The sequence below is a fragment of the Flavobacterium marginilacus genome, assembly GCF_026870155.1.
GTDB lineage: Bacteria > Bacteroidota > Bacteroidia > Flavobacteriales > Flavobacteriaceae > Flavobacterium > Flavobacterium marginilacus.
Genome location: NZ_CP113975.1, coordinates 4,325,357 through 4,383,027, shown reverse-complemented (window position 1 = coordinate 4,383,027; position 57,671 = coordinate 4,325,357). Strand labels below are relative to the sequence as shown.

The 57,671-nt window shown below is 35.7% G+C and carries 39 protein-coding genes (2 of these 39 running past the window's edge); 31 read left to right on the top strand and 8 right to left on the bottom strand.

What is annotated here, in order from left to right; genetic code table 11:
* The 5 genes from OZP07_RS18140 to OZP07_RS18120 form a co-directional block, all read right to left on the bottom strand.
* Nucleotides 1-515, bottom strand: partial view of a sigma-54 interaction domain-containing protein gene (locus OZP07_RS18140; RefSeq protein WP_281636219.1) — the start only. It extends 745 nt beyond the left edge of the window; the window shows 515 of its 1,260 coding nt (coding positions 1-515); it begins with the start codon at nt 513-515; its stop codon lies beyond the left edge, outside the window.
* A gap of 121 nt (nt 516-636) precedes the next feature.
* Nucleotides 637-783, bottom strand: a complete 147-nt coding sequence (locus OZP07_RS18135) for a hypothetical protein (protein WP_281636218.1) — start codon at nt 781-783, stop codon at nt 637-639.
* A gap of 64 nt (nt 784-847) precedes the next feature.
* Nucleotides 848-1,219 carry a GxxExxY protein gene (locus tag OZP07_RS18130; protein ID WP_281636217.1) on the bottom strand — a complete coding sequence of 124 codons (372 nt, stop codon included), beginning with the start codon at nt 1,217-1,219 and terminating at the stop codon, nt 848-850.
* A gap of 78 nt (nt 1,220-1,297) precedes the next feature.
* Nucleotides 1,298-2,743, bottom strand: coding sequence for a tRNA (N6-isopentenyl adenosine(37)-C2)-methylthiotransferase MiaB (gene miaB / locus OZP07_RS18125; RefSeq protein WP_281636216.1), 1,446 nt, complete (start codon nt 2,741-2,743; stop codon nt 1,298-1,300).
* Nucleotides 2,744-3,022: 279 nt separating this feature from the next.
* Complete coding sequence (locus tag OZP07_RS18120) at nt 3,023-4,606, bottom strand: glycerol-3-phosphate dehydrogenase/oxidase (RefSeq protein ID WP_281636215.1); 1,584 nt, start codon at nt 4,604-4,606, stop codon at nt 3,023-3,025.
* A gap of 334 nt (nt 4,607-4,940) precedes the next feature.
* Here OZP07_RS18120 and topA point away from each other — a divergent pair, with 334 nt between their 5' ends.
* The 7 genes from topA to OZP07_RS18085 all read left to right on the top strand — a co-directional run bounded on the left by topA (nt 4,941) and on the right by OZP07_RS18085 (nt 14,848).
* Nucleotides 4,941-7,460, top strand: a complete 2,520-nt coding sequence (topA, locus tag OZP07_RS18115; protein ID WP_281636214.1) for a type I DNA topoisomerase — start codon at nt 4,941-4,943, stop codon at nt 7,458-7,460.
* 76 nt (nt 7,461-7,536) lie between these two features.
* Nucleotides 7,537-8,688 carry a formimidoylglutamase gene (locus OZP07_RS18110; RefSeq protein ID WP_194642060.1) on the top strand — a complete coding sequence of 384 codons (1,152 nt, stop codon included), beginning with the start codon at nt 7,537-7,539 and terminating at the stop codon, nt 8,686-8,688.
* Nucleotides 8,689-8,956: 268 nt separating this feature from the next.
* Nucleotides 8,957-10,366: a T9SS ring complex lipoprotein PorK/GldK gene (gene porK / locus OZP07_RS18105; RefSeq protein WP_281636213.1), complete on the top strand. Its 1,410-nt coding sequence runs from the start codon at nt 8,957-8,959 to the stop codon at nt 10,364-10,366.
* Nucleotides 10,367-10,431: 65 nt separating this feature from the next.
* On the top strand, nt 10,432-11,064 hold the full coding sequence (porL, locus tag OZP07_RS18100) for a type IX secretion system motor protein PorL/GldL (RefSeq protein WP_281636212.1): 633 nt from the start codon (nt 10,432-10,434) through the stop codon (nt 11,062-11,064).
* Between the two features lie 53 nt (nt 11,065-11,117).
* A complete protein-coding gene (porM, locus tag OZP07_RS18095; RefSeq protein ID WP_281636211.1) occupies nt 11,118-12,677 on the top strand; it encodes a type IX secretion system motor protein PorM/GldM in 1,560 nt (519 codons plus the stop codon).
* A 46-nt stretch (nt 12,678-12,723) separates the two neighbouring features.
* The gene (porN, locus tag OZP07_RS18090; RefSeq protein ID WP_194642064.1) at nt 12,724-13,713 is read left to right on the top strand and encodes a type IX secretion system ring subunit PorN/GldN; all 990 of its coding nucleotides are present in this window, start codon (nt 12,724-12,726) and stop codon (nt 13,711-13,713) included.
* Between the two features lie 76 nt (nt 13,714-13,789).
* On the top strand, nt 13,790-14,848 hold the full coding sequence (locus OZP07_RS18085; protein ID WP_281636210.1) for an NAD(P)/FAD-dependent oxidoreductase: 1,059 nt from the start codon (nt 13,790-13,792) through the stop codon (nt 14,846-14,848).
* Here OZP07_RS18085 and OZP07_RS18080 read toward each other — a convergent pair.
* A complete protein-coding gene (locus OZP07_RS18080) occupies nt 14,845-15,228 on the bottom strand; it encodes a DUF983 domain-containing protein (RefSeq protein ID WP_281636209.1) in 384 nt (127 codons plus the stop codon). The genes OZP07_RS18085 and OZP07_RS18080 overlap by 4 nt on opposite strands.
* Before the next feature lie 75 nt (nt 15,229-15,303).
* On the opposite strand from OZP07_RS18080, the gene abc-f reads away from it, so the two are divergent.
* A complete protein-coding gene (abc-f, locus tag OZP07_RS18075; protein ID WP_281636208.1) occupies nt 15,304-17,214 on the top strand; it encodes a ribosomal protection-like ABC-F family protein in 1,911 nt (636 codons plus the stop codon).
* A gap of 74 nt (nt 17,215-17,288) precedes the next feature.
* On the opposite strand, the gene OZP07_RS18070 is transcribed toward abc-f, so the two are convergent.
* On the bottom strand, nt 17,289-18,446 hold the full coding sequence (locus tag OZP07_RS18070) for a GNAT family N-acetyltransferase (protein WP_281638488.1): 1,158 nt from the start codon (nt 18,444-18,446) through the stop codon (nt 17,289-17,291).
* 260 nt (nt 18,447-18,706) lie between these two features.
* Here OZP07_RS18070 and OZP07_RS18065 point away from each other — a divergent pair, with 260 nt between their 5' ends.
* Nucleotides 18,707-18,985 carry a 4a-hydroxytetrahydrobiopterin dehydratase gene (locus OZP07_RS18065; protein WP_194642068.1) on the top strand — a complete coding sequence of 93 codons (279 nt, stop codon included), beginning with the start codon at nt 18,707-18,709 and terminating at the stop codon, nt 18,983-18,985.
* Between the two features lie 61 nt (nt 18,986-19,046).
* On the opposite strand, the gene OZP07_RS18060 is transcribed toward OZP07_RS18065, so the two are convergent.
* Nucleotides 19,047-19,535, bottom strand: a complete 489-nt coding sequence (locus tag OZP07_RS18060; RefSeq protein WP_194642069.1) for a DUF1761 domain-containing protein — start codon at nt 19,533-19,535, stop codon at nt 19,047-19,049.
* Between the two features lie 182 nt (nt 19,536-19,717).
* On the opposite strand from OZP07_RS18060, the gene OZP07_RS18055 reads away from it, so the two are divergent.
* From OZP07_RS18055 to OZP07_RS17950, 22 genes are all read left to right on the top strand, one after another.
* Entirely contained in the window at nt 19,718-20,572 is an 855-nt protein-coding gene (locus tag OZP07_RS18055; protein WP_194642070.1) for a leucine-rich repeat domain-containing protein, read from the top strand.
* 251 nt (nt 20,573-20,823) lie between these two features.
* Nucleotides 20,824-21,804 (top strand): IS30 family transposase, encoded by a 981-nt coding sequence (locus tag OZP07_RS18050; RefSeq protein WP_281635297.1) that lies wholly within the window; start codon nt 20,824-20,826, stop codon nt 21,802-21,804.
* A gap of 650 nt (nt 21,805-22,454) precedes the next feature.
* A complete protein-coding gene (locus OZP07_RS18045; protein WP_281636207.1) occupies nt 22,455-25,586 on the top strand; it encodes a SusC/RagA family TonB-linked outer membrane protein in 3,132 nt (1,043 codons plus the stop codon).
* 16 nt (nt 25,587-25,602) lie between these two features.
* A complete protein-coding gene (locus tag OZP07_RS18040) occupies nt 25,603-27,075 on the top strand; it encodes a RagB/SusD family nutrient uptake outer membrane protein (RefSeq protein ID WP_281636206.1) in 1,473 nt (490 codons plus the stop codon).
* A 25-nt stretch (nt 27,076-27,100) separates the two neighbouring features.
* Nucleotides 27,101-28,669 (top strand): arylsulfatase, encoded by a 1,569-nt coding sequence (locus OZP07_RS18035; protein ID WP_281636205.1) that lies wholly within the window; start codon nt 27,101-27,103, stop codon nt 28,667-28,669.
* A gap of 56 nt (nt 28,670-28,725) precedes the next feature.
* Complete coding sequence (locus OZP07_RS18030; RefSeq protein ID WP_281636204.1) at nt 28,726-30,633, top strand: arylsulfatase; 1,908 nt, start codon at nt 28,726-28,728, stop codon at nt 30,631-30,633.
* 352 nt (nt 30,634-30,985) lie between these two features.
* Complete coding sequence (locus OZP07_RS18025) at nt 30,986-32,902, top strand: arylsulfatase (protein WP_281636203.1); 1,917 nt, start codon at nt 30,986-30,988, stop codon at nt 32,900-32,902.
* 233 nt (nt 32,903-33,135) lie between these two features.
* Entirely contained in the window at nt 33,136-34,206 is a 1,071-nt protein-coding gene (locus OZP07_RS18020; RefSeq protein WP_281636202.1) for a sterol desaturase family protein, read from the top strand.
* An 11-nt stretch (nt 34,207-34,217) separates the two neighbouring features.
* Entirely contained in the window at nt 34,218-34,931 is a 714-nt protein-coding gene (locus OZP07_RS18015) for a thioredoxin domain-containing protein (RefSeq protein WP_281636201.1), read from the top strand.
* Between the two features lie 460 nt (nt 34,932-35,391).
* Nucleotides 35,392-36,474 carry a formylglycine-generating enzyme family protein gene (locus OZP07_RS18010; protein WP_281636200.1) on the top strand — a complete coding sequence of 361 codons (1,083 nt, stop codon included), beginning with the start codon at nt 35,392-35,394 and terminating at the stop codon, nt 36,472-36,474.
* A gap of 31 nt (nt 36,475-36,505) precedes the next feature.
* Entirely contained in the window at nt 36,506-37,768 is a 1,263-nt protein-coding gene (locus tag OZP07_RS18005) for a YeiH family protein (RefSeq protein WP_281636199.1), read from the top strand.
* Between the two features lie 626 nt (nt 37,769-38,394).
* Complete coding sequence (locus OZP07_RS18000; protein WP_194642080.1) at nt 38,395-39,222, top strand: leucine-rich repeat domain-containing protein; 828 nt, start codon at nt 38,395-38,397, stop codon at nt 39,220-39,222.
* A gap of 308 nt (nt 39,223-39,530) precedes the next feature.
* Entirely contained in the window at nt 39,531-39,836 is a 306-nt protein-coding gene (locus OZP07_RS17995) for a hypothetical protein (RefSeq protein WP_194642081.1), read from the top strand.
* 450 nt (nt 39,837-40,286) lie between these two features.
* Complete coding sequence (locus tag OZP07_RS17990) at nt 40,287-42,464, top strand: alpha-N-acetylglucosaminidase (RefSeq protein WP_281636198.1); 2,178 nt, start codon at nt 40,287-40,289, stop codon at nt 42,462-42,464.
* A 42-nt stretch (nt 42,465-42,506) separates the two neighbouring features.
* Complete coding sequence (gene nagB / locus OZP07_RS17985; RefSeq protein ID WP_281636197.1) at nt 42,507-44,435, top strand: glucosamine-6-phosphate deaminase; 1,929 nt, start codon at nt 42,507-42,509, stop codon at nt 44,433-44,435.
* Between the two features lie 164 nt (nt 44,436-44,599).
* On the top strand, nt 44,600-47,611 hold the full coding sequence (locus tag OZP07_RS17980; RefSeq protein WP_281636196.1) for a SusC/RagA family TonB-linked outer membrane protein: 3,012 nt from the start codon (nt 44,600-44,602) through the stop codon (nt 47,609-47,611).
* A gap of 19 nt (nt 47,612-47,630) precedes the next feature.
* Nucleotides 47,631-49,235, top strand: a complete 1,605-nt coding sequence (locus OZP07_RS17975; protein WP_281636195.1) for a RagB/SusD family nutrient uptake outer membrane protein — start codon at nt 47,631-47,633, stop codon at nt 49,233-49,235.
* A 225-nt stretch (nt 49,236-49,460) separates the two neighbouring features.
* Nucleotides 49,461-51,785, top strand: coding sequence for a GH92 family glycosyl hydrolase (locus OZP07_RS17970; protein ID WP_281636194.1), 2,325 nt, complete (start codon nt 49,461-49,463; stop codon nt 51,783-51,785).
* A 268-nt stretch (nt 51,786-52,053) separates the two neighbouring features.
* Nucleotides 52,054-54,333, top strand: a complete 2,280-nt coding sequence (locus OZP07_RS17965) for a GH92 family glycosyl hydrolase (protein WP_281636193.1) — start codon at nt 52,054-52,056, stop codon at nt 54,331-54,333.
* A 13-nt stretch (nt 54,334-54,346) separates the two neighbouring features.
* Nucleotides 54,347-54,913: a hypothetical protein gene (locus OZP07_RS17960; protein WP_281636192.1), complete on the top strand. Its 567-nt coding sequence runs from the start codon at nt 54,347-54,349 to the stop codon at nt 54,911-54,913.
* An 80-nt stretch (nt 54,914-54,993) separates the two neighbouring features.
* Entirely contained in the window at nt 54,994-56,790 is a 1,797-nt protein-coding gene (locus OZP07_RS17955) for a hypothetical protein (protein ID WP_281636191.1), read from the top strand.
* 85 nt (nt 56,791-56,875) lie between these two features.
* Nucleotides 56,876-57,671, top strand: the 5' portion of a protein-coding gene (locus OZP07_RS17950; RefSeq protein ID WP_281636190.1) for a DUF4861 family protein. 62 nt of this gene lie beyond the right edge of the window; the window shows 796 of its 858 coding nt (coding positions 1-796); it begins with the start codon at nt 56,876-56,878; the stop codon falls past the right edge of the window.

Sequence of the window (57,671 nt, the reverse complement as noted above, 5' to 3'; positions counted from 1 at the left end):
TAATATAGATCCTCACGGAATTTCCCTTTTTCGATTGCTTTGAATAAATTGACATTGGTTGCCGCCACGATTCGCACATTTGTTTTTTGAACCTGTGAAGAACCTACTTTTATGAATTCTCCATTTTCCAAAACACGCAGTAAACGTACTTGCGTGGTCAAAGGTAATTCTCCAACTTCATCAAGGAAAATCGTTCCGCCATTGGCTACTTCAAAATAACCTTCACGAGTACTGGTAGCACCTGTAAAAGCTCCTTTTTCGTGGCCAAAAAGTTCACTGTCAATTGTTCCTTCAGGAATCGCACCGCAGTTTACAGCAATGTATTTTCCGTGTTTTCGGTGGGATAGGGAATGTATAATCTTTGGGATGTTTTCTTTTCCCACACCGCTTTCTCCAGCCACCAAAACCGAAATATCGGTAGGGGCCACCTGAATGGCTTTTTCTATGGCGCGGTTGAGCTTTGGGTCATTTCCAATAATCTCAAAGCGCTGTTTTATTGATTGTACTGTATCCATTTTTAAAGGTTTAAAGTTTAAAATAGTTTAAATGTTAAACTGCTTACTTTAATGATTTCTTTATGCTTAATGAATTAAAGAGCTGCTTTTAATTCGTTGTTTTAATCTTAATCAAAATTTTCTACTGTTTTGACTTTGTTAAAGTGTCTTTTTGAACAGCAGTTTTTTCAGTTTTATGTTTTGGAAAATAAGTTCTGATGATGTAGAACGTTGTTCCAAAAGCAATGATGAAAGTAATTAAAGCGATAAGTATATTTTTTTTAGACATATGATATTCTCGTTTTTTTATTTTTGCCACAGATTAAAAAGATTAACACAGATTTTTTAATCTTCTATAAAGCGTATCTTTTGTATTGTAAAGATTTTGTTTGAAAATTTACTAATAAGCCTATTTCCGATTCAGCTAACTTTAAATAATTTAGAGTTTGAGCAACATGCTCGTTCGTGAATTCTTTTACAGCTTTTACTTCTAGAATTATGTCTTCGTTTACAATGAAGTCAGCGTAAAATTTATGAGGCAGAATTTTACCTTTATATTCAATCACAAATTCTTTTTCTCTTTCAAATGGAATGTTGTTTTCTTTGAATTCTATTTCCAAAGCATCTTTGTAAATTATTTCAAGTAACCCAGGTCCGAGTGTTCTATGAACCTCCATGCAAATTCCAATAATTTTATAAGTCTCCTCTTCTCTGTAGCTACTCATATTTTGAATTTTTAACACTTATTAAAAAGACAATTTAATAAAATCTGTGTTAATCTTTTTAATCTGTGGCAAAAAAACTTAATTCATTTCAGAATATCCCACCGCTTCTCCTTTCAAAGTTCCTGATGTACAGGAAGTGATTTTTACATTCACAAAATCTCCTACTTTGTAATTTTCTTTCGGGAATACCACAACGATACTTTGTGAATTTCGTCCTGACCAATCATCTTGGGATCGTTTGGAAGCTTTTTCTATTAAAACTTCTACAGTCTGACCCAAAAATTCCTGTGTTCTTATCGCGCTGTGTTCTCTCTGTAAATCGACAATTTCCTGCAGTCTTCTTGCTTTTGTTTCTTCAGGAACATCATCTTCCATTTTTCTTCCTGCCAATGTTCCCGGGCGTTCCGAATAGCTGTACATATAGCCAAAACTATATTTTACATATTCCATCAGACTCAAAGTGTCTTGGTGATCTTGTTCTGTTTCGGTTGGAAAACCTGAAATCATATCTTGTGTAACAGAAACATTCGGGATAATGGCACGGATTTTATCAATCAGAGCCATATATTCTTCTCTGGTGTGCAGACGGTTCATCTCTTTAAGGATACGGTTGCTGCCTGACTGAACAGGTAAATGGATGTGTTTGCAGATATTTGGATATTTAGCAATAACGTGCAGAATGCTTTCGTGCATATCCTGCGGATTCGATGTTGAAAAGCGGATACGCATTTTTGGGAAACCAACTGCAACCATTTCCAATAACTGATCAAAATCTACTGCTGTTGCTTTTTGCATTTCACTGGCGTTGACAAAATCTTTCTTTAATCCCCCGCCATACCATAAGTAGCTATCCACGTTCTGGCCAAGAAGAGTAATTTCCTTAAAGCCTTTATTCCACAAATCCTGAATTTCGTTCATGATGCTTTGCGGTTCACGGCTTCGTTCACGTCCGCGGGTAAAAGGCACAACACAAAAAGTACACATATTGTCACAGCCTCTCGTGATAGAAACCAATGCTGTAATTCCGTTGCTCATTAATCGGACAGGTGAAATATCACCATAGGTTTCCTCTTTGGACAAAATTACATTAATCGCATCACGTCCTTCTTCAACTTCGCTTAATAAATTAGGTAAGTCTTTGTAGGCGTCTGGTCCCACAACGAGATCAACGATTTTTTCCTCGTCAAGAAATTTTTCTTTCAAACGCTCTGCCATACAGCCCAAAACTCCGACTTTCATCTTTGGGTTGGTGCGTTTCACGGCATTGTATTTTTCTAAGCGTTTGCGAATCGTCTGTTCTGCTTTGTCGCGAATCGAGCAGGTATTTACTAAAACCAGATCGGCTTCTTCCAAAACGGATGTAGTGTTATAACCGTCGTCAGACAATATGGAAGCAACAACTTCACTGTCCGAAAAATTCATTGCACAGCCGTAGCTTTCTATAAAGAGTTTTTTGGTATTCTCAGGTTTATGTTCCAGTACAAGGCTGTTCCCTTGTTTGCTTTCTTCAATTATCTTTTCCATTGGGTATTTTCAAAGCGCAAATATACGGCAAATACAGTGATTATGACAAGATGTCAGCCGAAGAATTAACAAATTTTAAACGATTTTAGATTGAAGAGTAACGATTGCAGATTTATGATGTAAAAATTGAATTGAAATTTTAAGAAGATAAATGTTATTCATCGATTTTCAGAAAGTCAAAAATCAAAAATCTTTGATCTAATATCTGAGATCATTTGGGGCTAATTCCTATTTTTTGTTGCAAGTATTCACAAAAAAAAAGTAAAGATTCAAAAAATATTATTTTAACCTAAACTCTTTCAATAAAAAACCATTCGCTACGGTTTTAAAATCCACCAGTTGATTTTGAACCCAAATTTCATCATGTTTTAATTCCTTTGCTAGCAAACGGGCAACTTTATCTGCGCAGGTAATTGCTGCTCTTGCGTCGAGAAATAGTAAACGCACACGTCTTGCTAGAACATCCTCTACAGTCGCAGCCATTTCTTTCCGAACAGCCCAGGCAACTTCGGCTAATGTATAATTGTAGTTTGGATGCAGCTTTTCTTTCAGTTCGGGTTCATTTTCTTGTAATTCAAGAATAGATTTACTGTCGGTTCCATAAACAAACAAGTGGTTTTCAAAATCTGCACTGCTGTTTTTTTTATTACCATGAATGGACAAATATTTGGTTTTACATTTAAGTTTGGGTAATTGATGTGTCTCGATTGTTTTGTCAATAAGATCTTCAGCAATTTTTCGGTATGTTGTCCATTTTCCGCCAGTGATGGTGATTAATCCGGTCTCAGAAACTATTATTTTATGACTTCTGGAAACTTCTTTGGTGATTTGTGCTTTATTTTCGGGTGCGGCTAACGGTCTTAAACCAGCAAAAACCGAAAGAACATCAGCTCGTGTTGGTTTTTTTGTCAAATATTTTTTAGCAGTTTCCAGCACAAATTCAATTTCTTCTTCCAAAGCTATTGGTTCAATATCCGATTTTTTCACTAAGGTATCGGTGGTTCCTATGACAATTTTATCATGCCAGGGAACGGCAAAAAGAACTCTTCCGTCATTCGTTTTTGGAATCATCAATGCGTGTTCTCCCGGTAAAAAAGATTTATCGAAAACCAAGTGAATACCTTGGCTCGGGACAATGTATTTTTTATAAACAGTATCGTTCATTTTCATGATGGCATTGGTAAATACGCCGGTAGCATTAATTACCGCTTTGCTTAATATACTGTGCTCTTCTTGTGTTTCCTGATCGACCGCAATTACTCCGGTAATTTTGTTTTGATTATCCTTAATTAATTGTGTTACTTTAAAATGATTAAGAACGCAGGCTCCATTGTCAGCAGCAGTTTGAGCTAAGTTAACTGCTAATCTGGAGTCGTCAAACTGTCCGTCGTGATAGAGAACGCCGCTTCGCAGTCCGGTGGGTTCAATGGAGGAAATTAATTCGATGGTTTTTTCTTTTGATAGATATTTAGAACTTCCAAGACTTAATCTGCCGGACAATAAATCGTATAATTTCAACCCGAAGGTGTAAAAATAACCGCCCCACCAATTGTAATTTGGAATGATAAATGATTCGTTTTTTACCAAATGTCCAGCATTCTTTTCCATTAATCCGCGTTCTTTCAACGCTTCGATGACTAATGGAATATTGCCCTGTTCTAAATACCGAACACCTCCATGTACCAATTTGGTGCTTCGGCTTGAGGTTCCCTTTGCAAAATCTACAGCTTCTAAGACTATGGTTTTAAAACCTCTGCTTGAAGCATCAACGGCAGCCCCAAGTCCATTGGCACCGCCTCCAATAATAATGATGTCCCAATTCTGGTTTTTCTTGAGTTTTTCTAATTGATTGTTTCGGTTCATTTTTTTGCAGGTTCAGCTGGGTCTTTTGTAGTAAATTTAACTAATTATTTAAGAGCTTTGTCTTTTTGGAAATTTAAATTCGGATTTCTTTTTTATACCTATTATATATAAGTCAAATGGAATTGTGTGTTTTACTGTTTTAAAGGTTTTTTCTTGTGTTGAATGAATTTGCTTTTTTAAAGTTAAATTTAGAATTGAATTGATATAAACAAATGATAATTAGGAAACTTTGTGTTGTTTAACGCTTCATTTGCCGATTTAATATGTTTTTAAAATCAATGAAAGGTTGAAATTTAAAAAAAAAAATTACTTTTGCCATTCAAACAATAGCAAAATGGCAAAGAATTTAGTGATAGTTGAGTCCCCTGCAAAGGCAAAAACAATCGAAAAATTTCTAGGAAGTGATTATCAGGTAGAATCAAGTTACGGGCATATCGCCGACCTGCCTTCCAAAGAAATAGGTGTTGATGTCGAAAATGGATTCATTCCCAAATATGAAGTTTCCTCGGATAAAAAAGCATTGGTTTCCAAATTAAAGACGTTAGCCAAAAATGCCGATATGGTATGGCTGGCGAGCGATGAGGACCGCGAGGGAGAGGCTATTTCTTGGCACTTGGCGGAAGAACTGAAACTTAAAAAAGAGAAAACAAAACGTATTGTTTTTCACGAAATTACAAAAACTGCTATTTTTAAAGCTATTGATAAACCGCGTGAAATTGATTATAATTTAGTTAATGCACAGCAGGCGCGAAGAGTTTTGGACCGTTTGGTTGGTTATGAGTTGTCTCCTGTGCTTTGGAGAAAAGTAAAAGGAGGTTTGTCAGCTGGACGTGTTCAGTCGGTTTCTGTGCGGCTGATTGTTGAAAGAGAACGCGAAATTCAAAATTTTACTGCTGTAGCATCTTATTCAGTTGTTGCTGAATTCACAAACGAAGCCGGAAAGTCTTTTAAGGCAAAACTTCCAAAAAATTTCAATACAAAAAAAGAAGCCGAAGATTTTTTAAATAAAAATATAGGCTCTGCATATAAGGTAGCAGATTTAGAAACGAAACCTACCAAAAAATCCCCAACAGCTCCTTTTACAACTTCGACTTTGCAGCAGGAAGCGGCAAGAAAATTGTATTTGCCTGTTGGAATCACCATGCAGCTGGCACAGCGATTGTATGAGGCTGGACTTATTACCTATATGAGAACGGATAGTGTGAATTTGTCCAAAGAGGCGATGGATGCTGCACAGGCAGAAATCATTAAGTCTTATGGTAAGGAATTCTCAAATCCAAGAACTTTTGCTAATAAAAGCAAAGGAGCACAAGAGGCTCACGAAGCGATCCGTCCAACGGATATGTCTCTTCATTCTGTTGATATTGACAGAGATCAAGCACGTTTGTATGACTTGATTTGGAAAAGAACATTGGCTTCACAAATGAGTGATGCAAAATTGGAGCGAACCAATGTGAAAATTGAAGCCAATAATCATGATGAAGTATTTACTGCTTCAGGTGAAGTTTTGCTTTTTGAAGGATTTTTGAGAGTATATCTTGAAGGTCACGATGATGACGAAGAAGAGCAGGAAGGAATGCTGCCAGCCTTGAAAGTAAATGAAAAACTGCAGAATAATTATATTACTGCAACAGAAAGATATTCAAGAGCGGCTGCAAGATACACTGAAGCTTCTTTAGTGAAAAAATTAGAAGAATTAGGAATTGGCCGTCCTTCTACTTATGCGCCGACTATTTCTACTATTATCAATAGAAACTATGTTGAGAAAGGAAATTTAGAAGGTCAGGAACGTAATTATACGCAGTTGACTCTGCAGTCTGGTAAATTGGCAGAGAAGCTGCTCAAAGAAAATACAGGTTCTGATAAAGGAAAATTAGTCCCTACTGATATAGGTACAATTGTAACTGATTTCTTAGTGAAGAACTTTGGGAATATTTTGGATTATAATTTCACTGCCAAAGTGGAACATGATTTTGATGAAATAGCCGAAGGAAATATCGAATGGGCAAAGATGATGCAGGAGTTCTATGATCAATTTCATCCAACGGTAAAAGACGTAGAGGCGAATGCCGACAGAGAAAGCGGCGAAAGAATATTAGGGATTGATCCAGCATCTGGTAAGCAGGTTTCAGTTCGTTTAGGTAAATTTGGTCCTATGGCTCAAATTGGAAATGCTGAGGACGATGATAAAAAATTTGCAAGTCTTCGTCATGAGCAGAATATTGGAAATATAACTTTGGAAGAAGCGTTGAATTTATTTCTGCTTCCAAAAAATTTAGGTATATATAAAGGTGAAGAAGTTGAAGTGAGTAATGGCCGTTATGGGCCGTATGTGCGTCATGGAAGTGTTTTTATTTCTTTGCCAAGAGGAGAAGATCCATTGGATGTATCGATGGTTAGAGCTCAGGAGCTAATTGATGAAAAAGCAATTGCTGATGCTCCAATTGCAGTTTATAAAGGAGAAGGCGTTCAAAAGGGAACTGGCCGTTTCGGACCGTTTATCAAATGGAATGGTATTTTTATAAACGTAAGTAAGAAATATAATTTCGATAATCTTTCTCAAGCCGATGTAGAGGCTTTGATCGAAGATAAACTGCAGAAGAATATTGATAAAGTGCTTCATAATTGGGAAGAGGAAGGTATATTGGTAGAAAAAGCGCGTTGGGGCCGTTCAGTAATAACAAAGGGTAAAATAAAAATTGAACTAAGTAAGGATGTTGATGCTGCAAAATTGACTTTGGCTGAAGTTCAGGAAATGATTGCCAAAAAGACACCTGCTAAGAAAGTGGCAGCAAAAAAGACGACGGCAGTAAAAAAACCGGCGGCCAAAAAAACTGTGGCTAAAAAGAAATAAAGAATTTGATTCCGTTGATCTTGATTTTGTTTCAGGAAGCTGCGGAAATTAAGATTATAAAGAAATAGATAAAGAAATGGAATTTGATTTTTTAGTGCCATTAGACAGTGAAATTTTAAAGCATATACAAGAGCTGTCTGCACAGCATTTTGGAAGCAAAGTTGTGTTGCATACTGCTGATTCAGTTCCAGATTTAGATAAAATTAATATTGCTATTATTGGTGTTCTTGATAATAGAGGTGATCAAAAGGCTAAAGCTGAAGTTGATTTAAATGCAATCCGAAAAGAATTGTACAGTATGTTTCCTGGTAACTGGAAGGCAAGTATAGCGGATTTAGGGGATGTTCTTGCTGGAAATTCAAAAGAAGATACTTATTTTGCAGTAAAAAAAATTACAGCAGGATTGATAAGAAGAAAAATCATTCCGATAGTTATTGGAGGTTCTCAGGATATAACTTATTCACTTTATAGAGCTTATGATGATTTGGAGCAAATGGTAAACCTAGTTGCAATAGATAGTAAGTTTGATTTTGGGAAGGAAAATGAAGCGATAAGCTGTGATTCTTTTTTAACAAAAATAATTATAGACGAGCCCAATAATTTATTTAATTTTTGTAATATTGGCTATCAGACATACTATAATTCTCAGGAGGAGATTGATTTGATAGAGAAATTATTTTTTGATGCTTATCGGCTAGGTGAAGTTTCAAATAATATATCAATTTCAGAACCGGTTTTTAGAGATGCAGATTTAGTAAGTATAGATTTGAACTCTGTAAAATCATCGGATTCGGGTAATTTTATAGATTTTAATCCGAATGGTTTTAATGGTAAGGAAATATGTTCTTTGGCTAGATATGCTGGAATAAGTGATAAGGTGACATCATTTGGTATTTTCAATCATAATAACTCTAGGCAGGAGGCTGTGATTATTTCTCAGATATGCTGGTATTTTATCGAAGGGTATCATTATAGGTCTAATGAGTATCCGTTTGGAAGCAGAGAGAGATATTTAAAGTATATTGTTCCGCTTGAAGATGAGGATTTAATTTTCTTTAAAAGTGATAAAACTGAAAGGTGGTGGATTGAGATTCCATATGTTTTAAGTTCAAACAATAAATTGAAGAAAAATACGTTATTACCATGTTCATATGAAGAATATTTGGCAGCTTGTAATCAAGAAATGCCGGAAAGATGGTGGAAAGCCCAGCGTAAAAACGTTGTGTGATTTTTTTTATTCTTTAAAATTATTGGTTTTTTAGCAAAAGCGTTAATTTTATATGAATATTTGAAATAATTGTGTAATGCTTACATTTTTTTCAAAAGTGTGTTTTTTATCGTTGTTATTTAACTCTTCGGCGATAAAATATTTTTTTTTAAGAATTTTTAACATACATTTGACCAATAAAATTTAAGGCTATAAAAAGAATTGTTTTTTTAAAAAAAAATAAATAGGTTTACAGTCTGATAATAATGAATAGATAACCCCAATTTTTATGAAGAATTTCATTGCATTTACGGCAATTTTAACAGTGTTGATTAGCTGTGGTAGATCAAGCGACAAAGGTGAGTTGGTTGGTGTAAAAGGAGCAAAATGGCATCCAGAAAAACCTTATGGAATGACGCTGGTACCTGGTGGGTCATATATCATGGGTAAATCTGATGATGATGTCGCTAATGTTGGTGATGCGCCAACTAAAACTGTTACTGTTAGATCATTTTATATGGACGAAACAGAAATTACAAATAACGAATATCGTCAGTTTGTGGAATGGGTTAAAGATTCTACAATTCGTCTCCGTTTAGCTATTTTGGCTGAAGACAGCGGTCAAGGCGGTGCAGCTGACGGAAAAGGTAAAGGAAAAGGAAAAAATTCCGGCAGTATAGCTGATTATTCATTTAATGATTCTAATCCAGAAAAAATGACTGCATATGATAAATATATGTATGATAACTATTATAGTATCGGTACAGATAAAGATCCAAATGCTTTCAAAAGATTAAATAAAAAGGCAAAGCTTATAAAAGATGTTAAAAAATACCCAGATGAATATTATGTTGAAGTGATGGATTCTATGTATTTACCGCTTGAGGCTTCATACAATGGTTTGAGAACCATGGATGTCAACAAGCTTAAATTCCGTTACAATTGGATGGATATTCAGGCTGCCGCAAAAGCAAAAGTTGGTAAGAGACAAGATTTTATAAGAACTGAAGAAGTTAAAGTGTATCCTGATACTACAGTTTGGATTAAAGATTTTAGTTACTCATATAATGAGCCAATGCATAATGATTATTTCTGGCATAAAGCTTATGGAGATTATCCAGTGGTAGGCGTAACTTGGAAACAAGCAAAAGCCTTCTGTGAATGGAGAACTTTAAACAAAAACATATGGCTGAAATCTAAGAAAGGTCATTATGATAATGTAAATTCATTCAGATTACCTACAGAAGCTGAATGGGAATATGCTGCAAGAGGAGGTTTGGAATCTGCTACTTTCCCTTGGGGTGGTCCATATACTAAAAGTGACAGAGGCTGTTTCTTGGCTAATTTTAAACCTAACAGAGGTGATTATGCTGCTGATCAGGCACTGTACACAGTAGAAGCTCAGTCTTATGAGCCTAATGGATATAATTTGTATAATATGGCTGGAAACGTTTCTGAATGGACTGATTCTGCTTATGATTCCAATTCATACGAATTCATGTCTACAATGAATCCTGCAATCATTGATAATTCAAATAAACGTAAAGTTGTAAGAGGCGGATCTTGGAAAGATGTGTCATACTTCTTACAGGTAAGCACACGTGCATTTGAATATTCGGATTCAGCAAGAAGTTATATCGGATTTAGAACAGTACAAGATTACATGGGTACTCAGACTACTAAAAACGGTAAAAAATAATAAAAGAATTTCCTAAATCACTTAAATAAAAATAACCTATAAATTAACTTTAAAATTTTTAAACGATGGCTATATTGAGCAAAAAAGCAATGAATTTTACCTATGGTATGGGAGCGGCAGTAGTAATTATTGGAGCGCTTTTTAAAATTCAACATTATCCTGGAGCAAGTGCATTATTAATTGTTGGTCTTTGTACTGAAGCTTTTATTTTTGCTCTTTCAGCATTTGAACCTGTTGATCACGAATTGGATTGGTCTTTAGTGTATCCTGAATTGGCACCAGGTGCTGAAAAAACTGAGAAGAAACCTATTGTAAAAGATGATGCTGACGGGATGTTATCTTCAAAATTAGATGCTTTATTGAAAGAAGCAAAAATTGATGGTGAATTAATGAACAGCCTTGGTAACAGTATCCGTAATTTCGAAGATGCTTCAAGAAATATTTCTCCGACAGTTGATTCAATTGCAGCAACAAAAAAATACAGTGAAGAATTGTCTATGGCAGCTGCTCAAATGGAATCTTTAAACAGTTTATATAAAATTCAATTAGAAAGCGCTTCTAGAAATACTGAAGCTAATAAAGAAATTGCTGAAAATGCTAGTAAATTAAAAGAGCAAATGCAGTCAATGACTGCAAATATTGCTTCTTTGAACAATGTTTACGGTGGTATGCTTTCTGCTATGAGTAATAAAGGATAATTAGTTTTTTAACTATATATTTTAATATTAAATAATTAAACTAATTAGAAAAAATGGCAGGAGGAAAATTAACCCCTAGACAGAAGATGATTAACCTGATGTACTTGGTTTTCATCGCGATGTTAGCATTAAATATGTCCAAAGAAGTATTGTCAGCATTTGGATTAATAAACGAGAGATTTGAAACTGCAAATGGTTTAGCGTTAACTTCTAATGAAGCTATTTTAGCAGATTTAGATCTTAAAGCTCAAGATAAGCCTGAGCAGTATAAAGTTCCTAATGATATTGGTAAAAAAGTAGCAAGTGCTACAACTACTTTTTACAAATATGTTGAATCACTTAAAGTTGATTTGACTAAAGATGTAAAGAGAGAAGAGAACGGTAAGTTGCCATATGAAAGCATGGATAATTCATCAAAATTAGATGAGTCGTGGTTTAGCGGTGATGGTTTATCTGCTAAAGGTAAAGAAGTTGTTGCTGCAGTTGAGACTTATAAATCTGCGATCAAATCTGCTTTAGGTAATGATCCTAAGTTTAAAGACATCTTAGCTGAGTTCAATACTAAATTTAATACAGCTGATGTAAAGGATAAAGAAGGTGTTACTAAAAATAATTTAGATTATAATTTCAAGCATTTTCCATTAATTGCTTCTGTTGCTAAATTAACAGCTATCCAAAATGATGTTAATACAATTGAAAACCAAATTTTGGGAACTTTGACTGGATCTACAGCTGTTGCTGCAGCATCAATGAAAAATTATACTGCTATTGTTATCCCTGAAAAATCTGCATTCTTTGCTGGTGAAGCTGTAAAAGGTAAAATTGTTTTAGGACGTTTTGATAAATCTACTGTTCCAACTAAAGTTGTAGTTAACGGAGGTAATTTAAATTTGGCGACTGCATTGCATGACGGTCAAGTTGATTTTAGTTTTGGTGCTGGAAATGTTGGTGAACACGACATTAATGGTAACTTTACTTTTATGGAAGATGGAAAACCAGTTGCGATTCCAATTTTAGGAAACTATGTTGTTGTTCCAAAACCAAATTCAGCAACTATTTCTGCAGATAAAATGAATGTAGTTTATAGAGGCGTTATTAACCCAATGACTATTTCTTTTGCTGGTGTTTCTGATGATAAAGTAACTGCTTCTGCACCAGGATTAAGCCGTGCAGGTAAAGCGGGCAACTATAATATGAGTCCTGGTCAAGGTTCTGAAGTTGTAATTAATGTAACAGGAACATTACCTGATGGTTCAAAAGTTTCTGATAAAAGATCTTTCAGAATTAAAGGTATTCCAGCTCCAGTTGGTGCTATTGGTGGAGAAATGGGAATTGTTAAAGGAGCTAAATCTCGTTTAGAAGTTTCTCAAGTATCTGCTAAATTACCTGATTTTGATTTTAATGTTAATTTGAATGTTGTTGGATTTACTTTAAAAGTTACTGGTCAGGCTGCAGTTATTGTTTCTGGTGATAGAGTTAATTCTCAATGTAAAGCAGCTTTGGCAAGAGCCACAAGAGGTGACCAAATCACGATTTCTGATATCAAAACTAAATTAGTTGGATCTGATATTATGCTTTCTAGAACGGCACCGGTAATTTATGAAATACAATAATATTTAAGTTGAAATTTAACGCTTAGATAACTTAATAATTGATAAAATGAAGACTAAAAATTTAGTAGTAGTTATTGCATTAGTTGCAGGAAGTTTTTCTTCATTTGCACAATCTAATTTGCTTAATGCTAAAACTCCTGAGCAAATAGGTGTAAAGACTAAATCTCAAATATCGCTTGATAATGATAAGCCCTTAGCTTATGGTTATGTTGATGATAGAGATATATTAATGGGAAAAACTACTTGGGAGATAATTGATTTGAGTGAAAGATTTAATTTTCCTCTTTATTTTCCAATCGATTCTACTAATATAGGGAAAGACAGAAGATCATTATTTGATGTTTTAATTAAAGGTATTAAAGCTAATAAAATAACTGAAGTGTATGCGGATGATTATTTTAATACCAAAAAATCATTTAAGGACATGAGCAGTTCGTTTACTTATATTGATACTACAAATGCTGGTAGAGAAGAAGTAAATGCCAATAGAGATTTGTATTATCCAAAAGCCAAACCGTCGATTACTTATAAAACTGTTAAAGGTAAAAAAGTAAAAGTTGTTGGTCCTGCTACTGTTCCCGTTGCTAAGGTTTTAGATCCTCAGTTTATTGATAAAAGAGAGCTTACTTCACAGGATATTACTGGTTATAAATTGAAAGGATACTGGTATTTTGATAAACGTCAGAGTGAATTAAAGTATCGCTTGTTAGGTATTTGTCCAATTGCTCCTGAGGCAAGAGAAGTTGGAACTGAAAATCCTGATTATATTGATTTATTCTGGATTTTTTATCCATCAATCCGTGATTATCTGCATCAGTATTTAGCATTCAATGAAAAGAATTCTTCTATGCCAATTTCTTTTGACAGAATTTTAGATTCTCGTCAATTTAGCGGTGTCATTTACAAAGAAGAAAATGTTTATGGTGACCGTTTGATTACTGAGTATGTTAATGAAAATGCTTTGAACCAATTATTGGAATCAGACAGAATTAAAGATAAAATTCGTGACTTCGAACACGATATGTGGAATTACTAATTTCATGAATATTTTTTTAAAAAACTCTTACTTTAATCAAGTAAGAGTTTTTTGTTTGTTTTAAATTTTATTATTTATGATTGATTATATAATTGTTGGTTGTGGTTTGGGTGGAATTTCATTCTGTGAGACTGCTATTCGGCATGGGAAAAGTTTTGTGGTTTTTAATAATGATTCTCAAAATTCATCCAAAATTGCTGGGGGGTTATATAACCCTGTTATTTTGAAGCGGTTTAGTGAAGTTTGGAATGCGCAGGAACAATTAGAGCTAATGACAGTTTTTTATTCTAATTTGAGCGATAGAATAGATGATAAGTTAAATTTTAAAACACCTATATTAAGAAAGTTTTTTTCTATTGAAGAGCAGAATAATTGGTTTGCAGCTTCTGACAAAAAAAGCTTGGCACCTTTTCTATCTACTTCTTTATGTTTTGATAAATATGACGGCATCGATTCTCCTTTTGGTTATGGTGAGGTTTTGCAGACCGGATATGTTGATACTGCATTATTGCTATCTAAGTACCAAAAGTATCTTACTTCATTAAATCTTTTAAGAGCAGAGTCTTTTGAATATAACGCATTAATTATTGAGGATGACAGATTGTTATATAAAGATCTGGAAGCAAAATATATAGTTTTTGCTGAAGGTTTTGGTCTGCATGCTAATCCTTTTTTTAATGACCTTCCTTTAGATGGTACCAAAGGTGAATTGTTTGTTATTAAGGCACCTGATTTGAAACTGGATGTGATAGTGAATACCAGTGTCTTTATTTTGCCATTAGGTAATGATTTGTTTAAAGTTGGTGCAACCTACAATTGGAAAGATAAAACGGATATGCCTACTGAGGAGGGAAGAATAGAATTAATTGACAGAATTAAAGAGATAATTTCCTGTGAGTTTGAAATAGTGAAACATTATGCAGGAGTCAGACCAACTGTAAAAGATAGAAGACCTTTAGTTGGAACTCATAAAGTTTATAAAAATTTACATGTACTGAACGGTTTGGGAACACGCGGGGTAATGCTCGGTCCAGCGATGGCTAAAGTATTATTTGATAAGATTGAATACAATATTCCGCTTGATAAGGAAATTGATATTGATAGATATTACAATAAAAAGAAAAAGAAAATTTAACTATTTTTTGTTTTTGGGTCATACTTGACAAACATATTGATGTAAATGTTTCTGGACAAACGCAAAACAATCGGAAATAATAAAATCAGGGTAATAATAATAGTAATGAAGGAGGTTTGGATATCTGCTCCCAAAAATAAATAGGATACTATAAAAGCTGATATTCCTACCGCAACATTTAATCCGTAACTCACGTACATTGCTCCATAAAAGAAAGAAGGTTCAATCTGATATTTTAGCTCGCAATGGCTGCATTTTTCATGCATTTTGAGGACTGAACCAATATGTAATAGATTTTGATCTGTGTACATGCTTTCATTCATGCATTTCGGGCAAGTTCCTGTTAAAATGCTATATAATTTGGATCCTTTTTTTAACATTTGCAAAATAAATAATTTGTTTCGTTTAATGATGAACAAATTTACTAATTCATAAAGGAATAAAATAATTAATACATGCTTAATATACATAATTTATCGGTTTCGTTTGGTGGTTCTTATTTGTTTGAAGAAGTAACTTTTCGATTAGGAGCTGGAGACCGAGTTGGTCTAGTGGGGAAGAATGGTGCTGGAAAATCTACTATGCTAAAAATGCTGGCAAGGGATTTTGCACCAGACTCAGGGGTTATTTCTCAGGAGAAGGATATTCGAATGGGTTTTTTACGTCAGGATATTGATTTTGAACGCGGACGTACAGTTTTGGAAGAAGCCTACGAAGCATTTACTGAAATTAAGATTGTTGAGAAGAAACTGGAAGAGATTAATCACCAGCTGGTTACCCGTACCGATTATGAAAGTGAAGAGTATGGTCAAATTATTGAAGACCTGTCTGACTATACACATCGTTTTGATTTGTTAGGCGGATATAATTATGTAGGTGATACCGAAAAAATATTATTAGGTTTAGGTTTCAAAAGAGAGGTTTTCAATAACCAGACTGAAACTTTTTCCGGAGGCTGGAGAATGCGTATTGAGCTGGCAAAATTGCTTCTGCAGAATAATGATGTCCTGTTACTGGATGAGCCAACGAACCACCTTGATATTGAAAGTATCATTTGGCTTGAAAGTTTTCTGCGTAATTATCCTGGCGTAGTGGTAATCGTTTCTCACGATAAAATGTTTCTGGATAATGTTACAAATAGAACCATAGAGATTTCTCTTGGAAAAGCTTATGATTTCAATAAGCCGTATTCTCAATATCTGGAACTGCGTCATGAAATTCGTGAAAAACAATTGGCAACTCAAAAGAATCAAGCCAAGAAAATTGAAGAAACTGAAAAGCTTATTGAAAAGTTTAGGGCAAAAGCTTCTAAGGCTTCTATGGCGCAGTCTTTAATTAAAAAGCTAGACAAAGTAGAACGTATAGAGGTTGATGAGGATGACAATTCAGTGATGAACATTTCTTTTCCAGTTTCTAAAGAACCAGGAAAAGTAGTTATTGAAGTCGAAAATGTTACAAAAGCGTATGGCGATAATGTAATTATAAAAAACATTGATTTATTAGTTGAGAGAGGAAGTAAAATTGCTTTTGTCGGTCAGAACGGGCAGGGGAAATCGACTTTTATTAAGGCTATCGTTAATGAGTTTGAATATGATGGAACTATCAAATTAGGACATAACGTTCAGTTAGGATATTTTGCCCAAAATCAGGCAGAGTATCTTGACGGCGAGATTACTTTACTGCAGACTATGGAAGATGCAGCAACCGATACTAATCGTATGAAAGTACGTGATATGCTTGGTTCTTTCTTGTTTCGCGGGGACGATGTTGAGAAGAAAGTGAAAGTGCTTTCCGGAGGTGAAAGAAATCGTTTGGCACTTTGTAAATTATTGCTGCAGCCTATCAATGTTTTATTAATGGATGAGCCGACGAATCACTTGGATATTAAATCTAAAAATGTTCTGAAAGCGGCTTTACAGAAATTTGGCGGTACTCTATTGCTGGTTTCTCACGATAGGGATTTCCTGCAGGGAATGTCTAATATCGTTTATGAATTTAAGGATCAGAAAATAAAAGAATATTTAGGAGATATTAATTATTTCTTGGAACAGCGCAATCTTGAAAATATGCGCGAAGTTGAGAAAAAAGATATTGCAAAAGCAACTACTTCCAAAGAAAGCAATAAATCTTCCTATGAAGACCAGAAAAAAGGAAAGGCTTTGCAGAACAGATTAAGCAAAGTTGAAAGCCAGATCAAGCAATTGGAAAAAGACATTCAGCATGATGATAAAATGCTGGCTTCGAATTATGATAAGCATATTGAAGACGCTTCTTTTTTCAGTGCTTACAATAAAAAGAAAGCGGAATTAGATAAACTGCTTTTGGATTGGGAAATTGTTCAGGAAGAAATTGATAATATGCAGTAAAAAGGTGAATATATAATTGGAGGCGGAATCTTGTCAGATTGACTAGGTTCCGCTTTTTTATACATTCTAATTTCTTATTCTTTAAACGGATTTCGTTCCTGCCAGACAACTTTTGGTTCAAGAGAATTAAATGCTTTTTCAAAAACAAGATCACCAACAGAACTGCTGTGCTTTGCAAAACCAAACATTTTCATTGGCTTTGCCCCAACAGAGCTCTTGATTTCCAGTGCAGTTCGAGCAAAAATAATTTCCTTAAAACCTTTGTTAATCGAATACGCAATCATGTCATACAGCATATTCAGATACAGCATCTTTTCTCTTTGAATGGTATCGTCATAGCCTAAAAAATAGGTGTCAATTGTATCGCCGTTTTTAATCAAAGTATTAAATCCAATTAATTTTCCATCAAGGAAATAACCATAGAACAGAAATTTATCCTGTAAAATTTCCTTGAAAACCCTAAAATGGTTTTTGGTTAGAAAGAAAGTGTTGAAAGGTGCATTTTTGGCAACATGATAGTACAAATTATAGATTGTTTCTTCGTGAGCGATAATATCTTCTAAATGTAATTTTCGTTTCTCAATTCCTTCGGCCTTTTTTCGGGCTCTTTTATACTGATCGCGGTATTTTTTGAGTAAGGAATCAATATAATCCTGTTCCGATTTCCATTCGAACGGAATGCTGAAAACCATATTAGGCTGTGTACTGTATTTGTAATTGTTTTTAAAAAGGTTTAAATCAATGGCAAATTTCTCAATATCCTGTTCCGTATAATCCTTAAAAGTTATGATATGCACCTTTTTGCCCATTGATTTAAGTTTATGTTTTAAATCAATAGATGCTTTTTTCAAAGCTTTTATACCTTCGGATTTTGAAATGTTATCCGAAAAAATAAATGAATTCTGGCCTGTAAGCATGTTATTGCCTATGATCAGAACATGTGACGCAAAATTTTTTAAAATGAATTTCCGTGCAGTAGTTTTTATGCATCGATCCCTTTCTCCAAAAGATTCCAGCTTATTTAAATCCAAGAATTGTGATATTGCAACGCCAACTAACTTCTGCTCTTCAAAAAGCCCAATATAATGACAAATCATGTTATCTGGAGCCGACTTATCGAGAATTTCAAAGTATTCTTTGGATAAAAAAATATTTTGACAGCCTAGTTCATTCCAATTTTTGGGAAGCTGTTGTTTAGTTTCGTAAATTTGATAAGAAATGGCAGTTTTCAATTCTGAAAGTATATGATTCAAAATTAACTAATAAAATTAAATTTTTACTGAATTGTTTTCTTTTAACTGTTTTGCTGGATAGTTACGGCGCAATAGTTTGAAAAATAAGCTTTTATTTATTTTTTAAGCAATAAAACCAGGTAATTTTGCTTTTTTAAAGAAAAAAAGCAAAGGAAATTGACCGATCAGGTCTAAAGGCTGACATTAGCCCTTTTGTTATTATTTGCAATTGCAGCCCAAATCACTTTAAATTCTACGATATGAAAACATTTACAGAAGAATCCGTAAGTCCTTTTTTGGATAATTTGAAAGATTGGCATTTTAAAGAAAATGCGGTCGAAAAAGATTTTAAATTCAAGAATTTCACACAAGCACTCGGTTTTATAGTACAAGTAGGAGTCTTAGCCGAAAAGATGAATCATCATCCAGAACTTTTTAATGTGTATAATAAAGTAAATATACGCTTGAATACTCACGATTCTGGTGGTGTTACGATGAAAGATATTGAATTGGCAAACCAGATTGAAAGCTTGTTCTAATAAAAAAAGCCTTATTTCTATCTTATGCAGAAATAAGGCTTTCAGGTTGTTTATTTAAATTTTAAAGCCAGCCGCAGATAATAGATCCTATAATAGTTAAACTAAGAATCCAAAATCCAGCGTGTATCCATATGTATTTCCATGATTTTCTTTCAAATAAACCGTTTATTGCAATTATTGGAAAGGCAAAAAATAAACCAGACATGAATCCATGTAAAGCTCCATGCTTGAAGGTTCTGTAAGCAGTTCCGTAATCGGCCATGAAGGCTTTAAAAGAAGGAAGTGCTTCAGCAATTTTCGGTGATCCGCCAACCATTCCTACCGCTCCGGACTGGTGAATTGTTAATGACATTTCAATCACAACAATAAATAATGAAAAAATATAGGTCAAACCAAAAATCTTCAGCATATTCCCTTTTTGAAGTTCTTCTTGGGTGAGATTGTTTTCCTTCATCCAGATGGTACCAAATATTTTTGGATTATACCAGATAAATCCAACCACCAATGTTGTTAATGCGCTTACAAAAACTGCAATCCAATTCATTTCCATAATTTAAGGTTTTAAGGTTATAGCCTCAAATTTAACTAAAATTTTGTTATATCACCATGTTTGATTATTTTATATAGTTTTTAGATTACAAAAATTAATAAAAAGTGTGTTTTATCGATTAAATTTGCGTTTTACTGAATATTGGAGTTATTTTGTTGTGTTAAAATAAAAAAATAGAGATCATGAAAAATATTGCTGCAGTATTTTTAACGGTTACTTTTTCTCTTTCCTTACTTGCTAATGTTTCAAATAGTGAAAAAGATATTTTAATTAAGTTATATCAGAAAACAAATGGCAGTCAATGGATTGTGAAGTGGGATCTGAATGCTCCTATTTCTACCTGGCATGGAATTAAAGTTGAAAATGAGAAAGTAGTAGCCATTAATCTTTCTAATAATAATTTGACAGGAACTCTTCCTTTAGAAATAACTAATTTGAAAAACTTAACAGAATTAGATTTATTTAAAAATCAGATTTCGGGAACAATACCCCAAAACATTGGTAAATTAAAATCACTGCGGGAGCTAAATCTATCGTTTAATAAATTGACCGGTTCCATTCCAAAATCTATTTGCGAAATCCAGCATTTAAAAACTTTAAAGCTTTTTATGAATAATCTTTCCGGCGAATTGCCAAGTCAGATTGGAAATTTAAAAGAATTGGAAGTGATTTCTTTATTTAACAACAAGTTATCGGGAGAACTGCCAGAATCATTATATCAGTTGAAACATTTAAGAGAACTATCGCTGAGCAGTAATGAATTTTCGGGACACATCAGCAGGAATATCGAAAACTTAGTTTCCTTAGAAAACTTGAGTTTATTTGATAACAAAATGAGCGGACAGATTCCTTTCAGCATTGTTAAGTTAGAAAATTTAGAAAAAGTAAATTTAGCTTATAATTCATTTTCTGGTTATGTACCTGCTCTTTTGGCTAAAAAAAATGATTTCAATTCTACAATGCGAAATGAATCGGGTGCAGCTTTTAAATTAGAAGTTGAAAATACTTCCAGAGGAACTTTAGCCGTAGGCGAATAAAGTCAACATAGCTTATCTTTATTTAAAGCACCATAATTTTAAAAAATTATGTTTTTTTTTGATACAATTCAGAAGTAATATTTTTAATTTATCAGTAAAATTCTTTTGTTAAATAAAAGAAATCTTAGATTCAAGTAATAAATGCAACGTGAAAAAAAACTCTAGTGTTATTCTTTTGACCTAGGTCAAAAGAATAACACTAGAGTTGGCGAAAAAATCATCATATCTTTGGGTTGCAACACTCAAAATAGATGGCACATTTAACGTTAGAACAAAGATACAAAATAGAAGTATATAGAAATGCCGGTATCAGTATTTCCGAAATTGCTGAATTGGTAGATAAAAACAAATCAGTTATTTCTCGAGAAATAAAACGTAATTCTGATCAAAGAAGTGGTGTTTATAAAGCTGTTTTGGCGGATAAAAAAGCTTTAAACAGGCATAAGGTTAAGATCAAAAAATGCACTTTAACCTCAGAAGTTGAAGCAAATATTTTGTTTTATTTAAAGCAAGATTACAGTCCTGAACAAATTGTTGGCAGAGCAAAAATTGACAAAAGAGCAATGGTTTCTAAAGAAAGAATCTATCAATATATTTGGGAAAATAAACGCAAAGGAGGACTCTTATATAAACATCTTAGGACCAAGGGTAAAAAGTATAAAAAAAGAGGACATTTAAAGGATAAAAGAGGACTTATTATTGGTAGGGTCGATATTAGCGAGCGTCCAAAGATAGTAGAAAAGAAAAGTAGATTGGGCGATTTAGAGATTGATTTGGTCATTGGTAAGAATCACAAAGGAGCGTTACTAACTATCAATGACAGAGCCTCTGGAATACTTTTTATGGGAAAAGTAGAAAGCAAAGAAGCTAGTGCAATACAGCAGAAAACAATTGAATTATTGAAAGATTGGAAACCAATAATCAAGACCATTACTTCGGATAATGGAAAGGAATTTGCCAATCATCGGGCCATTGCAGAAGATTTAGATATCGATTATTATTTTGCCAAACCCTACCATAGCTGGGAACGAGGAGCCAATGAAAATTTAAACGGATTAATAAGACAATATTTTCCTAAAAAATCTAACTTTGAAAACATCGAAGAACAACAAATAAAAACAGTAGTTAATACATTAAACAACAGACCCAGAAAAAGATTTGGCTATAAAACACCTAATGAAATTTTCGCCGAAAAAATCAATAAATTGAATACTGTTGCATTTATATGTTGAATCCACCAATTTTAAAAGTTTTTAATGTAAAAACTACTTTATGCTTTTTTGTTTTTAAAAAAGCATAAAGTATAGATTTGCCTGTAATTTACTGGTATATAGTGTTTTGTTGTTTATTTTCAATCTGTTGTAAGCGTTTGACTATAGCCAAATTAACAATTCTTTAGTGAATACTTTAATTTTTTTTGGCTGTTAATTATTTTTAATATACTTTTGTCTATAGAAATAGTAGAGTTTAAAAAAATAACTAACAAATACTGAAAATTGTGAAGACTATCAAAAACATTCTTTTTTTGATCATGCAGGAACTTGTATCATTCGGCACACTCCGTCGAATGTGTTGCTGCTGTTAGTGTTTTCCAATTATAGCATCCCGTCACTTTTATGTTCAGTCTTAAAATAATTTATTTCATCCAGTATAAATTATTTTAACTCTTTGATTTATTCTTTTAAAAAATAATACTCAAACTAAAATAGTACTAATCAATAAGCAATAAAATAAAATGAAAAAACTAATGTGTTGTAGATAAAAAAAAGCCATTTCTGCGGCAACAGAAATGGCAGGCTTAAAAAAAATGTATCGTTAAACGGAAAATGAAAATTGATAAATCAGTTTTCAGACTCCTTATTTATTAAACCAAAACAAAGTAATGAAAAAAATATTATATAATCTTTCCTGGCTGGGTATTTTTCTGTTTTCATTTGGAATCCAGGCACAAGATACGAAACCCCTTATTCAGTCTAAACTTGACGGAACTGTAGTTAATAAAGTTTCAAATTTACCAGTAGCAGGAGCTAGCGTAACTATTAAAGGAACCACCCACGGCGTGGTAACTGATGCAGAGGGAAAATTTTATTTCCAAACCGGACAAAAATTCCCATACACTTTAATCATAACCTACATTGGCTACAAAAAAGCTGAAGTGATTGTAGACGGAAGCCCGCTTATTGTCAACTTAGAGGAGGATCTTCAAGAGTTGAATGAGCTGGTGGTTGTGGGGTATGGAACGCAAAAGAAAAAAGATATCACGGGTGCAATTTCATCTATTCCAAAAGCAAATTTGGCGCAGGTTACTTCTTCAGCAGATAATTTATTGCGCGGTGCAATTCCAGGTGTTGTTGTAACCCAAAGTTCAGGCCGTCCAGGCGCAACTTCCAGTGTGCGTATTAGAGGAGGAAATTCAATTACAGCAGGTAATGAACCGCTGTATGTTGTAGATGGAGTACTAATTTATAATGACAACAGCAATGGTACGGCCGGAGTTACTTATGCAGGTGCTGGAGTAAATGTGCTGTCAACAATCAATCCTGCCGATATTGAGTCGATTGATGTATTGAAAGATGCATCTGCAACTGCGATTTATGGTTCCCGAGGAGCAAATGGCGTGGTGCTTATTACAACTAAAAAAGGAACCAAAGGGCAGGACAATATTTCTTATCAAGGCTATTTTGGAATTCAGAATGTTTCAAAAAAGATAGATTTATTAGATGCGGGCCAATGGGCAAGCCTGCGAAATGATGTTCAGGCAAGTATAGGGCAGGCACCTTCTTTTTCAGCGGCCCAGATTGAAGCTCTTAAAACTTCAGGAGGATATGACTGGCAGTCAGCAGCTTTTAATTCGGCGGCACCGGTTCAAAACCACCAGTTAACATTTTCAGGCGGAGATGACCGCTCCAGATATTCAGTGTCATCAGGTTATTTTGATCAGCAAGGAATTGTAATAGGATCAGATTTTAAACGAATTTCGCTTCGTGCCAATTATGAAAGAAATTATTCTCAGGCTTTTAAATTTGGAGTGAATGCCAATTATAGCAATTCAATATCGAATGGAGTAGGAACTAATGGCGGTACTGCAGCCGGCAGAAACCCCAATCCATTGGTTAGTATCCTGCTAACGGCACCCGTGGTTCCAATCAGAAATGATGACGGAAGCTATAATGTAACCAATAATCCTTATGCGACATCAGTTAACGGTTATGTGCCCAACCCAATTAATGATTTGGAAAACACTATAAATGAAACCAAAATCAACAGAATTTTGACCAGTTTGTTTGGTGAATATAAAATCAACAAAGAAATTACGGCCAAAGCTGCTGTCAGCGGTGACGTAATTAACACCAAACAAAACTATTATGCGCCATCGAATACTACTACTGGTGCTCCAACAAAAGGTCTTGCTTCTTCTGGCGACAGACTGGTAAGTTCAGTATTGAATGAAAATACTTTGAACTACAATACTCATTTTGGAGAAGATCATAAATTCTCTGCTTTGGCTGGATACACACTTCAATATACCCAGGGAGAAGTAGTGAATGCAGGAGCTAATACTTTTGTAAATGATGCAAATACTTACAATGCATTACAGGATGGTGTGGCTGTAAAGCCTTATACTGAATCATTCGAAAGCGTATTGAAATCATGGCTGGCAAGAGTAAATTATTCATATAAAGGGAGATATAACCTGACAGTATCTGCGCGTGCGGATGGGTCTTCAAGATTTGGTACTGAATCACTTTGGGGTTATTTCCCTTCAGCTGGATTTTCTTGGAACATAACCGAAGAGGATTTTGCCAAAAATATTAAAGGAGTAAGTGATGCAAAACTTAGGCTGAGTGCAGGAACTACAGGGAATCAGGAAATTGGTAATTATCTTTCCTTAGCTTCCATAGGGTCTGTTAATTATGCTTTTGGCGGGACACTGCAGACAGGATTGGCACCAACCCGTTTGGCCAACCCGGATCTGAGATGGGAAAAAACGGATCAGTATAATATAGGTTTAGATTTATCATTATTGGACAGAAAAATAAATTTTGTTTTTGATGCCTATTACAAAAAGACAAATGATCTGCTTATCAATGTTCCAGTTCCATTGACTTCTGGATTTGCTACAGTGCTGCAGAATATTGGTGGTGTAGAGAATAAAGGTATTGAAATTGGTCTGATTACCGAAAATATAAAAACAGAAACGTTTTCATGGAATTCTAACTTTGTTTTTTCTGCCAACAGAAATAAAGTTCTGGAAATTGGTAATGGAGTGGATCAATTTTTCCCGATAGTGCCAAATGGTTCTTTATTGCAGCAACAGCCCGTAACTGTTAAAGTGGGATTACCGCTGGGAACTTTTTGGGGATACAAAACCAACGGAATTTTCCAGACTCAGGAAGAAGTTAATACGCAGCCAAAAATTAACAGTCTTGCCAATACAAAAGTGGGTGATAGAAAATATGTAGATACCAACGGGGACGGAGTAATTACTGCGCTTGACAAAGGAGATCTTGGGACTTCACAGCCAAAATTTGTTGGAAGTTTCAGTAATACGCTTTCTTATAGCAACTTTGATTTGAATTTTTCGTTCCAAGGTTCTTATGGAGGTAAAATATTTAACGCTCTAAATCAGCAATTGGAAATTTCTACTCTTGGAACTAATGCGGCAGCCACTTTATTAGATCGCTGGACACCGGCTAATCCAAGTAATGAAATCCCAAGAGCTTCAAGTTCTCCGCTTGGAATTGTGTCGGAACGTTATGTAGAAGATGCTTCTTTCCTGAGATTAAAGCTAATCACTTTAGGATATACTTTCCCAAAAAGCATTTCTTCAAAAATTGGAACTAAGAGCATTAAGGTATACGTATCTGCCGAGAACTTATTTACATGGACTAAATACACAGGCTATGATCCAGAGGTAAGTTCCTATGAACAGAATAATTTATATCCCGGAATTGACTTTGGATCCTATCCAAATTCTAAAACATTTATTACGGGCTTAAATGTAACTTTTTAAGTAAAAAAATATAACAATGAAAAAGATAATAACAACATTCATATTAAGTGCCGTTATATTAGTATCGTGCACGGATCTGGAGGTGACACCAACCTCTTTTATAACCGAAGAAAATTTCTTTAAAACTCAGGATGATGCTGTTGCCAGTGTTACAGCAGTTTATGCTTCATTGAGCCTTGATCCGGGAGAGCAGAGTTTATTTGGAAGAAATCTTTATTTCCTTACCGATATGGCTTCGGATTATGCATCGGCGGGAGTTTCGGCAACGAATCCTCAGGTAAGAGCATTGAGCAGTTTAACCCATGATGCTACTTCAGACCGTGTTCAGGTGGCTTGGCGACAAATTTATGCAGGAATCAATAGAGCCAATATAGCCATTGATAATATTCCTAGAGCCGCTGGTTCAGATGTTATAAAAACTAGATTGATTAATGAAGCCAAATTCATCAGAGGTTTACTGTACTTTCAGGCTGTACGTCTTTGGGGAGGGGTTCCAATCGTTCTGCACGAACCGGCTTCTATTCAATTAGAGAGTTTAAAATCCAAGAGAGCCACTGTAGAAGAAGTGTATGCTCAGATTATTTTAGACTTAAAAGACGCTGAAAGCCTGCCAGCAGCTTATCCGGCCAATGATGCTGGAAGAGCTACATCGGGTGCTGCAAAAGCCATTTTGGCAAAAGTATATCTGACTAGGAAAGATTGGTCTAATACGATTCTAAAAGCCAAAGAAGTAATTAACGGCGGCTATGGATATGCGCTTTTTGAAAACTTTCAGGACATTTTTACCAAAACTAAAAAGAACGGAAAAGAACATATTTTTTCTGTTCAGTTCGAACCAAATCAAGCAGGAAACGGTTCCAGCGGAAGTACTTTCCAAGCGACTTCATTTACTGGATTTACCGCAACAGAACCGGCAGATATTATTTCGGATGTAGCTTTGTTTTATGACATTTATGCAGCAGGTGATACCCGAAGAGATGTGACTTATAAAAAACAATTATTGAATCCGGCTACTGGAACGCTGTATACTTTTCCAAAGCCAATTTTTGGCAAATATTTGGATTTAACCAATTTGGCAGCACCGTCAAATGTCGCGATCAATTTTCCAATAATCCGTTATGCTGATGTTTTATTATCTCTTGCAGAAGCTATCAACGAAAAAGACGGTGCAACTCTGGAAGCTCATGAGCTTGTGAATCAGGTGAGAAGAAGAGCTTTTGGAAAACCAATCTCGACACCGGATGCAGCAGTAGATTTAATTGGGCTTACTGAGCCACAACTTAGAGAAGCTATCCGCGAAGAGCGCAAAAAAGAATTTGTTCAGGAAGGACAAAGATGGTTTGACTTAGTGCGCTGGGGAACTTTGGTTACCGAAATTAAAAAGGTAACTGCCAAAAATTCTGTTTCCGAAAGAAATAATCTGTACCCGATTCCTCAGAGTGAGCGAAACATTGATCCAGTAGGACTGCCACAAAATCCAGGTTATTAATTAAAAGGCGTAAATGCGTAATAAAATGATTAAAAAACTGTTCATACTTGCGCTATTGGTTGTTGCACAAATGCAGCTGTCTGCACAGAAAAAGCAGCCTAACATCATTGTCATTTTGGCTGATGATCTAGGATTTTCAGATATTGGTGCTTTTGGCTCAGAAATTAAAACTCCAAATTTAAATAAGCTCGCTAAAAACGGGCTTATTTTAAATCAGTTTTACAATGCAGGACGATGCTGTCCTTCTCGGGCTTCATTACTCACAGGATTGTATTCACATCAGGCAGGTATTGGTGACATGGTACAGGATAAAGGATTTCCTGCGTATCAGGGATATTTAAACGAGCATTGTATTACGATTGGACAGGCGCTCCAACAGGCGGGATACACTACAATTGTTTCTGGAAAATGGCATGTAGGTTTGGTTCCATCAGCCTGGGCGGTGAATAGAGGGTTTGATGATTCTTTTACTTTACAAAACAATGGCAGCAGTTATTTCAACTCGGAACCTTTGTATAACGACGGAAGAAAAGTTACTTTTTTGAAAGGAGATAAAGAAATTATCCGCACGGATTCTTCTACTTATCTGACTCAGGAAATTACCAATTTTGCTATTAGTTCTTTAGAAAAACAGCGCAGGGAACAAAAACCTTTTTTTCTGTATGTAGCTTATAATGCACCACATTGGCCCATTCAGGCATTGCCGGAAGATATTGAAAAATACAAAGGAAAATACTTGGTAGGCTGGGATAAATTGAGAACAAAGCGTTTTAATAAATTAAAAGAACAAGGAATAATTGATAAAAACGCGGACTTATCCAATCGTTTTGAAAAAGTGCCGGATTGGGAAAAACTAAGTGCAGAAGAAAAAGACAAATGGGATACCCGCATGGCAATTTACGCTGCTATGGTCGACAGAATGGATGCCGGAATTGGAGAAATCCTGCAGAAAGTAAAGTCTTTGGGTGAAGAAGAAAATACGCTTGTTCTTTTTCTTTCTGATAATGGCGGAAGTGCCGATGATGTGAAAAACTGGAATTATGTTACACAAAAAAATGGTACTGCAGGTTCGGCAGCATCGATTGACAGCTATGAAAGTCCGTGGGGAAATGTGAGCAACACGCCTTTTCAATTATTCAAAAAGAACACTCACGAAGGCGGTATCGCTTCCCCCTTTATAGCGTATTATCCAAAGCATATTAAGGCTGGTATAGTAAGTAATAGAGTAAGCCATTTAATTGATGTTTTTCCAACTTGTCTAGAGTTTGCGGGTTTGCAATACCCAGATTCTTTTCAAGGGAAAAATCTCGTCTCTTTAGAAGGTATTAGTTTAAAAAAAGAATTTGAAGGACAGCAATCTGATGAACATGAAGCGTTGTTTTGGGAACATGAAGGCAGTAAAGCAGTAAGAAAAGGGCAGTGGAAAGCAGTAGCCGAAAACAATCAGCCTTGGGAATTGTACAATCTGGCAGCAGATAGAACAGAAACAAAAAATCTGGCAAAGTTAGAACCAAAACTGCTCCAGACGCTGATTGAATTACATCAGCAATGGTCAATAAAAGTAGGTGTTGAAGATTGGAATAAAATAAAATAGTATATACTGATTACCTATTATAATGAATATAAGTTAATCTAATAAAAAATATGAAAATGAAAAATTTAAAATATAACAGCATTATCAAAAGCCCGCAGAAAGGACTTTTGGTTACCGCTTTGCTGATTGCTCAATTTGGTTTTGCGCAAAACAAACCCAATACTGATTACAAAGGAGTAATCGGTAAAACATTAGCTGAATCCAAAGAATATTGGCCAGAACCGGTTTCAGCTCCAAAAGGTGCTCCAAATGTAGTCTGGATTGTTTTAGATGATGTAGGTTACGGCGCTTCAAGTGCTTTTGGGGGCTTGATACATACACCAGTTTTAGAGAGTCTTGCTAATAATGGACTGAGATATACCAATTTCCATACTACAGCTATCTGTGCTCCTACACGTTCTGCATTACTGACAGGAAGTAATTCTCATAAAGTCCATGTCGGCGGATTCTCACATACGATTATGTCTGCAGGCTTCCCGGGATGGGATGGAAGAATTCCTTCAAAGAATGGAACTGTTGCTGAGATTCTGCGTGACAAAGGATACAGCACTTTTGGTGTAGGCAAATATGGTGTAACGCCTGATGAAGATGCCACCGATGCAGGACCATTTGACAGATGGCCAACAGGCAAAGGTTTCGAACATTTCTTTGGATTCTTGGGTTCTGCAACCGATCAGTACAAACCAGATTTGATCGAAGATCAGGCACATGTTACTCCAGACGGAAGACATCTTAGCGAACAGATTACAGATAAGGCAATCAGTTATATTACCAGACAGCATAAAGCAGCGCCTGGAAAACCATTCTTTTTATATTATTCACCAGCAGCAGTTCATGCACCGCATCAGGTAGAAGCGAAGTGGAGCGATGCTTACAAAGGAAAATTTGATGATGGCTGGGATGCTTATCGCGAAAAAACATTGGCCAACCAAAAGAAACTGGGAGTTGTTCCAGCCAATGCAGAACTGCCTGAACGCAATTCACTCATTGCCGACTGGAAAAAATTAACGCCGGATCAAAAGAAAGTATATTCAAAGTTCATGGAAGTATATGCCGGATATTTAACGTATACCGATTACGAAATTGGAAGACTGGTAAGTTATTTGAAAGAAAGTAATCAGCTGGATAATACGGTTGTCTTTGTTTTGATAGGTGATAATGGAGCGAGTAAGGAAGGGACGCTGCAGGGAGCTGTAGAGAGACAGACTTATAAAGCCGGTGAAACTGAAGAGCAGGTTTTCCAAAATAATTTAAACAAGATTGGTGAAATTGGGACGCCTCAAACGTATGCTAATTACCCATTAGGCTGGGCTCAGGCGACTAACACTCCGTTCAAATCTTGGAAACAGGATGCCAACTCCGAAGGAGGAACGCACAATCCATTGATAGTGTATTATCCAAAAGGGATTCAGGAAAAAGGCGGAATCCGAAATCAATACAGCCACGTGATTGATATTCTGCCAACAACTCTTGATGTTATTGGAGTTAAAGCACCTGAAACGATTAGAGAGATTAGACAGGATACCATTCAGGGCTATTCGTTTTACAATTCTTTGAATGATGCCAAAGTGGTTTCTTCGCATAAAATCCAGCACTATTATATTTTTGGAGCGAGATCCATTTATAACGATGGCTGGAAAGCAGCAGCTGCGCATCACCCAAATTCAATTGAGGTAAAAGAGGCATTGGCAGATAAATCCAAAGCGAATCTTTTGAATGCAGATTTTGACAAAGATGTCTGGGAATTGTACAATATCAATGAAGATTTTAATGAAAGAAAAGATTTGGCTAAAAAATATCCTGAAAAACTGGCGGAACTGAAAAAATTATTTGATGAGCAGGCTAAGAAAAACAACCTGTATCCATTAATTGACTGGTCGGATGTGTACCAGAGAAAAATCCACCAGACGAAAGGAACCGAAGGACAGTCGGCTGCAGAGTTATTGTACAAAGCAAACAAATAAATTATTTCAGAGCTGTATAATTTTTGAATCAACAGCTCTGAAATTTAGAAGAAATAAAAAATTGTGAGCCAGATAAACTATGAAATCATAGAAAAATGAAATTAGTCTGGACAGTTATTTATCTGATACCCTTATCTATTTTAATGACTGTTTTTTCTGTAATTCGTTTTCTGAGAAGAATTATAGAAAAGCTGCTGAAGGGTAAAATGAATAACAGCTATTCATAGTTTTTGTTTTAATTATTCGGAAAGCTATAAAATAAAATCATACTAAATCTATAGAATTAAAATAATAATTAAAAAAAACAGGACCATGGAAAAGGTCTTATTAATAAACTATAAAATAATAAAACATGAAAAATTTTAAATTCAATGCAAAGTTGAAGTCTCCTCAAAAAGGATTGCTGCTTACAGCTTTACTAGTTGCCCAGCTGGGTATTTCCCAAAATAAGCCAGATGCAGATTATAAAGGCATTATTGGCAAAACATTGGCCGAGTCCAAAGAATATTGGCCGGAGCCGGTAAAAGCACCAGCCGGAGCACCAAACGTGGTTTGGATTCTGCTCGATGATGTGGGATTTGGAGCTTCCAGTGCATTTGGAGGTTTGATACAGACTCCGACATTTGATGCTTTGGCAAATAACGGACTTCGTTATACCAATTTCCATACGACTGCTATCTGCGCACCGACACGCGCGGCACTTTTAACAGGAAGAAATTCAGGAAGAGTACACGTTAGCGGTTTTTCGCATACTATCTTATCAGCTGGTTTTCCAGGCTGGGACGGAAGAATTCCATCAGACAAAGGAACAATTGCAGAGATTTTACGTGAAAACGGATACAATACTTTTGCAGTAGGTAAATATGGCGTGACACCAGATGAAGATGCCACCGATGCAGGACCATTTGACAGATGGCCTACAGGAAAAGGATTCGATCACTTTTTTGGATTCTTAGGATCACAGACCGATCAGTACAATCCTGATTTAGTAGAAGATCAGGCACACGTAAAATCAGATGGTCGTCATTTGAATGAACTCATTACAGATAAAGCTATCAGTTATATCAAAACACAGCAAAAAGCGGCGCCTGGAAAGCCATTCTTTTTATACTATGCACCGGGAGCAGCTCATGCACCCCATCAAGTGGAGGCTTCTTGGAGCGATGCTTACAAAGGCAAATTTGACGAAGGCTGGGATGTTTACCGCGAAAAAGTATTGGCAAACCAAAAGAAACTGGGTGTAATCTCTGCCAATGCTGTATTGCCGGAACGTAATGCTATTATTTCAGAATGGAAGAAATTATCTCCTGACCAAAAGAAAGTGTATGCCAGATTTATGGAAGTATATGCTGGTTATCTTACTTATACCGACCATGAAATTGGCAGAGTGGTAAATTATCTGAAAGAGACCAATCAATTGGATAACACTTTGATTTTTGTTGCAATTGGCGATAACGGAGCCAGTAAAGAAGGCAGTCAGGTAGGTACAATTAGCCAGAGTCTTTTTTCTCAAGGAGTTACAGACGAGCAGAATCTTCAGTCTAATTTGGCTAAAATTGGAGAGATTGGAACTGCAAAAGGTTTGAACACCAATTATCCGTTAGGCTGGGCACAGGCTACCAATGCTCCTTTCAAAAACTGGAAACAAGATGCACAGTCAGAAGGAGGAACCCGTAATCCTTTGATTATTCATTATCCAAAAGGAATCAAAGAAAAAGGAGGCATCAGAAACCAATACAGCCACGTAACAGACATTCTTCCTACGACATTGGAAATTGCTGGAATCAAAGCTCCTGAAAAAATCAAGGAAATTAAACAGGATATTATTCAGGGTTCGTCTTTATATGCTTCTTTGAATGACCCAAAAGCAGAATCGTTACATAAAGTGCAGTACTATTACATCTTTGGGAACAGAGCTATTTACAAAGACGGATGGAAAGCTGCTGCATCGCATGCAAATCCCTTTACGTCCCCAAATGCTGGGAGCAAAAATCAAGCACCGGCACAAAGTAATTTTGATGCTGATGTCTGGGAGTTGTACAATCTGAATGAAGATTTTAACGAGCGCAATAATTTGGCTAAAAAGTATCCTGAAAAATTGGAAGAGCTTAAAAAACTGTTCGATGAGCAGGCGAAGGAGAACAACGTTTATCCGTTAATTGACTGGCAGGATGTGTTAGGAAGAAAAATACACAATCCTTCAGGGGACAAAAATCAAAACCTTCAGGAACTGATTCATAAAGCAACTCAGGCTGGCAGCAGTAATTAATACAGATTTAGTCCTTAGTAATTAGTCCTTAGTTTTTTAGATTGTTCACTAAGGGCTAATTACTAGGGACTGATTAACTCTTCACCAATCATTAAAATAAAAAAAAATGAAACTAATAGATTTTCAAATAATAGGAAAGAAGATTATCGTAGGACTGATAGTCTTTTTTGTGCCGCTGCTTATTTTGGCTGGCGGTTTGTCACTAGTAAATTATATTTTAAAATAAAGAAATCATGGCATTAGATCAAAATTTAAAAAGAAAATTAACAAAAGACATAAGCATCAGTCTTTTTATTTATACTTTGCCGGTATTGGCAATTTACCTTTATTTCAAATTAAATAATGGTGCTGCATCAGAATCACATATTGCATTACCATCATTTTTAGAATTTGTAAAACCAGCGTTCGAAAACATTAGAACTTGGGGATTGATTGTTTTTATGCTCGTTTTGGGAGCAGTTGAATTTACAGCAGGTTTATACGACGATCAATGGACTGGAAGGGAACGAAAAATAGACATTATTAGTTTTCTTGCGCCAAAGTTGCTTTTGCCGCCAGTAACAGCATTTTTTAGTTTAACAGTGTTGCCGTATTTAATTCCGAATTTAGCAAATACGCTTTCTTGGGTTCCTTTTTGGGGAGGTTTTTTCCTGATTGCAATTGCTGATGATTTAACGCAGTACTGGTACCATCGTTTACATCATCAAGTGCCGTTTTTGTGGCGTTTTCATAGAACACACCATTCGGCTCCGTACATGGGAATGGCAATGGCATCAAGACAAAACTTTATTTATACGGTATTTTTCTCCCAGATTTACTTGACGGCCACTTTGACCTATTTAGGATTGGGACTGCCAGCTTTATTCGTTTTGGTGGTTAAAAGTTTTATCACTTTGGGAGCGCATTCCAGTATAGCATGGGACAAACCGTTTTATAAATATAAAGTACTTCATCCTATTGCATGGGTTTTGGAGCGTTTGATTTCAACTCCTGCTACACATCATGCACATCACGCAGACACTAGTGGAGATGGAGTGGGACATTTTAAAGGAAATTTTGGAAACATGTTTTTCATTTGGGATGTGATTTTCGGAACGGGTTTAATCACTCGTAAATTCCCTGAATCCTATGGAACCAAAACATACAAAAGCGAAGAATGGTATGCACAGTTCCTTTGGCCGATATTCAAATCTAAAATTGAAGGAAGCCCGCTTGCAGATGGAGTCCGTGCTTTGCCTATTTCCCAAAAGAAGAAGGAATCAGTTCCGGTAAGTCAAAATTACTTCGAACCAGTTGAACCATAAAGAAAATTGTTATGGAAAATAAAAAATTCAAAAAGAGGGTTACAGCTTTGGTTTTGCTTTTTGCAATTGTCGGTTTTGCTCAAAATCAAAATCCATTTACATTGCAGATAGATGCTTTTTATGCGAAAATTAAGGAGCAGAAGAAACCGCAGTTAATTGATGCCCGAAGTACCGAAGAGTTTGCTATTAATCACATTGACGGTGCAGTTAATTTTAATTTGCAAACAGAAAATTATGCTAAATATGCGGCTCAGTTAGATAAAACAAAACCTGTTTTTATATATTCAATCGGTGCAGGAAGAAGCGGTCAGCTGGCAAAAGAATTATTAAAAAATGGTTTCTTGGAAGTGCATGATCTTGAAGGCGGAATCGCCGCATGGATTGGATCTGGAAAACCTTTTTATACTAATTCAAAAAGTAAATTGACATTGGCAGAGTACAAAAAAATTATTGCAGAAAACAAGGCTGTTTTAGTAGATATTGGTTCAAGATATTGTGGCGCCTGCAAAAAAGTAAAACCAGTTTTGGAAGCTATCAGGGCAGAAAATGGGACTAATTTGAAAATTGTTGAAATTGATCTGGAAGACAACCCGAAGGTAATAGCCGATTTGAAAACAGTAAAGGTTTTTCCAACTTTGATTTTATACCAAAACGGTAAAACTGTTTTCAAGAAAGACGGCTTAGGTGACTTGAAAAAAGATGTTGATGCAGCTTTGGCTCATTAAAAAATATAGTATAACATTCAGAATAAATTTATGAATTGTTATGTAGTTAAAAACTTGTTTTTTAGTTTTTTATAAATTTATATTTTAATTTATACAAAAAATAATATGACTGTCCGCAAATAATACCATGTATTTTTTTCGCCACTGATTACACAGATTCTCACAGATTTCATTACTTTTTTTTAAAAAAATCTGTGGCTAATTTAATCTGTTTGGTATTAGTTGAAGGAAAGTCATAAAAAATAATTTAAAATTTGGAAGTTCCTATTTTTAATTTATATTTGTTCTATGGTATAAGTAGAATTTAAATTATGCTTATATCAAAAAAAATGGCAACTCAATACGTCTCTTTTGGAGAAAGGCAAGGTTTATTGGTACTTGGTATTCCTTGCCTATGTATTGTTTTTGATTAATTAAAATGGAATAGAATACTTTTCACATTATTTTGAGCTTACTTATCATGAATAAAAATATATATAGTGTAATTGCAGCAATTAGTTTTGCAGGTTTTTCAGCTTATGGACAAGAAAATAAAGCGTTAGCAGTTGTTTCAGCAGCTGATTGTAAGGCTATGTGCAAGGCAAATACATCCAAAAAAGCATTATTGCTGCAATCCATTAATAAAACTTCAGAAGAGCATACAGCAGCTTCGACCAGAGGAATGGTCTGGGTTGATGGAGGCGAATTCAGCATGGGAACCAATGATTATCCCGATGCAAAACCTGTTCACAAAGTAAGTGTTAAAGGCTATTGGATTGATGAGCATGAAGTAACTAATGCACAGTTTGCCGCTTTTGTGAAGGCCACTAATTATGTAACCATTGCCGAAAGACCATTGGATCCAAATGATTATCCAGGTGTTCCGCTCGAGAATTTAGTGCCAGGTTCGGCGGTATTTGTGCCTCCAGTAGGAAAGGTGGCTTTGGATAATATACAGCAATGGTGGCAGTACGTTCCGGGTGCCAGCTGGCAGCATCCTGCTGGGCCAGAAAGCAGTATTGCTGGGCTGGAAAATTATCCTGTAGTGCAGGTTAGTTATTTAGATGCTAAGGCTTATGCCGAATGGGCAGGAAAAAGGCTTCCAACCGAAGCCGAATGGGAGTTTGCAGCAAGAGCCGGAAGACCTTCTGCAAAATATTACTGGGGTACGGAACTCAAGCCAGACGGAAAATGGGCAGCGAATATTTTTCAGGGATCTTTTCCGGATAATAACACAGCCGAAGATGGTTTTACAGGAGCAGCTCCGGTAAAATCGTTTCCTAAAAATCCATATGGGATTTATGATCTGGAAGGAAATGTATGGGAATGGTGCAGTGATTTATACCGAGACGATTATTATAAAAGCAGTGCAGTTGATAATCCCACCGGGCCTTCGGCCAGTTATGACCCAGAAGAACCGGGTGTAGAAAAACATGTTCAAAGAGGCGGTTCTTATTTATGCAGCGATCAATACTGTATTCGTTATGTGGCGGGAAGCCGCGGTAAAGGAGAGACTACAAGTGCCTGCAATCACTTAGGTTTCCGCTGTGTGAAGGATAAATAATAAAAACGAAAGCTGAAAACAATAATTTGATATGGCATTAAAAACAAAACAATTTACTATTCATGAAGATTGGGCAGCAGTGCTTTTAGGTTTTTTGATAATTGGAATTTCTCTTTTTATTTACCTGCCTTCGGTTCCTGTATTCAAGTGGTCAAACGGGGCCGATCTGCAGAATAATGTATGCAGCGGTACGAATATAAAAGAACTTTTTCTGCAATTTATTTACCTTTTAGGGATTGGTATACTAGGCGTTTTTTTGGTTGGGAAATCGGTTAAGAAATTTTTATTGGGTTTTCCAATAGTGTTTGTATTGACAGTAGCGGCCTTGATTATAGCGGGTAATACTGTAATCAAGGGGCTCAATTTAGAGGCAGTTATTTTCAGCCTGATTATAGGATTGTCTATAGGTAATTTTTTCAAGCTTCCAGAATGGTTCCGCACCGCACTTTCAACCGAAATTTTTGTAAAAATCGGTTTGGTATTGTTAGGAACCGGTGTCATATTTTCGGATATACTAAAGGCAGGTTCTCTAGGGCTGATTCAAGCTTTAGTGGTAGTTTTGTCCGTTTGGTATTTTGCTTTTTGGGTGTGTAAGAAGCTTAAAGTTGATGAGGAATTAGCCTTAATGATTTCCAGTGCTGTTTCCATCTGCGGTGTTTCGGCTGCGATTGCAACATCCGGAGCCATCAAAGGCGATTCGAAGAAACTGTCTTATGTCATTTCAATGGTATTGGTAACGGCCATTCCAATGATGATTTTTATGCCAATGGTTGCCAAGCACTTCAATTTTGCAGAAGAAGTTACAGGAGCCTGGCTCGGTGGCAGTATCGATACTTCGGGAGCTGTTGTTGCTTCGGGAACATTAGTTGGAGAAACTGCTTTGAAGATTAGCACAATTGTTAAATTTTCGCAGAATGTATTACTGGGATTAGCAGCTTTTGCGATATCCGTTTATTGGTCGTATGCCCAGAATAAATCATCGGATGCTGTTACGGCGAAACCAACTTTAGGAGTTATCTGGGAACGTTTTCCAAAGTTTGTGATTGGGTTTATTGTCGCTTCTTTGGTTTTTTCTTTTCTGATTTCCCCCGAAACAAGAGATACGGTTAAAGACAGTCTGAAGAATCTCCAGGGGCTTTGGTTTGCGCTGGCTTTTACCAGTATTGGATTGGAAACTAATTTCAAAGATTTGTTTACTAATAATAGCAAAAAGCCATTGTACGCTTTTTTGACAGCTCAGATTTTCAATATTATAATCACGCTTCTGATTGCCTTTTTATTGTTTGGCAAATAAGGATTTTTTTTAGAATGGGATATCATTGTGCACGGCCAATCTTTAGAAGAATTGGGTATAAAAACTGCTGTCCGTCAGTAATTAGTGTTTTATGACACAGCTCTGGATGTGGATGTATCCATAGAAACAATTTGGAAGTTAAAAAATTATGACTATCCGCAAAGCATACTAAATCTTTTTTTTTGCCGCTGATTACACAGATTCTTACAGATTTTGCATGCATTTTTTAGAAATCTGTGTTAATCTGTGGCCAATTTTATCGATTTGGTATTAGTCACGGATAGTCATATAAAAAATAATAAAGCATAAAAGTTAAACACAAAAAAGTCTGTTCGCCTTGTCTTTTGATGAGATTAAGGCTGGTAAAAAGTATTTTTGGAGATTAAAATTTCCAAGACAGGAAGTGAAAACTTCCCGCTTAAAATCTGAACTTGGTTAGTTTGGTTAGTTAATTTTACTTGATTTTTTTTTTTGTAAGTGCAGTAATTCATTTTTTGAAAATACTGCACTTTTTTTTGTAGGATTTATTACTGTTAACATTTTTTTTGTGTTAATTAGTCGATTTTTTTTGTTTGTTGGCGAAGTTTTTAATTATTTTTGAAGCAACTAATTTTTAAACCGAGTAAATGAGTAATAAAATTACACTTCTAATTTTTACTGTATTCTTTTCATTCTCTTCTTTTGCAAATTTTTCAAAAGCAGAAAAAGAAGTCCTTATAAAATTAAATCAAGCTACCAATGGAGCTAAATGGATTAATAAATGGGATCTTTCTTTACCGATTGATAAATGGTATGGAGTAAAAGTCGTTGATGATAAAGTGGTTTCGATAAATTTGAAAAACAATAATTTAACAGGACGTATACCCGTTGAAATCACTACTTTACTGAATTTACAGGAATTAAATTTAGGTACCAATTTATTGAATGGCGAAATACCGCTCAACATTGGTAATATGAAAGCTTTAGAGGTATTAGATCTTTCTTTTAATAAGATGACTGGTTTTATCCCTGTTTCTATCTGTACGCTTCCAAATTTAAAAGTATTAATGCTTGACCGTAATATTTTTTCTGGTGAGCTGCCACAGCAGATAGGAAAACTGTCTGCGCTTGAGAGTTTATCTTTATATGAAAACTCTTTCCAAGGTTCGCTGCCGGTTTCTTTTTACGAGTTAAAATCTTTGCGAACACTTTCTTTATATACTAATAGATTCACTGGAAAATTAAGTCCTTCGATTGGGAATCTGGTATTGTTAGAAAATCTGAATCTTTTTGATAATGACTTTAAAGGGCAGGTGCCTGCAGAATTAGAAAAATTAACTCGTTTAAAAAAATTAAATATATCCTATAATCTGTTTTCAGGTCAGGTATCCAATAAATTATCGCTGTTAGATAAATTAAATATGACCATGAGAAACGAAATAGGAAATGTAATTTCTTTACCTATAAAAGGATAAAATCATCCCGCAAGAGTAAAGAGATTAAGAAGATTGTTTGTTTTAATTACACTTAGTTAGATTTACCCTGTAACTTCATACATTACAGGGTTTTTCGTTTTTACAGCTGAGGTAATGCCAATTAAGTTTAAATTTTACTCCTTAAATGAAAGTGAAGTTGTTTTAATAAAGCTTAATGTTATAAATTTGATAATTTACAGCTCAATATTATATCAGTTTCTTTTTTTTATCTAATTTTATTGAGAATTCAGCTGAAATAGAAGCTGAAAAGATTAATTTTAATTTATCCACATTTTAATTATAGAATTATGATAGTACAGTATCAAGGAGAGCAAAACGGAGTTCCATCAATATTTACTTTAAGAATCATTGGAAACAATCTGTCAAAAAGCAGTTCGAATTATCAGATAGATTTATTGAAAGGAGATAAGCCTCTGCCAATTTTTACAAGTTTTATACATCAGAGTTTATCAAATTGCCTGAAAGAGATTTATTTGTTCAGAAAACATAACAAAATTACATTCGATGCTGCTTCAGAAAAAGTAGCGCCCAAATTAGTTCCTTATGATTTGGTTTTATACAATGCCCACAAAGAGGGATTGTTTAAATCCTAAGTTATTTTTTAGATATTATAAAGAGAGACTGTTCAGATTGAACGGTCTTTTTTTTTGCCGTATGTTTTGTTCAACTGTCAGTATCACTTATTTTTTAAGAAAGATTCTGAAACCGCTTTCTCCAAGTAATTCTACTCTTTGTTTTTTAGAAGCATAATCCAGAAGCAGTATTGATTATGCTGATTTCCTGTTTCATTTTGGGCAGTCTGTCTATAGTTTTGAATGATACGTCCATTATTAAAAAATCAATAATTTATAATTTTATCCTTAAATAAAATGCCATAAAAGCGGGTATTAATAACAAATTGTTACTAAAGCTAATGTGGTTTTTGGTATTAGAAAAGTTTAGTAAATTCAATGATAGTTTTAAGTTTCTATAAATCTATATGGAGATGTATTTTTAAAATTATCAAAACAAATAAATATATAAGAAACTAAAATTGCAGTAAAATGACAAAAAGGACCTTGAGTATTAATAGATTTATGAAAAGCGCAGCTTCTTTTCTTGTTTTTCTTTTATTTGTAACTAACGGATACTGTAAAAACGATAAGGAAACCAAAACCGCATCGGCAGTACTGGAAAGACTTATTGGAAAACGGGCAAATGAATTTGACTTAATTATTGCTGAAAAAAAAGACTCCAATGAAACAGATTGGTTTGAAGTGGAAACAACAGCAGCAAACCGAGTTAGAATTACTGCCTCTTCGAATGTTGTGATTTGTTATGCTGCTTATAATTTTCTTAGAGATATTGGAGCAGTTTTAGTCAGCTGGGAGGGAAACAGAATCGATTTGCCTAAGAGCTGGCCAAAATATTCAAAAAAACAGTCTACACCTTTTAAATACAGGGAATATTTAAATGCCTGTACTTTTGGATACACTACTCCATGGTGGGACTGGAAACGCTGGGAACAGGAAATAGACTGGATGGCTTTTCATGGTATTAATCTGCCTACAGCATTGGAAGGGCAGGAAGCAGTATGGCAGCTGTTGTGGAAAGAATATGGGTTAACAGACAGTCAGTTACAGGCGCATTTTGCAGGACCTGCATTTTTGCCTTGGCAGCGAATGGGAAATATCAATGGTCTGGAAGGACCGCTGCCACAAGACTGGATAAATAAAAAAGAAATCGTTCAAAAACAGATACTGCAAAGAATGAAGGCATTAGGAATGCATCCTGTTGTACCTGCTTTTAGCGGCTACGTGCCAAAAGCATTTGCAGAAAAACACCCAAATTCAAAGATTAGTGAATTAAATTCCTGGTCAGGAGGAGGTTTTGAAAGTACTTATTTATTGGATTCTAAAGATCCTTTGTTTAAAGAAGTTGGTAAGCGTTTTATAGAAATTTACACAAAAGTTTATGGAGAGGCTGATTTCTACCTAGCCGATTCATTTAACGAAATAACACCGCCAGTTTCAAAAGAGCATAAAAACGAGGAACTGTCAGATTATGGAAAAACCATTTTTGAAACCATAAATGAAGCTGCTCCAAAAGCAACCTGGGTTATGCAGGGATGGCTTTTTGGGGACAATAAAGAATTTTGGACTAAAGAAGCTACTAAGGCTTTCTTAAGCAAAGTGCCAAACGATCGTTTAATGATTCAGGATTATGCAAATGACCGATATAAAGTATGGGAAAATCAAGAGGCTTTTTATGGAAAGCAATGGACCTATGGATATGTACATAATTATGGGGGATCCAATCCAGTTTACGGGGATTTAAATTTCTACAGAAACGAGCTGACAAGCTTATTGAACAATCCAAATAAAGGCAATGTTGCCGGCTACGGAGTAATGCCGGAAGGATTAAACAATAACTCAATAGTTTACGAATACATTTATGACCTTCCTTGGTCACAGGGTAAAGAATCTGTAAATGACTGGATGCATCAGTATCTAAAAGCCAGATACGGCAAAAAAACTTCTGCTCCTGTTTTTCAGGCTTGGCAATTGCTGTTAGAGTCCGTTTACAGCACTAAATACTGGGAAACGCGCTGGTGGAATGACTGGGCAGGAGCTTACCTGTTTTTTAAAAGACCTACATTAAAAATTACAGAATTTAAAGGAAATCCCGGAGATAAGAAAAAGCTTAAACAGGCTTTGGATATTCTGAAAAAAGAAGCTAAAAACTTCAGTAAAGAGAGCCTTTATAATTATGATCTGCTGGATGCATCCAGACATTATTATTCACTTATTATTGATGAACAGCTGATGGAGTGTGTCAAAGCTTATCAGTCAAAAGACATAAAAAAAGGCGATGAATTGTTTAAAAAAATCGAAAAGCATGCTTTGGATATTGATAATATGCTTTTGGGACAGCCTTTGAACAGCTTAAATAATTGGGTGAAATCGGCTTCTGATTACGGAAACACTCCTGATGAATCCAAATTGTATATAAAAAATGCAAAAACATTAATAACGCTTTGGGGCGGAGAAGGACATCTGAATGATTATGCATCAAGATCGTGGCGCGGTATGTATGCATCCTTTTATTGGCCAAGATGGAAAATGTTTTTACAGGATTTAAGAAAATCATCAGCCAATAACATTCCGTTTGATGAAACGAAAGAAAGAGAAGCCATAAAACAATGGGAAGTAAAGTGGACTGAAAACAATGAAATGCATTAGTATGTCATAATTAATATCTATCAATAAATAAAAATAAAAGCAATGTTAAAAAGTGAAATAGACAAAGCGACAAGTTTTGAAAAACGATTTGAAAATATTGGAACTGTAGTTTATGAAAATTCGGTAATAGGTTCCAAATCGGTGGCTAAAGAAATAGCTGATTTGATAAGAGAAAAGCAGTCCCAAAATCAATTATGCATATTGGGACTTGCTACAGGATCCAGTCCAAAAAGCTTATATGCGGAACTGGTGCGCCTTCATAAAGAAGAAGGTTTGAGTTTTAAAAATGTAGTATCATTCAATTTAGATGAATATTACCCTATGGAACCCGATTCAATAAACAGTTATGTGCGGTTTATGCATGAATTACTTTTTGATCAGGTAGACATTCTTCCGGAAAATGTGCATGTTCCAGACGGAACTTTATCGAAGGAAGCAATTGGGGATTACTGCAGTAATTATGAAAGTAAGATCGAAGCGCTGGGAGGTATTGATCTGCAGGTTTTGGGAATAGGCGGTAACGGGCATATTGGATTCAATGAGTCAGGTTCGCTTCAAAATTCAAAAACGCGTTTAGTTGCTTTAGATCATATTACTCGTGTGGCAGCAAGCAAAGACTTTTCGGGTTTAGATAATACACCAAGAACAGCAATTACTCTAGGTGTAAAAAAGATTATGGAGGCCAAAAGGGTTATACTGCTGGCTTGGGGCGAAGGAAAATCAAACATTATCAAAGACTCTGTTGAAGGACCAGTGACTAATCAGATTCCGGCAACTTTTCTGCAGGAGCATAATAATACCACTTTTGTTTTAGACAAATCTGCAGCTTCAAAACTGACACGTATTAATACGCCTTGGCTGGTTGAAAATGTAGTCTGGACAGATACTCTTATCCGAAAAGCGGTTTTGGGGCTGGCGCAGCATTTGAAAAAACCAATATTAATGCTGACCGATGCCGATTATATTGAAAACGGAATGAGTGATCTGCTTGCAGATTTAGGTCCTGCTTATGATATTAATATTGGAATTTTCAATAAACTTCAGAATACCATTACCGGGTGGCCGGGAGGTAAACCTAATGCAGATGACAGTAAGCGTCCTGAGCGGGCAGAACCAGCGCAGAAAAGAGTTCTTATTTTTAGTCCTCATCCGGATGATGATATTATAAGTATGGGCGGCACCTTTAAGCGTCTGCATGAACAAGGACACGAAGTGCATATAGGTTATCAGACATCTGGAAACATTGCAGTAGCCGATGATGAAGCACTGCGTTTTGCCAATTTTGTATGTGATTACAATATAAAATTTGGAATTGCTGGCAGTGAGGCGGATGATATTTACAAAAAATCAGTTCAGTTTATTCAGAATAAAAAAAACAGCGAAACCGATATTCCAGAGGTCAGAAACATAAAAGGCCTTATCCGAAAAGGAGAAGCACAGGCCACCTGTCATTTTGTAGGATTGCCGGATAATCAGATTCATTTTATGGAACTTCCGTTTTATGAAACAGGAACGATAGAGAAAAAACCATTAGGAGAAGAAGATATTCAAAAAACGATGGATTTGATTGAGAAAATAAAGCCCCATCAAATTTATGCTGCAGGAGATCTGGCAGATCCGCATGGAACTCATAAAGTATGTTTGGATGCAGTTTTTGAAGCAGTGAAAAGACTAAAAGAAAAAGAATACATGAAAGACTGCTGGGTTTGGCTGTACAGAGGCGCATGGCAGGAATGGGGAATAGATGAAATTGAAATGGCGGTTCCGATGGGGCCAGATCAGGTGCTCGAAAAAAGAAAAGCCATTTTTAAACATCAGTCACAAAAAGACGGAGTGGTTTTTCAAGGTTCAGACAGCAGGGAATTTTGGCAGCGTGCCGAAGACCGCAACAGAGAGACAGCTGCAATATACCATCAGCTTGGATTAGCACATTATGCAGCAATGGAAGCCTTCGTAAGATGGGTATATTAGTAAGGTTTTAAGCATATAATAAAATAAAAATTTGCTTCTCATCCCTTATTGTCATTGGGTTTATTAAAAACATCCATATTTATGAATAATCTGTCCATTATTCTGATAAATCATTAATATTAATTTTGACAAACAATTAACCAAATAACTAATTTAAATCTAATATGGAAAAACTTAAAATTTTATTATTCGCATTTTTTGTGACCTTGTCATTTAACAGCTGGGCACAAAAAACAGAAATTACAGGTTCGGTTTTGGACGATAAAGGTATGCCGCTTCCAGGAGCAAATGTACTTGAGAATGGTGGCACAAATAGTGCTATGACAGATTTTGACGGGACATTCAAAATATCTGTTTCAGATAAAAATGCTGTTTTGGTTGTTTCTTTTGTTGGTTTTGTAGAACAACGTGTCAAATTAGACGGAGCCAAATCAAAGTACACAATTAGATTAACTTCTACTTCAACTAACTTAGAGCAGGTTGTAGTAGTTGGGTATGGAAGAGGAACCCGTAAAAATTTAACGACAGCTGTTTCTTCTGTAAAAGCTGATCAGTTAAATAATGGTGTAATTGCAGACGTTGGTCAATTACTGCAGGGTAAAGTTGCTGGTTTGAATGTTTCGGTTAGCGGTGATCCTACAAAAACATCTTCAGTGGTTTTGCGCGGGGCTTCAACATTAAACAGTTCTCAAGGACCTTTTTATGTTGTAGATGGTATTCCTGGTGTTGATATTTCAATTATTTCGCCAGAGGATATTGTTACTGTTGATGTATTGAAAGATGCGGCTGCAACAGCTATTTATGGTAATCGTGCTGCCAATGGGGTTATTATGGTAACAACAAAAAGAGGAAGCAAAGATAAAACTCAGGTTAATTACAGCAATTATTTTGGTTTCGAAAAGGTTTCAAACCAGCTTGACATGATGAATGCAGATCAGTTAAGAGCATTTACGACTAAAAATAATTTAAGTTTTACCCCTGAAAATGATAAAGGAGCAAATACAGATTGGCAGAAAGAAATCCTTAGACCTGGATATGCTAATTCAATGAGCCATAACCTTTCATTAAGCGGCGGCGGTGAGCATGGTAACTATTTTGCAAGTGTAAGCTATATGGACAAAGAAGGAGTTCTTATTGGGAATAACTTTTCAAGAACAATTGCACACTTAGCGATAGAACAAAATGCTTTCGATGATCATGTTAAATTTGGTTTGAATGTAACCAATTCGAATAGTGTTTACAATAACGTCCCTCAGCGTAACGTGGTACTTTTACAATCAATTAGCCACCTTCCAGTTTCACCGGTAAGAAATGCAGACGGAACTTATTTTGAAAACTTCATTCAAACAGGTTATTTCAATCCTGTTGCGATGATTAATCATGGTGTTGATGATACGAAAGCAAATAATTTTGTTGGTAGTTTCACTACTGAGGTAAAACTTCCTTTTGGATTTTCTTATAACTTAAATCTTTCTTATCAGCAGTTAAATTCACTGCATGGTGAGTTTTATGACAGCTATTATTCAAAATATAATAGTGCCAATTTTTACAATAACCCAGATCCACCGTATACACGTTCATTGGTGAATTTTGGAGTAAATGGAGCAGCTTTAAGAAATTCATACCAAACAAATAATACTATTATTGAAAGTTTCTTGAATTGGGATAAAACTTTTGGTAATCACAAAATCAAAGCAGTTGTGGGGTATTCATGGCAGGAAGATGTTTTGGGTGACGGATTTCAGGCAACAAACACAAATTTCCCTGTAGATGATGTTAGCTATAACAACCTTGCTTTAGGTAACTATGCTTCAGTTTCTGGTTACAGAGTTGATTTTGGAGATAGCAGAGCGTATCAGAAAAAACGTTTGATTTCTGAATTTGCACGTTTGAATTACAATTACAAAGATAAATACCTTTTACAAGGATCTATAAGAAGAGACGGCGGATCAGTATTTGGAATCAATAATCAATGGGGTTATTTCCCTTCTGTAGGTGGTGCATGGAGAATTGAAAAAGAAAATTTCATGCAGAATCAAAAGTTTTTTACTGATTTGAAACTTCGCGGAAGCTGGGGTGAAACAGGAAACTCTTCTGGATTCAACGCTTATACTGCTCAATTTATTTCAGGAAGTTTAGGAACATTCTATTATAACGGACAGCAATCTGGTGCTTATGGACCAAATCAGGCGGCTAATCCAGATTTGAATTGGGAAAAAACAGCTACTGCAAATATTGGTGTTGATTTTACAGTATTAAAAGGTATATTGTCAGGTTCTGTTGATTTGTATAGCAAGAAAACTACGGATATGATTTATAATTATTCTGTAAATCCAGTACTTGTTCCAGTAGGATCAATTGTTGCAAACGGCGGTAATATGACAAACAAAGGTGTTGAGGTTGCTTTGAGCAGTACTCCAATTAGAACTGAAAAATTTAGCTGGACAACAAGTTTGAATTATTCACGCAACAAAAATAAAATTACTAAATTGACAAATCCATATTTTATTGGAGGAGATTCAATACGAAGAGTACAGCCAGACGGTGGCGGACAAACAGGAAGTACTTTGCAGATTTTCAAAGAAGGAAAACCTCTTGGACAGTTCTTTACGCTTCAATATGCAGGAAAAAATGCAGCGGGTGTTTCTCAGTATGTTGCCAAAGACGGAACTTTAACAACAAACCCGCAGATTGGTGTAGATTACCATTATGCAGGAAGTGCACAGCCTAAATTTTTGATGGGATGGGATAATAATTTCACATACAAAAGATTTGATTTGAACATATTTTTCCGTGGGGTATTTGGTAATAAAATTTTCAACGCAACTCGTGCTGATTTATTCAGACCAAGTACTGCAATGACTAATAATATTCTAGTAGATGCTGCAGATGAATCACCAAATGACCTTAATGCTTATAAATATTCGACTCGTTTTATAGAAGACGGCAGTTACATCCGATTAGACAATATGACTCTTGGATATGATTTTGGTAAAGTTGGTAAATACATCAAAAAAATCCGCTTGTATGAAACAGTAAATAATCTGTTTGTTATTACTAAGTATTCTGGAATTGATCCTGAAGTAGAACAAGGAGGAACAGCTCCGGGTGTAGATTCAAATAACTTTTATCCAAAAACCAGAACCTTTTTGTTTGGTTTGAATGTGATATTCTAAAAACTAAATTGTAAAAACTATGAAAAATATATTAAAATATTTAGGACTTCCAATACTTATGGTTGGCTTATTAAGTTCTTGCGAAAATCTTGATGTGCCAATTACGACGCAGCTTACACCAGATGTATTCCCCCAGAATTCAGCACAATATATTCAAGCTTCTGGTGCAGTATATACTGCCTTTCGCGGAGATTTTGCATTTTCTTGGTGGTGGTCACAGTCTATAACTACCGATGAAGCCATTATGCCTGCACGCGGTGGGAACTGGTTTGATAATAGAGGTTATGCCTGCCAGCATTACCATGATTGGACTGCAGACAATGGAGTTGGTCCTTGGGGCTGGGCAGAAGCTGTTATCGGAACGAGCAATCAGACCATTTCAATTTTAGATAAAACAATGCCGGCCGGTTCAGAAAAATCAACAATGATTGCCGAATTAAAAACAATGCGTGCTATTTCTTATTTTATGCTGATGGACTCTTATGGCGGTGTACCGCTGGACACGGTATATGGGGAATTTAGCTCTAAAGCAAGATCCAGCCGAACTGAAGTTTTCAATTTCATAGAAAAAGAATTGAAAAAAGCAGTTCCTAATTTAAATCCTGCATCTGGTATTACAACATACGGCAGACCAAATAAACAGACTGCCAATGCTATGCTTGCCAAATTATACTTGAATGCTGAGGTTTATACAGGAACACAGCGTTACAATGATTGTATTGCTGCTTGTGATGCGGTAATTAATTCTGGATTGTATGCCGTTGAGCCTAGAAGCACTTATCTTCAGATGTTTTATCCGAATAATGGTCCTGCAATGAAAGAATTTATTTTTGCTGTACCTTTTGATCCTTCAGCTACAACAGTAGGTTTCAATGGACAAATGTATCATGCGCGTTATGATGTCCCTCGTTCTGAAAGAGCAAAGTTCGGTCTTCCTTTTACGCCAAGTGCACCTAGAAGTACTCTGCCTGAATTTTATGCCAATTTTGATGATGTAAATGATATTCGTAACAATCAATGGTTAACAGGGTTGCAATATAATAGTAATGGTACTCCTTTAACTGTTAGTACAACCAAAAAAGGGTACGATCAGTTTTATACAGGAGCAGATGGTTCTGCTGCTTATACTTATCAGGTAAACTTAACACCAGACATCGTTCTTCGTCAGAATCCTGCTTTGTTTGACTGCGGAAATGATGAAATTGCCTGGAACATGGGTTATAGAAATATTAAATTTTATCCAGACAATACATCAACCAGCCGTAACCAAAATAATGATGTGCCGTTTTTACGCTATTCAGATGTTCTCTTGATGAAAGCAGAAGCAATTCTTCGCGGAGGTAATCCAACATTAGGACAAACAGCTCTTACATTGGTAAATAATGTACGTACTAATCGTTCTACTTCTGCAGCATGGACAAGTGTAGCTTTAGAAGATCTTTACAAAGAAAGATGCCGTGAATTCGCTTGGGAAGCATGGCATAGAAACGATATGATCCGTTTTGGTAAGTATGAAGGTAAATGGGGATTCAAAACAAATGCGGACACTTATCGCCGTATTTTCCCGATTCCAACTTATGCTAAGGCTTTAAATCCTTCTTTAGACCAGAATCCAGGATATTAATTAATTTAAAAGCAGATTGCTGATAGATTTTATTTCATAAAAAGGAGAAGAAGATTATATTTCTTCTCCTTTTTTTATTAAAAGTTTGGTTTAGACTTTGTTCTAAAAAATGTTTTAGCTTTTGAATGAGAAGTTTCCAAAATATAGCATCTTTTAGAATTGTAATTGGTAAGTTAGAGCCATGAAGCATAAACAATATATGCCCAGTCAATACACATAGAATATATGAGACTAAAGAAAATTTTAAAAATCGGTAATATAGGAATAAGTTTAGCTCTCGTTTTGTTAGTATCATGTAAAACGGAAAAAACAGCTTCTCTTCCAAAGGATCAGTTAAAAGATCAGCTGGTGGATAAGGTGTATCCTTTGCTCGATACTGAGAACTCGCGGTGGTTTTTCTTTTCTTCTGCAAGCCGTCCGTTCGGTATGGTGAATTTAAGTCCCGATACGGAAATTAAAGGCGATTGGGGAGGCGGCTACAAATACACAAGTGACACCATAAAAGGCTTCAGTCATATTCATGAATGGCAGCTTTCTGGACTTTCGGTAATTCCGGTAACTATCATTGGCGAAAGCAAAAAAAATATTTTCAAAGATTTTTATTCAAAATTCAGCCATGATACCGAAAAAATAACGCCCGGATATCATTCTTTGGTACTTGACAGATATCAGATAACTTCGGAATTGACAAGCACCAAAAGAGTAGGTTTTCACAAATATACATTTCCCGAAAATGCTCAGAAAGCAATTCTTTTTAACCTAAATACAGTTTTAGGACCATGTGACAATACAGACGGAACATTAGAAAAGAACAATGATTATGAGCTTTCAGGATCATTAATAATGAGTACCAATTTTAGAAGGCCAAAACCAGTAACGGTTTTTTTTAAAATCATGTTCAAAACACCGATTGTTTCGGTAGAGAAAGATGGAGCTACAGGTAATTATTTGGTAAGTTTTGGTAAATCAGATAAAGTGGTATTAATGAAAGCGGGGATTTCTTATACCTCGCTTGAAAACGCGGCTATCAATATTCAAGAAGAATTGCCTCATTGGGATTTTGATAAAGCAGTTACAGAATCAAAAACCGAATGGAATAATCTGTTGGGCAGAATAAAAATTGAAGGCGGAACAGAAACTGATCAGCGAAGATTTTACACAGATCTTTGGCACGCGCTGCAGGGACGAAAAATGATCAGTGATGCCAATGGAGCATATCCAGATAATACAGGAGAAAAATTCAGAATCGGGCAATTGCCTCTCGATGCTGATGGAAAACCAAAATTTAATCAGTACAATTCTGATGCGTTCTGGGGTGCCCAATGGACAATAAATACCCTTTGGGGACTTGTTTATCCTGAAATAATGGACGAATTTGTTCATTCATTAATGCAGTATTACAAAGACGGCGGCATGATTCCCCGCGGTCCTTCTGGAGGAAATGATACTTATGTTATGACGGGAGCTTCGGCAACGCCTTTTATAGTTAGTGCTATTCAAAAAGGACTGGTAAAAGATGATTTGGAATCTATTTATCAGGCATTGAAAAAAAATCACATGTTAAATGGGATTATGGGAAAAGCAGGATATGAGCATAATACAAGCATTGGCGGCGGATTGAAATATTATATGGAAAAAGGTTTTGTACCTTACCCTCTCCCGGACGGTAATTTCGGGAGTCATCAGGACGGTGCCAGCCAGACATTAGAATATGCTTATCAGGATTGGACTTTGGCACAATTGGCTAAGAAATTAAATCACGATGAGGATTATAAATATTTTATGGACAGATCCAAAAACTACCAAAATGTTTTTGATAAAACAGCTGGATGGATGCGCCCAAAAAATGTGAATGGCGAATGGCTCGCAAATTATGATCCGTATAAATATGAAACCGGATTTATAGAATCGAATGGTGCACAGTCAACTTGGTTTGTACCTCACGATATAAGTGGTCTAGCAGATTTGATGGGCGGAAAAGAAAAAGCGGCTGACAAATTAAACACTCAATTTGAAGCTGCCCAAAAATTAAAGTTTACCTCCGGAACTTCGCATGATGCCGAACTGCATCCAGAGTTTAGCCGAATTCCAATCAATTTTGGAAATCAGCCGTCGATACAGACATCGTTTGTTTTTAATCTCCTTGGAAGACCTGATTTAACGCAGTATTGGACTAGAAATGTAGTAAAGGAAACTTTCAGTGGTTTATCGCCAAGCACTGGTTACAATGGGGACGAAGATCAAGGTTTGATGGGAAGTCTGAATGTGCTTCTAAAAATAGGTTTATTTCAGATGAACGGAGGGACAGATGCAAATCCTGAATACCAGATAGGAAGCCCAATCTTTAACAAAGTGACAATTCAATTGAACCCAAAATATTATTCTGGCAGAAATTTTGTTATTGAAGCCAAAAACAATAATCCAGGGAATATTTATATAAACAAAATAACTCGCAGCAATACAGCTGTAGAAAAGTTTAGTATTACTCATAGTGATATTACAAGCGGCGGAAAATTAATTTTAGAGATGTCGGATAAGCCAAAACAGTAAATGTTGTACTGAGTTAATTAGAAGATTGTCACTAAATTTTACTCATAGTATGTAATTTTTGTTAGATAAAAATGAAATTACATTTTGATACATAGATTTATAGCTAACGATTTAAAGAATGAATAGAAATACCACAGCTTTTTACATATTCATTATGTGAAATAAGATACTAATCAAATTCTTTTCAAATGCTATAATTCTATGTTTCTATATGTTTCTAAAAAAGGATAAGGAGTTAATAGATTAAAAAAACTGCAAAGAAAAAAATATGCAAGTAAAAATGTGTACCAAAGTTTTAATGTTAGGGATATCACTATTTTTTATTCAAAATAGTAATGCCCAAAACCAGCTTCACAATTATGTAGATCCTATGATTGGGTCAGAAGGAGTGGGCAGGGTTTTTGTTGGCCCTTCATATCCTTACGGGATGGTAAAACCAAGTCCGGACTGTACGGTAAATTCAAACAGCGGCTGGCTTGCATTGCCAAAAGAAGTAACGGGTTTCAGCCAGATTCATGTCAGCGGAACCGGCGGCGGTCCAAAATATGGCAATATCCAGATCATGCCTTTTTCCGGAGCTTTGGATAAGTTAGATCAAACATCGCATAGAGCCGAAGAAAATGTGAAATTGGGTTATTATGAAACAGTTTTCAAAGAAAATCAGATAAAAACGGAGATAACAACAGCTGAAAAAGCATCTTTTTACCGAATTACGTATCCAAGAAATGCTTCCAAAGAATTAAAAATCGATCCGGGTTTTTTCTTGGGAGAATCGCCTGAACCAGACGGAAGAGAAGCACAGCAGTTTGTTGGTTCTCAAATAGAAGTTGTTTCGGATCATGAAGTCAGAGGCTATAGCCGAATCCGTGGAGGCTGGAATAATGGGCGTGCTTATACGGTTTATTTCTGGGCCGCTTTTGATCAGCCAATTGCAAAATATGTGACTTGGAAAGACGGAAAATTTTATGCTGATCAGTCTTCTCAATTTGATTCAGGAAAAAAAACGGCAGCGTTGCTTTCTTTTGGAAAAGAAGGGAAGCAGGAATTAAATGTTAAGATCGGAATTTCTTTTTTAAGTGAATTAAAAGCAAAAAATAATATGGATATCGAAATTCCGCATTGGGATTTCAGCACTGTTTTAACTGGTTTAGAAAATAAATGGGAACAGTTATTAAACCGCATTACGCTTTCGCCGGATACTTCTATAGAACACAAAAAAATGTTTTACACCGGTTTGTACCATACCATGCTGGCACCCGTAAACAGAACGGGAGAAAATCCATTATGGACAAATAATGAACCTTATTACGATGATTTTTATTGTATTTGGGACACTTTCAGAAGTTCAAGTCCGCTTATTACTTTGATAGATCCTAAGCGTGAAGCCGAAATTGTAAACGCAATGCTGAACATTTACAAAAGAGACGGTTATATGCCCGAAGGCAGAAGCGGTAACGACAACGGCCGTACGCAGGGCGGTTCTAATGCTGAGGTTGTAGTTGCTGATGCATTTGTTAAAAACTTAAAAGGTATCGATTATGAATTGGCATTAAAAGCAATGCTGAAAGATGCGACTGTTCCTCCTGGCGGCAATGAAGAAAAAGAAGGAAGAGGCGGACTGACTGAATATCTGCGCTTGGGTTATGTGCCTTACAATGTTCCCCGTGCCGGAAATATGACAATTGATTTTTCATACAATGATTACAATATTGCTACCGTGGCCAAAGGACTGGGCTATACCGACCTGTATAATCAATACATGAAACAGGCAGACAGCTGGCAGAATTTATGGCGTTCCGATTATGAAAATAATGGAGCTAAAGGTTTTATCATGCCAAAAGATGCTGCAGGAAACTGGCTGGATGATATTGTTTTTGGAGAATCAAAAATCCAAAAACCTACTTTCAAATATACTCCGGTTATTATAGAATCTCCTTGGTATGTATGCCACTGGTGCGTTTTTTTCTATGAAGCAACTTCTTGGGAGTATTCATTCAGTATTCCTCATGATGTTCCGGAACTTGTGCGTAAGTCGGGCGGTAATTCAGCTTTCCAAAAAAGATTGGATACTTTCTTTGATGCAAAATTGTATAACGTTGCCAATGAACCTTCTTTCTTGACTCCTACTTTGTACCACTGGATAGGAAAACCTTATTTAAGCAGTGACAGAATTCATGAAATTATTACCAATAATTTCAATACTTCGCATGAAGGTTTACCGGGTAATGATGATTCGGGTGCAATGTCTTCCTGGCTTTCATTTCACATGATGGGACTGTATCCTAATGCAGGCCAGCCGTATTATTTATTGAACACGCCATTCATTAAAGAAACAACGGTGAAGTTAGAAAACGGTAACCAGTTTAAGATTACAGCGAAGAATTTAAATGATAAAAATAAATACATAAAAGCAGCTTTTTTAAACGGGAAACCATACAGCAAAGCATGGATTATGCACGATGATATTGTTAAAGGAGGCGAACTGATTTTTGAAATGGATTCAAAACCTTCGGCTTGGGGAACAACAATTTTACCGCCAACAAAATAAAAACAGGAAGCAGATGAAAAATATATTATTAGCCATCATTTTTTGTGGAATATATCAAATGGGAATGTCGCAAAACTACATTCCAGCGATTAAAAATAATACCAAATTAAATTATGTCTGTAAACTGCACGGGCAAACGAGGTCTTTAACGCTTGTTACCAAAATGGATAAGGACACACTGGTACTCAATCTGGAAACCAGAGGCGTAAAAAGCAGTATCGTAATTAGTCAGAAAGGATTAAAAAACGGCAATGCTTTAAGTTATAATCAAGGAGAATACGCTCCTGTTTTGGTACTGAAACCAAGTGAAACCTCTTTTATGATTTCGCAGTCAGCTTATCAGGATTTAGTTAAAAATAAGAAGTTTGTTTATAATAATACTACTTATGTGCTGGATGAAAAAACGGATAAAAACAGTGTTGTTCTAGATGGAAAATCAGTTGATGCTTTTCATGTCACAGCACAAATTGATAAGACCGAAATGTGGATTATAAAAAATCTGGATTTTCCTTTAATCTGTAAAATGACCGAAAACCCTTTGGGTATAAATTTTTTGCTTGTAAAAATTGAGGACAACTAATATAGCTGTCAAAAAGAACCAATTGACCAATGGTTTTTGCTTCAAATTGCCTGAGTATTAACTAACCAAAATCGAAGTGTATGAAACATCAGATGAGCCGCGGAGAATTTCTTAGACTTGGAAGTCTTTCATTGGCGGGTGCTTTAGTAAGTGATATCGCTTTTGCAAATGATTTTTTTTCGAACAGTAGTGGTGCAAAAGAAGATACTCTGTTAATGAAAAAGCTCATCTTGAATAATGATGCCAAAGTAAAGAGCCTATTGGATAAAGCTCCGATTGATTCCGCGATACGAACAAATAGTTTTCGTTCTATAGCTGGATCTATTTCTGTTATGGCAGCCTCGATATCCAATTCTGCTTCGGAATATTATAAGTCCAGACTTGTAGCAGACAAAATGGATCAGTCAATTGATGTTTTACTGAAAAAGCAATATCCAGATGGCACATTAGACGCAGGAGGAAACATGCAGTCCCCGCCCGATACAGCCTTTATTTTGGAATATATGTGTCCAGCGGCAACAGTTTTAAATCTGGAAAAGCAAAAAGATTTTGAGGCATTGAGAGCTAAATTGAAAAAGTTTATTCTGAATGCAGGTGAAGCCATGATTACGGGAGGTGTCCATACTCCCAATCACAGATGGGTTATTTGTGCTGCTTTGGCAAATATCAATTCCCTGTATCCGGATTCGAGATATATTCAAAGAATTAATGAATGGCTTGCAGAAGGAATCGATATCAACGAAGACGGTGATTATTCAGAAAGAAGCGGAGTGTACTCAGCGGTTATCGACAAGGCTTTAATCACGATGGCAAGGTTACTGCATAAACCGGAGTTATTAGAAATTGTCAGCAAAAACCTGACGGCCTGCTATTATCATACAGAAACCAACGGAGATTTGGTTACGGTAAATTCCAAAAGACAGGATCAGTTCATGAATCTGACGGTTATTAAGTTTTACCAGCAATACCGTTATATGGCAGTTCATACCAATAACCCAGTGTTTGCCCAAATGGTGAATCTTATCGAAAATCTTCCTGCTTTTACTGCTGAAGTCCTGTCGGATTCGCTCGTGTTTTTTATGGAAAATGAAGAGCTTCGGAAACCAATTTCGGTTGAAGGAAAGACCGCAAATGATTTTGAAAAGTTTTTTGCAGTTTCAAATCTGGCAAGAATCAGACGCGGAAAAACTTCTGTGACGCTGTTTGGAGGGAATGATAAACCGATTATGGTTGTTTCGGGAAGATCCTCAAATCCTAATTTTTTAATGTACAGAAAAGGAGATGCGATATTGAAATACATGCGTCTGTCTTCTTCGTTTTTTAGATTGGGATATTTTAGCAGTGACGGAATTGTAAAAGAAGGGAATAAATATATACTGAAAGAAACCAAAGAAGGAGATTATTACCAGCCTCTTGCCAAAGAATTCCTGAAAGCAGATGGTGATTACAAATTATCTGAATCACCCGATGACCGGTTTTGGAATAAAATGGATTTTGATTCACGAACAAAAAGCAATGTAAAAAAACAGGTTACCGTGATTGAAATTACCGAAAATAACGGTGCTCTAAATTTAGATTTTAAAGTAGACGGCCCTCCAAATGTCGAAGTGACGATAGAAATGTGTTTTAAAGAGGGAAGCAGTATTGCAGGAGCTGTAGCGGATGAAAAAAATAATTATTTCCTAAAATCCGAAATGGGATCGCTTTCCGCGGGAACAGATGCTATTCAATTTGGACCGGGAAAATGCGAACATTTAAACGTAGAAAATCTGGACAGCGAAGAGTATACCTATCATCAGGGCAGTTTGCGAACCAGCGGAGAGTATGTTTATATTACAGGATTTACGCCTTTTCATCACAAAATGACAATTTCTTGATAATATAAAGGAATTTTTCATGCATTTTTGAAAGGTTGTTTTAATTTTACGAAAATTAAAACTAATCCATAAAATAATTGAAATTATGAAATTATCATTTATTGTCGCTTTACTGTTCTGCTGTATTTGTTTTGGACAAAATAATACGGACACCAGTTTGTATATGAAGGCCGAAAAATCAGAAAAAATAACCTATCTGACAGATATCGGTTCAGAATCAGGGGATTTATACAAGACAATCGGGCATCATGGACCAGCTATTGAAAACGAATGGATGGCATTGAGAATTTATTTCAGCGATAAAGTGGCTATCGATGTTTATAATAAAGCAAAAGCAGGATTAGAGCTGAAAAAAGCTCAATGGTATCCAACCCCGGAACAGCAAAAAGAAGGATGGGGAGCTGATTATTATAAAGTTGCTAATACTGTAGGTCTGGGAGGCGTAAAACTTTGGGACGGAGAAAAGATAGTACCGCTGAATCCGGTTACCAACCGTTTGGCCAGAGTAGGTAAAACAGAAAATACTTCATGGATGGAAATGATTTCCAGAGGTGTGCCTTACAAAGGGAAAAAAGTAGATATTCTGATTCGTGTTACTGTATTTTCTGGAAAAAGAGAAGCCAAAGTGGAAGCAGTCAGCTTAACTGGAGAAAAAGTGCAGTTTGCTACCGGAGTAAATTATTTCAAAGGTTTTGAAACTAAAAAAGGAGCTGATTATATCGCTGTATGGGGAAAACACCCAGAAGACGTAGCTGCTGAGGTTATAGGAATTGGAGCTGCAATAAAGTACAATCCTAAAGATTATGTAAAAAATACAGATGACGGAACTCAGTATCTGATGATTTCTAAGCCAACGGTATCTTTAGAAACAAAAATTATAT

What these genes read in the sequence shown, in the direction of transcription:
- abc-f (WP_281636208.1), top strand. Translation starts at nt 15,304, where the DNA reads ATGCTTAATATACATAATTTATCGGTTTCGTTTGGTGGTTCTTATTTG.
- OZP07_RS18045 (WP_281636207.1), top strand. Translation starts at nt 22,455, where the DNA reads ATGAAAAAAATATTATATAATCTTTCCTGGCTGGGTATTTTTCTGTTT.
- OZP07_RS18025 (WP_281636203.1), top strand. Translation starts at nt 30,986, where the DNA reads ATGAAAAATTTTAAATTCAATGCAAAGTTGAAGTCTCCTCAAAAAGGA.
- OZP07_RS18020 (WP_281636202.1), top strand. Translation starts at nt 33,136, where the DNA reads ATGGCATTAGATCAAAATTTAAAAAGAAAATTAACAAAAGACATAAGC.
- OZP07_RS17975 (WP_281636195.1), top strand. Translation starts at nt 47,631, where the DNA reads ATGAAAAATATATTAAAATATTTAGGACTTCCAATACTTATGGTTGGC.
- OZP07_RS18030 (WP_281636204.1), top strand. Translation starts at nt 28,726, where the DNA reads ATGAAAAATTTAAAATATAACAGCATTATCAAAAGCCCGCAGAAAGGA.
- porK (WP_281636213.1), top strand. Translation starts at nt 8,957, where the DNA reads ATGAAGAATTTCATTGCATTTACGGCAATTTTAACAGTGTTGATTAGC.
- OZP07_RS18035 (WP_281636205.1), top strand. Translation starts at nt 27,101, where the DNA reads ATGATTAAAAAACTGTTCATACTTGCGCTATTGGTTGTTGCACAAATG.
- OZP07_RS18015 (WP_281636201.1), top strand. Translation starts at nt 34,218, where the DNA reads ATGGAAAATAAAAAATTCAAAAAGAGGGTTACAGCTTTGGTTTTGCTT.
- OZP07_RS18040 (WP_281636206.1), top strand. Translation starts at nt 25,603, where the DNA reads ATGAAAAAGATAATAACAACATTCATATTAAGTGCCGTTATATTAGTA.
- porN (WP_194642064.1), top strand. Translation starts at nt 12,724, where the DNA reads ATGAAGACTAAAAATTTAGTAGTAGTTATTGCATTAGTTGCAGGAAGT.
- OZP07_RS17955 (WP_281636191.1), top strand. Translation starts at nt 54,994, where the DNA reads ATGAAACATCAGATGAGCCGCGGAGAATTTCTTAGACTTGGAAGTCTT.
- OZP07_RS18000 (WP_194642080.1), top strand. Translation starts at nt 38,395, where the DNA reads ATGAGTAATAAAATTACACTTCTAATTTTTACTGTATTCTTTTCATTC.
- OZP07_RS17970 (WP_281636194.1), top strand. Translation starts at nt 49,461, where the DNA reads ATGAGACTAAAGAAAATTTTAAAAATCGGTAATATAGGAATAAGTTTA.
- OZP07_RS17965 (WP_281636193.1), top strand. Translation starts at nt 52,054, where the DNA reads ATGCAAGTAAAAATGTGTACCAAAGTTTTAATGTTAGGGATATCACTA.
- OZP07_RS18080 (WP_281636209.1), bottom strand. Translation starts at nt 15,228, where the DNA reads ATGTTAAAAAAAGGATCCAAATTATATAGCATTTTAACAGGAACTTGC.
- OZP07_RS18060 (WP_194642069.1), bottom strand. Translation starts at nt 19,535, where the DNA reads ATGGAAATGAATTGGATTGCAGTTTTTGTAAGCGCATTAACAACATTG.
- porM (WP_281636211.1), top strand. Translation starts at nt 11,118, where the DNA reads ATGGCAGGAGGAAAATTAACCCCTAGACAGAAGATGATTAACCTGATG.
- OZP07_RS18010 (WP_281636200.1), top strand. Translation starts at nt 35,392, where the DNA reads ATGAATAAAAATATATATAGTGTAATTGCAGCAATTAGTTTTGCAGGT.
- OZP07_RS18135 (WP_281636218.1), bottom strand. Translation starts at nt 783, where the DNA reads ATGTCTAAAAAAAATATACTTATCGCTTTAATTACTTTCATCATTGCT.
- OZP07_RS18050 (WP_281635297.1), top strand. Translation starts at nt 20,824, where the DNA reads ATGGCACATTTAACGTTAGAACAAAGATACAAAATAGAAGTATATAGA.
- OZP07_RS18005 (WP_281636199.1), top strand. Translation starts at nt 36,506, where the DNA reads ATGGCATTAAAAACAAAACAATTTACTATTCATGAAGATTGGGCAGCA.
- OZP07_RS18120 (WP_281636215.1), bottom strand. Translation starts at nt 4,606, where the DNA reads ATGAACCGAAACAATCAATTAGAAAAACTCAAGAAAAACCAGAATTGG.
- OZP07_RS18085 (WP_281636210.1), top strand. Translation starts at nt 13,790, where the DNA reads ATGATTGATTATATAATTGTTGGTTGTGGTTTGGGTGGAATTTCATTC.
- miaB (WP_281636216.1), bottom strand. Translation starts at nt 2,743, where the DNA reads ATGGAAAAGATAATTGAAGAAAGCAAACAAGGGAACAGCCTTGTACTG.
- OZP07_RS17960 (WP_281636192.1), top strand. Translation starts at nt 54,347, where the DNA reads ATGAAAAATATATTATTAGCCATCATTTTTTGTGGAATATATCAAATG.
- OZP07_RS18130 (WP_281636217.1), bottom strand. Translation starts at nt 1,219, where the DNA reads ATGAGTAGCTACAGAGAAGAGGAGACTTATAAAATTATTGGAATTTGC.
- OZP07_RS17980 (WP_281636196.1), top strand. Translation starts at nt 44,600, where the DNA reads ATGGAAAAACTTAAAATTTTATTATTCGCATTTTTTGTGACCTTGTCA.
- porL (WP_281636212.1), top strand. Translation starts at nt 10,432, where the DNA reads ATGGCTATATTGAGCAAAAAAGCAATGAATTTTACCTATGGTATGGGA.
- OZP07_RS18065 (WP_194642068.1), top strand. Translation starts at nt 18,707, where the DNA reads ATGAAAACATTTACAGAAGAATCCGTAAGTCCTTTTTTGGATAATTTG.
- topA (WP_281636214.1), top strand. Translation starts at nt 4,941, where the DNA reads ATGGCAAAGAATTTAGTGATAGTTGAGTCCCCTGCAAAGGCAAAAACA.
- OZP07_RS18055 (WP_194642070.1), top strand. Translation starts at nt 19,718, where the DNA reads ATGAAAAATATTGCTGCAGTATTTTTAACGGTTACTTTTTCTCTTTCC.
- OZP07_RS17990 (WP_281636198.1), top strand. Translation starts at nt 40,287, where the DNA reads ATGACAAAAAGGACCTTGAGTATTAATAGATTTATGAAAAGCGCAGCT.
- OZP07_RS17995 (WP_194642081.1), top strand. Translation starts at nt 39,531, where the DNA reads ATGATAGTACAGTATCAAGGAGAGCAAAACGGAGTTCCATCAATATTT.
- nagB (WP_281636197.1), top strand. Translation starts at nt 42,507, where the DNA reads ATGTTAAAAAGTGAAATAGACAAAGCGACAAGTTTTGAAAAACGATTT.
- OZP07_RS18110 (WP_194642060.1), top strand. Translation starts at nt 7,537, where the DNA reads ATGGAATTTGATTTTTTAGTGCCATTAGACAGTGAAATTTTAAAGCAT.